Genomic DNA, 40,693 nt, shown 5'->3' on the forward strand with positions numbered 1-40,693 from the left:
AAAAACAACTTATTGGAAAATTTAAACAGGCTCTTATATCAGAAAAAAAGAATCCCCCTATTTGCCTTACGAAAACTTTACCCAGTTCAATAAAGCAAATAAGGGGGATTCTTTTCAAAGAGGATTTATTGGCAAATCCGATTTATTCTTCCCATACCAAATATGCAGAAACCAACCAATGGTTCAGCTCATCATTACTTACCGGTTGTGCCTCCGGAATATCTACCGTGAAAGTATGTTTACCGGCTTGCAAACCTGTTAAAGGAATTTCTTCGGGGACAACATCCGAACCCGGACACCAGTTAGAGCGAGACAAGTCGGACGAAGCCAATGGTTCTTCTACTTCTTTTGTCTCATATCCCTTCTCACCGATATAAGCCGCCAAGCGTTTGATTAACCATACTCCCGTAGCCGGATTAAAGCGGCGGAACGACGCACAGTCGTCTCTCCACGGCGTGAAGTTATACACTTCTTTCCCATCTACTGAAAGGATGTTGCGGTTCGGTACAAACTCGTCGCCTCCCGAATGTCCTCCATGACCGGTAACGATGTATTTCAAACGTACATTCTTAGCTCCTTCAGGCAGTGTAAATTCGGTAGAAACCGCCTTGCGTGAGAAGATGTCGGGGTAAGACTGCCCCACGTAATATACGGTGTTCATTAACGGTTCTACGTGGCGACGAACCAATTTTTCACAAGCCACCGGAGTTTCTTTGAATTTCAGTTCCATGCTTGCTATGTATCCTTCGGGTGTCCACGTATCAATAAAGATACCTACGTAAGCCTCCCCTTTCAAGGTTGAATACAAATCCGTGATGTCTTGCTGCCATTGTACGCATTTCTCCCATTTAGGAATGTACACCGGACGGCGCTTGCTGGAGAGTGAATCATCGTCTTCACTGTAATGTCCTACCCCGAAAGGAGTCATGAAGCGCATCAGTTCAATGGTAGGCAGGTAGTTCTTTCCCGGAACGATACCAATCATGTTTTCCAGCTTCAAACTGTCGATGGCAGGAAACTTTTCTTTTCCCTGAGCAATATTCAGCAAATTAATGGCAGACTCTTTCGGCAGTACGAAACAAGAACCCGACTTATCCCAACGATCGCCGTTCGACGCTACCGTTACTTTCAGACTCACTGTTACGTCGCGCTGATAATCGGGAACTTGTATTTTCTTTAAAATAATACGTCCGTTTACCAAATGGATAACTCCATCGGCTTCTGCAGCAGCATAACCGCCATATACATCCGGAACGAAACGGACATTTTCCTTATCGAACACGGTTAATGTCAAGTCTCCTTTTGCCGGCAATTCTTTGTGTCCTGCTCCCCATGCGCTCAAAGCCATGAGCAGAGACAAACATATACTTGCTATTCTCATATTATCTTAATCGTCTTTATTTAACCACTTCAAAACCTCTCTTTTCCAGATATGCCTTAAATTTATGCAAGTATTCTTCGTCCGGACCATCGAAGAACGATACACCCGAAGCTCCGTTATTGAAAGCCTCATCCAATGCTTGTTCAAACGTGTTTTTGATATCCGGGAACATTAATCCGGCATAAATCTTGGCTCTTCCATTAATGGTTTCTACACTCTCTTTCACCGAACGTCCAATCCATTCCGGACCTTCGTAATAGAAACCGTTATAAATCATCGGGAAGTAAGCATCGAGCGACCACTGTCCCCAATCTTGGCGCACCATCTTGCGTGCCATAGACGGTCCGGGGAATACGGCAGCCGAAACGCGCTTGCCTTCCGACTTCAAGGTCTGCGTAATCTTGTTTACTACACGGGTTATCGCATCCAGACGGAAGTTTATCCACGACTGGTTCTCCATCGGGTACTTCAATTCCATCGGGTCTTTTCCGGTCTGTTCTTTAAACTTCTGACGGCATACGTCACAATAACAGTAATCGTATTCAGGCAATTCGGACGTTTGTTCGATACCGTAATTTTTCCATAAGCTGACAGGCAATACTACATCCGGGAAACGCACGTAATCAAGATGCACACCGTCTACGTAAGGCAAATTGGCCTCTTTCAAATAATCGGCAGCCAAATATTCGGCAACGCCTTCATGGTTCGGACAAAGGAAACGATAGTAATCCACGTATGCAGGTTTATCATAGCCCGATTCACCTTTACGGTTTACGGCAAACCAGTCAGGATGTGTTTTCAGTACCTCGTGGCGGTTCATCGTCCACTTCCAGTAGTGTGCTTCCAGACCGGCTTCCTTACACATCTTGTACGTATTTTCATCGTAGCCTTCGAACATTACTCCGCTGATACCACATTCTTTCAGCAGTGCGAAATATTTTTTGTAATATTCATCTCCTTTTTCTTTGTTGATGCGCATCCATACCCAGTTCTTTACTTGGCGGGGAGCAATGGTTTCGCGACTGAACCTTCCGGTATTGTCAACCACGTAACGTACTTTCTCTTCGGGAACACTAACCGACATGCGGAACGTATGACCGGTAGCCTCTACCGTGATTTCTGCCCCTGCCGGAAGATCTTTCAGCTCAGCATCTGTAAGGAAGAAGTTCTCTTTTGCACGCAGATAATTTTTCTCTTTCGCATAGTTATCCAACTGTGCATAATACATCGCCCAAAGCAGTTTATACGCAGCCATGTTATAAGGATACTTAAAGGTTTCTGTTCCCTGTCCTACCACTTTGTCTGAAAGGTATAAGAATCCCCATCTGTCGGGCATGTGCATATCTATCTTTCCGGTAGGCATCCATACCCAGTTTTCTTCACGCTGTCCGGGTTTCAGCCACTGCACACGTGAGAAGTTGATGCGCCAGTATTTCCCTGCCTCTATCGGATTGGCAAAATTCACAGCCAATGCTTTGCGGGGAATAGCCATTTCCACCGTCCACTGTTTATCTTTATCTTTCGAGTTGTTCAAAGTACCGTCACGCTGTACAGCCAGTTGGAGTCCCGGACAATCCCATTGAATCATGAAGTTGCCGCCCGCACGGTAAGGTTTGTCAAGCATCAGGTCGAATATCACACCTTTAGCGTTGGTTTCAATCTCAAAGTAGTTCTGTCCGTCGCAGTCCGGGTCAAGAAACACTTCAAAGTCATTGTCGTAATAAATAATCGTATCGCGCTGGCTCAATTTTGCCTTTATGTCATCTTCCTGCAAGGTTGCTCCTACGTAGAGATAATCGTCATCCCACAACATTTTAGCAGAAGTATCATAACACGGTTTGGCAAATCCCTCACCACTGATGTCAACAAACGAGGAAGTAGACTGTGCTTTCTGCCAATCCGTTTCATTCAGTTTGCCGTCTACCTTTATCTTTCCGTTCGTGCGATAGCATACATAGCCCTCTGGAGGAGTCAGCGTACGCTCATACTTTGTGTACAAATTCTGCGCCAGCATCTGTCCGCCCATTGCCAACGCAAACAAACTACATACTAATTGCTTCTTCATAATGTATCTGATATTAATTACTTTCTATTACCTGTCCTGCTCCGCGATATAATTTTACCGGTCCGTCCAGCAATACGGCTACCACCGTTATCTGCGGGTCGAGTACCTGTTCGGGCACGTCGATGTAAAGGTTTCCGGGCACCTCGTTCCAGTAATTCTTGTTATATACTTTATATGACAACATTGCACCGTTACCCACTACCCAAACACGGTTTACCTTGTTCATCAATCCTTTAACTTCAATCGGGCCGTTAGGTTTATACGGCAAGTAGAGATACAAAATATCTCCCGCTTCGTTCAGTGTGGTGTAACCTTGAAAATGTTCCGTGGGGATACCGGCACGAGTGTCGTAAATAGCTTCTTTGTGTTTCTTTGTCCAGCGTCCGAACTCTTTCAATATATTGATTTGCTCTTCAGGAATGGTTCCGTCTTCTTTCGGACCAATGTCGAGCAGCAAGTTTCCTCCCATGCTAAGGCAATCTACAAACGTGCGCAACAAGATATATGGCGATTTATAGTTGGTATCGGTATGTTGATAGCCCCATGAGTCGTTCATCGTCATACACAGCTCCCAGTATTTGTCTTCCGGGCGAACAATGGGTACTCCCTGTTCGGGTGTGGCATAATCACCATATCCCTGAATACGCGAGTTGATAACCACATTTTTGTTATCCGAGCGCAACAAATCTACGATTCCTTTGGCGTTCCATGCCTCGGCTGTTTGTTCCCAGTCGCCATCAAACCAATACAAATCCGGTTTCCAAGTTTTGTTCAATTCCGTTAGCTGCGCCATATTGAAGTCGACGAAGCGTTGCCACCGTACCGAATCATTCTTATAGCGAACCTCCGTGCGCGTCATATTCGGATAATCGGGATGCGACCAGTCGAGCAATGAATAGTAGAAGCCCAATTTCAGTCCCTGTTTGCGAACCTCTTTCGCAAAGGGAGCAATCAAATCTCGCTTGACAGGCGTACACTTCACCGTACTCAATGCACCCGCTTTCGTGTCCCACAAAGCCATTCCGTCATGATGTTTGGTTGTGATAACCGTATAGCGCGCCCCGCTCTCTTTTATCAAGTCCACCCATGCTTTCGGGTCGTATTTCGAAGCGGTAAACCCGTCTTTTTGGCTCATGTATTCATCGTATGGCAGATATTTATTAAAGAAAGACCAACTTTCAGAGACTCCCTTTACCGAATAAATTCCCCAATGGATGAAAATACCCAACTTGGCTTTTGCAAACCACTCCATTTTTTTTTCTTTCTCAACCTCCTGTTGCGTTTTTTCCTGCGCCTGCCCCACAACCGGAGAAAGCGCATAACAAAAAGCGGCAAATAAGGTTATAACCTGTTTCCTTGTCATGTTAATAAAAATTTTTATGATTATAATTACAAATATAATACTATTTAAAGAATTTGACAACAAGATGCGGGAAAGTATAATTAAATTCTATATCTTTAATACACTGGAACTTGTTCTGTATGACGTTAATGTATATATCTTGCGCTATTATTGTATTTTTTCCCGAAATTTTATAGATAAATAATTATTCCAAAGCCGAAGAAATTATTCTCAATAGTTCCTCTTGTGGCTACAATAAATTATGAACGGATAGCCCTCGAATGAACAGCGGGAATATCCTGTATAATATATTCCACCCCACTCATCCCATATATCTGCCCAATTTAAATGATCCATCTCTTCCCAAGAAGGAGCAGATGGAGGCATCGTTTTTTCATGAACGGTCACATTTCCGAAAGCATCCACAAAAATATACTTACAGGGATGTCCCCAGTTTGCGATAAGCGGTATTTCATCTATAAAGAATAGCCATGAATTACGATCCGATGACATTGTCTCTTCTTTACTTATTATTACCGGTGTATTTGCCGGAAGTATATCTTTAGTAGCATAAATGTCTATCTCATTAAAGGGTTTACCATAAGTAAATAATTTCATTTTCACCATTTCGTAAGCTAAATCTCTTGAAATCGGAGATTCTTCAGAATAACTATCATCATCGTCACAAGCCGCAAGACCTAAAAGTGCAAACAAGAATAAAAAGACATGTAAACGTTTCATAGATTTTTCATTATAGGATTAACAAAAGAAGTTTTAAGACAGCTAGACCTATGCCACAAGTAAAAAAAGAACAATCCCCTTGTTTTAAACCTTGATAAGTACAATACAAGGCAAAACAAGGGGATTAGTTTATACAAAATTATTTCTGCTGATAACCCAATGACCACCAAAGCGGAACCATCGTGGTATTAGTACCACCTAACAACTCCAAAGCATGGTTATATTCAACTTCATCAGAAGTTCTCAAAGTCTCCGGATAACGCATACGCTGCGGATAGTATTTCCAATTCTGACCAGATTCCCAAGAGTTCGGTCTCCAATCCGACATGTCTGAACCAGTCATAACACTTTCATTTGCCGTCATATCAAAGAAAGGCAAACCCAAACGACGATGATCAGACCACGCTTCCTGCACTAAATAAGGCATTTGTGCCAAATATTTTTGGGTGATAATCTTTGTCAGTTTATCATTTAAAGCCTTACCATATAATGTTTTTGATGCGACAGGATATTGATACTGGACAGTTTTTTGTTGATTTGTATATCCATCAATATAAGTAGCCTCAAATGAAGAAGGCTCAACAGTATGAGAATATTTTACAGAAGTACCTACTCGGTTATATTCCTCTGAATTCAGATACTCGTTCACATACTCGCTTACACCAAAATATTCAAAACTAGCACGAACACCATCTTCATAAGCCTGCTCATCAGAAATACCTGCTGTATTCCAACCCCGTAAAGCAGCTTCAGCAAGCAAGAAATAAGATTCCCATGCACCATAGAAAACTACACGTCCCAAGCCTGTTTCCCCTCCAGTACAATAATCTCTACCCCATAACGGATAGCAAGAGCGAATACCACTTGCAGTAGTAATAAGTCTATTTTTCGCAAGCATTGATGACCAACTTGAAGATGCTCCGCTAGGAACTCCATTCCATGTATAAGAACCTGAAATCTTAATCATAGAATTACCTTCTTCATCTAATAATTCACCGCCCGCAGCATTTATAGAAGTACCTTTACTGGAAGGATCAATCATATTATCTGCTATCGTATCATTCACTAACCAAAACATTTTTAAAGCACGCGGATCCAAATTTTCAGGAATACCATCCAACCAATATTGTTTCATCGGATCATCGGTATTTCCCACAAAATGTTGGTCATACTTAATGCCCAAATAAGTATTGGGATGGGTATATTTTGCTAAATCAGAACGTTGTTCAGAGACAGATACGCCACCCAAATTAGTCATTAAATTATCCATAGTAGAAGACAAAGCCTGTAAATTCCAAGTACGAGTATAAGGGCTGGTATAATCATCCCATCCGTTGTTTGATGTAAACCATAACATGTCATCCTGACTCTTTATGTAATTTCCATCCTTACAAGCGTCCTCAAATTCTTTCTGCGCATCGGCTACCATATCCGTATTAGTCAGACGCATGGCATAACGCATACGCAAAGAATTTGCTAATTTCTGCCATTTTGTACCCACATATTTATAAGCAGGGTCACAATTTGCTTGGGTTTCTGTTGGACTAACTGATGTATCAATTTTATCAGCTGCATCTTTCAGTTCACTTAAAATAAAAGCATAAGTTTCCTTTTCCGAATTGAATACAGGATTTTCAGCTTGTGCCGAGTTCAACGGATAAGGTCCAAAAGAGTCAGCAAATTGAGCAATGACCATTGCACGCCAAATACGTCCGAACTGTACAATATTATTATAAAAAGCATCTGTTTCTGCCCGCTTTTCAGCTTCAGTAATAGCAGTGGTTGCATAAGTTATCGTACTTGCCAAACAGGGGTAATAGAAGTTAGACATGTAAGCATCATCATATAATCCTACACACAATAGTCCAGCCTCCCCAAAAGCGCGAGCTGCATCTCCCCAATTTAAATAATAAACACGCTCACCTGTACTCGGATCCATCTGAATTTTACCGATAGCACTATTCAGAAAATATTCAGGTAATGTCCATTCCAACGGAGCTTTTGACGGGTCGGAATTTACTTCGTCAAAATCAGAACAAGAGTACAAACCACTCATTCCGATCAACCCTAAACCTATAAAAATTTTATTTATCGTTTTCATCCTATTCTTACATTTAGATCATTAGAAACCAAGGGTTACATTAAACAAATAAGTACGTGATGTAGGAGACGCACCGAATTCAAAACCTGTAGCATTGGTATTTGCTACCATCACAGATTCCGGATCGATACCATTCATATCACTATAAATCATCCATACATTATTTACAGACAAGCCCAATTTTACTTGTTGGAAACAAGTTTTCTTTAACATTTCACGTGGAAAAGTATAATTCAAAGCCACATTACGCAAACGGAAGTTGGTTCCATCATAAATATTTGCTTCCGCAATACCTTGATTACCCGTACCGATACCAGTTCTCCAATATGCTTCTTGAGTAACGGCTGTTGTATTTACTTTATAACCACCATTACCATCAGGAATTACACCGTCAACAACAAACTCTTCACGCTTACCACCCGGAGCCGTCACATCAGCACGACCATTAACCTGCAACATATAGTTTGTATATGAATAAACATCACCACCTATACGTCCATCGATTTGGAAACTGAATGCAAAGTTCTTGTAACTAAAGGTATTGTTCCATCCTAACATACAATCAGCCTGTTGATCTCCAATTTTATAGGGTTGACCATCGGTAGTAGGAAGACCGGCATCATTCAAAATCAATTTACCATAATACGGACTATTCTCATCCTCTACACGCGCAAACTTAGTTCCCCAAATTTCACCATAATTACCTCCTGTAACAGCATATACTTTCAACTCTTCAGCACCACCTAATTCATATTTAGGAATACCCGGACCTAAATCCAAAATCTTATTGTTGTTCTTTGAGAAGTTGATTTGCGTGTCCCAACTGAATGTAGCCGTTTCTACCGGACGCGCGTAAATCATCAATTCCACACCCGTATTCTGAATATTTCCGGCATTAATTATCTTATTTTTGTAACCAGACATTTCATTCATTGGAATCTTCATCAACTGACGTTTTGCATTTGATTTATACCAAGCAAAGTCAAATCCCAAACGGTTATTGAAAAATTTCATTTCCAAACCAGCTTCCCAAGAAGTAATCAACTCACTACGAACAGTCGAATCGTATTTCGTATCACCCGGTTTTGCTGTAGTATTACCAAATGGGTCAGATCCAATTGAATAAGAATCATACAACTGATAGGCATCCATGTCATTACCCACCTGAGCAAATGAAGCGCGTGCCTTAGCATAAGTAATCCATTCCGGCAAAGGTTTGTTAAAACGACTCATCATATCACTGAATACCCATGAAAGAGATACAGAAGGATAGAAGAACGAACGATTTTCTTTTGACAAAGCAGAAGACCAGTCATTACGGAATGTAGCATCCAAAAATACCCATCCATCATAGTTGAAACCAACCGTTCCATACAGTGAGTTAATCTTTTTATGATTATAAGTTTCGGTAACAGAACGGTCTGCATTACTACTGTTATTAATAGTAAATAAGTTGGGGACAGTCAGTTTAGACGCATGATTTTTCAACCCTGAAGACTTTCTTTCCATCAAGTTACCACCGAAAGTAGCATTCACACCTACCTTATCAATGATATTATCTTTCCGGGCAGTGAACAAAAAACTAAAGTTATTTTCATAGAAACGCTGTTCATCTAAAGTATACGAACTATTTCCATTATTTTTCGTACTTGCTCCCGCATAAACTTTCTCTGTAGCTTCTGTAAAATACATATCACTACCTCCACGTATTTCCACATCCAACCAATCGGTTATTTTATATTTCACAGCCGCATTCAGCAAGAAGCGATTACGTGTATCTGCATTCAGACTGTATTTTTCCAACCAATACGGGTTCAATCCGGAAGGAGACCACCAATACATAGTTCCAGCATCTGTAAGCGGATTGCTATAATCGCGTATATCCAAAGATGCAGGCAATTTATAAATTGTCAAGAATGAGTTCGAATCGTTATTACCAATCAAGGGACGGTTCTCTGCACCCGTTTTAATATACTGGATTTTAGCATCGATACTCCAGCGATCATCTTTACCGAATGTAGAAGAAGCACGCAACGTAAAGTTTGTACGATCTAACTCAGCACCCGGTATCTTACTGGCGTCATCCATACGGGTAGCCGATGCGTAAACAGCTGTTTTATCAAATTGTTGCTGGAATGAAACACTTTCCGTAAAGTTTGTACCAGTATTAAAATATGAATCTATATTATCATAATACTGCATAATACGCTTTTGCCCATTGAAAGTATATTCAGTACCCATTTCAGGACCCCAGCTCAAATTACTTTCACCATTATATAATCCACTTTCTCCTTGACCAAATGAACTCTGCAAATCAGGTCTCATGAAAATACTTTCAGCAGAAACGGAAGCCGTAATAGTCAATCCCAAACCTTCACGCTTCGTACCTTTCTTCGTAGTAATCAAGATAACACCGTTACCTGCACGTGAACCGTAAAGAGCAGCAGCCGAAGCACCTTTCAATACAGACATTGACTCGATATCTTCGGGGTTGATATCCGAAAGACCGTTACCCATATCCAACGAAGGGTTATAGAAGTCGGCGTTATCAGAACCCGTAAAGTTATCCATCGGAACACCATCGACTACAATCAACGGCTGGTTCAAACCGGTTACCGAGTTAGCACCACGCAACTGGATTTTAGAAGAACCGCCGGGACCGTTACTTGAACGGATCACCTGTACACCTGAAATTTTACCGGACAGCGCATTTGCCAAGTTCGTTTCACGAGCAGCAACCAGCGATTCACCTTTTACTTCCTGCATGGCGTAACCCAAAGCCTTCTTTTCACGCTTGATACCCAAAGCCGTTACCACCACTTCTTCAAGCACTTCCGTGTCTTCCGACATCTGGATAGTGCCTAAATCTTCCGCAGCCGTCAACTGTTGGTTTTTATAACCGATATAAGAGATTTCGAGCGTTGCGCCTGCCGCCACTTTCAACGAAAACTTACCGTCGATGTCGGTAATCGTACCGTTTGTAGTACCCACTTCGACAACACTTACACCAATCAAAGGTTCGCCTGTAGCATCGACAATCGTACCCTGAGCGGTAATTGTAGCCGCCTGCTGTAAAACAGACACATCCGCTGATTTTTCAGGAGCAGCCCATACAACTCCTCCCGTAGCCATCAGCAACAAAAACATTTGTGAAAACCTACCAATTCTCATAAATTTAACATTTAGTGATTATAATAAATTAAACTTATCTTCTATGTTTTTTGATAAAACGAATAAAAATCAATGCTTTTCAAACTTTTTGAGGGGAAATGTCTTTTTCATATCTTATTTTTTAGGCTAACTTTCATATATCTAACTATTTTTTTAAAACAAAGGTAGTTATATTTTAAAATCTTTATCAATCACGCTGTAAGAAATATTATACTCGTTAAGTATTATTAACAAATGGAATGAATTTTGAATGAACAAAATGAAGAAATCCTGCCTGCTTTCCGTGCCCCGATTCCTGCCCTTGAAAACAGGCAAAAATTCTACCCGAAAGGATGGTCTGTCCTATGGGTAGAAATGGTCAACGCTTCCGCATGGGATGATGAACGCTACCCATAGCGTTTTTTAGGGGCGAAAAATACGTGTCTGAGAGCTTCAGAACAGCTTCTTATTATAGCCGGAATGTCGCTTTTTATTGTCATTAGCTCATAAATCAGCCGTCATGAAAATTTAATAAACCAACTCTTTTACTACATTTGCTCAACCGTTGATTTCCATTATATACATTTATTATATATAAACAAGAAGTGATATGGATACCGTTTATAAAATAGGATTGGATATTGGTTCTACAACCATAAAAGCCGTGGTGCTGTCGGCAAACGGAAAAATAATGTTTTCGGTATACAGACGTCACCATGCCAAAATAAGAGAAAGCCTATCGGCTTTGTTGTCTGAAATACAGCAAAAAACAGGCGATGCGCTTGTCTGCGTCCGGCTTACCGGATCGGTAGGGATGGGAATTGCCGAAAAGTGCGGATTGCCTTTCGTGCAAGAGGTAGTGGCAGCCACACAGTACGTAAAACAGTACTCCGATGCCTGCACCACGATGATCGACATCGGCGGCGAGGATGCCAAAGTGGTGTTTTTCCGCAACGGTACGGCTACTGATTTGCGCATGAACGGAAACTGCGCCGGCGGAACGGGGGCTTTTATCGACCAGATGGCGCTGCTGTTGGGCTTTTCCGTAGAACAGATGAACGAACTTGCCTTGAAAGCAGAACGTATATATCCCATCGCTTCACGCTGCGGCGTGTTCAGCAAAACAGACGTACAAAACCTGATAGCCAAGAACGTAAACCGTGCCGACATTTCGGCATCCATCTTTCATGCCGTGGCGGTACAAGTGGTCGTTACGCTGGCACACGGATGTGAAATCCGTCCGCCCGTACTGTTCTGCGGAGGGCCGCTCACCTTTTTGCCTGCCCTGCGGAAAGCTTTTGCCGATTATCTCCACCTGAACGAAACAGACATCGTCCTGCCCGAAAACAGTCACCTGATTCCGGCATGGGGCACGGCGCTGACAACAGAATATGAAAACACCACTCGCCTATCCGATGTGATACAGACCTTACGCTCCGGCATTCTCTCAGACAAGCAACCGGCAGGTGGCTTAACACCCCTCTTTTCTGATGACAAAGACTACGAAAAATGGAAGGCACGCATCAACCGACACGATTTCATCTGCAAATCCCTCGGCGGCGGTACGGAGACAGTAACATTGGGCATCGATTCGGGCTCGACCACCACCAAAATAGTGGCAATGACTCCTCACGATGAACCGGTATACACTTACTATGCCAACAATAACGGAAACCCGATAGCCGCCGTAGAAAAAGGACTGGAGGAATTAGAGGAAGCCTGCCGGCGATCGGCTACAGACCTCCGCATTACGGGCAGCAGCGTGACAGGCTACGGCGAAGACCTGATAAAGGCCGCTTTCCACCTGAACGAAGGCATCGTAGAAACCATCGCTCACTACGAGGCTGCACGCCACCTGAACAAAGACGTATCGTTTATCCTTGACATCGGCGGGCAAGACATGAAAGCCATGTTCGTGTCCGGCGGCGTTATCAACCGGATAGAAATCAACGAAGCCTGCTCATCGGGTTGCGGCTCTTTCCTCGAAACTTTTGCCCGCTCATTAGGCTATTCGGCACAGGAATTCGGTGCGGAAGCCTGCTGCGGTGTCCATCCGTACGATTTGGGAACACGCTGTACGGTGTTTATGAACTCGAAAGTCAAGCAGGCGATGCGTGAGGGAGCCACGGTATCCGACATCGCAACAGGCCTTTCGTATTCGGTAGTAAAAAACTGCCTGTACAAAGTATTGCGTCTGAAAAACACCGACGAGTTGGGACAGAACATCGTAGTGCAAGGAGGAACGATGAAAAACGACTCGGTGGTACGCGCCTTTGAAAAGCTGACAGGAAGAGAAGTATCGCGCAGCAGTCGACCGGAACTGATGGGTGCCATCGGGTGTGCGCTCCATGCCCGCCGGCACCAATCGGAACCGACCACCCTGACAGAATTGTTAGGACGCGCCTCGTACACCACCCGACAGCGGCAATGCCACGGCTGCGAAAACCAATGCTTCATCACCACCTACACCTTTGCAAACGGAAACCGTTACCATTCGGGCAACCGCTGTGAGAAAGTGTTTACCAACAAAGGAGAAACTCAGCAGGGCATCAATGCCTACGCCCGCAAACTGGAATTGCTGTTCGACCGCTCGTGTGAAATAGAAACTCCGCGTGCCACAATCGGCATTCCGCGCTGTCTGAACATGTACGAAGAATATCCGTTCTGGCACGCGCTGTTCAGCTACTGCAACATCCGGGTTATACTCTCAGCGCCCTCTACATACGCCGGATACGAAGCTAAAGCCGGTCTGGTAATGTCGGACAACATCTGTTTCCCCGCCAAGTTGGTACACAGCCACATCCAAGACCTGATAAGCCGGAAAGTGGAACGGATATTCATGCCTGCCGTAGTATTCGAACACATGGACGGCGGACAGAACAGCTACAACTGCCCCATCGTTACGGGATATGCAGAGGTGGTAAAAAGCGTACAGAACGGCAGCGTCGCCATCGATTCGCCCGCCATTACATTTAAAGACAAACACTTGCTGTTTAAACAGTGTGAAGCCTACTTGAAACAGTTCGGCGTAGACACCTCTACCTGCAAACAGGCATTCCGGAAAGCCGTAACCGCGCAAGAGGATTTCGGCAACGACATGACAGCCTACAACAGACAGATATTGGAGGACAGCCGCAAAAAACACCGCCTTGCCATCCTGCTGGCAGGCCGCCCCTACCACACCGACCCGCTGATACAGCACAAACTGTCGGACATGGCGGCAAGCATGGGTGTCAATATACTTACAGACGATATAGTACGCCACACAGACATCGAAACAAACGACACGTACATTCTTCCGCAATGGGCTTACATAAACCGGATACTGAAAGCCGTGAAATGGGCAGCCATGCAAGACAACGATATCCAATGTATGCAAATGACTTCTTTCGGATGCGGCCCCGATGCTTTCCTTACCGATGAAACCCGCCATCTGATGAAACGGTACGGCAAAACACTGACCCTGTTGAAATTAGACGACATCGACAACATCGGTTCGCTCAAGCTGCGCGTGCGCTCTGCCATCGAAAGCCTGAAACTGAAGGCAGCAGAAAACCGGGAATCCGCCGACGTACAGCCTTTCATCGCTTCGCCCACTTTCAAAGTAGCAGACCGGAAGCGCACGATTTTGGCTCCGTTTTTCACACCGTTTATTTCTCCTCTGATTCCCTCGCTGATGAAATTGGCCGGTTACAAGGCTGAAAACCTGCCGATGAGTGATGCCGTATCGTGTGACTGCGGATTGCAATATGCCAACAACGAGGTGTGTTATCCTGCCACGCTGATAGTGGGCGACATCGTGAAAGCGTTTAAGCATGGCAGATACGACCCGAAACAAACCGCCGTCGCTATGGTGCAGACCGGCGGACAATGTCGCGCATCGAACTATCTGTCGCTGATAAAACGAGCACTGACGGAATCGGGATTCGGGGATGTGCCTGTCATCTCGCTCACATTCGGCAGCAACCTGAAAAATAACCAGCCCGGCTTCCGGATGAACTGGCTGAAGATGCTTCCTGCTGTATTAAATACGCTGTTATACAGCGACTGCATCGCCAAACTATACTACGCAGCGGCAGCTCGTGAAAAGGAAAAAGGCAGCGCAATACGACTGAAAGACATGTACCTGAACGTTGCACAAAGTCTGATAGAACGGAACGCTACCGATGACTTGCTTCCTTATCTGAGCATGGCATCCAAAAGTTTTGCCCAGATTACAGAAAAGCGCGATGTGCCTAAAGTGGGAATCGTAGGAGAGATTTTCCTGAAATTTAACCCGTTTGCCCAAAAGAGCCTCAGCGAATGGTTAGTAAACAGACAGATAGAAGTGGTACCTCCCCTGCTTACCGAATTCTTTCTTCAAGGCTTCGTTAACCAAATCGTAAACCAAGACAGCAAACTAAGCAAACGAACCATTCCGAACTCTTTCGTACGCTGGCTGTACAAGCGGGTATGGGCACGCATGGAAAAATTCAACCAAGCAGGCAGTTCATATCCCTACTTCACGCCGTTTAACGATGTGTTTGATGAAGCAAAAGAAGCCTCTAAAGTCGTATCGCTGACCGCTCAGTTCGGCGAAGGATGGGTACTCCCGGCAGAAATGCTTTCACTGTCACATCAGGGAGTAAAACACGTAATCAGCCTGCAACCTTTCGGATGTATAGCCAACCACATCGTATCGAAAGGCATCGAAAACCGTGTAAGAACGTTATGTCCCGACTTGCAAATACTGTCATTGGATTTCGACAGCGGTGTGAGTGAAGTAAACATAACCAACCGCCTGCTGTTGTTTATCAACAATTTGAAGTAAACAGTTCTTAATAAAACTCCGCAATCAGTCATCGCAGGACGATACAATATCCCAACATAGACTGATTGCGGAGAGAAAAAAATGCAATGCGCTTAGAGCCAGTTCTAATTATGAGGTAAATTCATCCGCCTCTTTTTGAACTCAACTTCGAGACAAAGCCAAATAGAACAGGCTCTTAAAATCCACACGAACTGAATACCAGTTTATAGGACAAAGGTTTCTGAGGAATCTGATATTTGGGAAGCGTATCTACATCGCGTCCACAGCTGGCATTACCTACCCCTCTTACGGCAGCATCTAAATGAAGTACCGTATAAGGACGCGGTTTCAGTTCCCATGTATGATTGGTATTCATCAAATCTTCATCCGTATAACGCAAAGCAGAGAAAGAAACATTTCCTTCCGTACGGATACATATACCTTTCCCCGATGCATTGGTGAGTTTCAGCTCGCGCAGACCTTCCCTGTTTCCCATAGATTGCGGCTTCACATAAGCCCCATCCATCTGTTCCACTGTAGTAGAGTAGCGTCCGATCCGGCAGCCGTCTTTACGGTCTACATAGTTTTCCCACGGACCATACGCATAATAATCTACCCGGTTCAATGTCGGGTTAACGCCGCACACTAAACCACAACGGCGCAGTTGGTCGGTTTGCGGCAAGAAATGCGCTTCCAGTTCCATCGCATTGTCCGGCAAGAACGTATAAGTCAATTCCGTTGTACACAGCGAACCTTTGCGAAGCGTAGTAACCGTTATCCTGCCTTCGGTTTCGGATACTTCGCATGTGCCTGTCGCCTCCAACCCGTTGGCAACCTGAGTGAACTTATCGTTTTCAATCCATCGGTGGTTATCATATACAAAACCTTCATTGGAGCTGATAAACGAAACACCGTTTATAACCAATTCGGTTAACCGTCCCGTAGTGCGCGCAAATACCGCTTTCAGTCCCTTGCTTTCTATAAGCACCTGTTGGTCTGTCTGCTCTACGTTATAAACAGATTTACCTTTCTTACTCTTCTGAACCGCCAAAGGAGCACGTTCCGACAGTAAATACTGATGCCGCGCAACCTCATGTCCGGCGGATGCCCACGGGGTAGTATCCTTCAAACAAACCTCTACATTCAGCAACAATTCCTGTCCCTTCTTCAGGACCTTAGGCAGACTGACACCCTGCAAAGGCAAAGTCAAGCGCAAAGAATCATCGGGGAGCACATCGGTAAGCTGTATGCTATCGGCTGGCAACGAGATGCCATCCAGTACGGCATTCCAACGCAGATAGAAACGGTTCAACGACAAGAAATCATACGTATTATACAAACACAGATTTACCGCCTTCCCTTTATCATCTACCTCGCAATCTCCGAAATGTACATACTGATACACAGCCTTTACCTCCTTCAGCTTAGGAGATTCTTCCCGCGTAGCCGGAATAATGCCGTTGGAACAGAAATTGCCTTGATGCGGGCCGGGGAAATCATATCCGGTATGCAGACGGTAAATTCCCTGCTTTATTTCATGGGGTTCATAGATTGCCTGATCCACCCAGTCCCAAATCGCTCCTCCGATAGTCGAGGTACTTGACTCGATGCTTTCCCAATATTCTTTCAGGTTTCCGATGGCATTTCCCATAGCGTGTGCGTATTCGCATATAAACATGGGTTTATCGAATGAGTTGACGTGTTCATCCATCCACTTCATCCCCGGATACATTTTAGAATACAAATCGCTGAAACGATTCCCTCCAAACGCCTTTCCGTCGCGTGTTCCTTCGTAATGGACAGGACGGTTATCCAATAGCTTCGCTGCATCGTAACATGCCTGAAAGTTACTTCCGCCGCCTGCCTCATTCCCCAAACTCCAGAAAATAACGCTCGGATGGTTACGGTCTCTTAACACCATGCGGTCGATGCGGTCGACAAACGCAGGAATCCATGAAGGCATATCGCTGATGGACTGATTGGCATGGTCCTCCAAATCGGCCTCATCCATCGTATAAAGCCCGTAGTAATCAAACATCGCATACATCTTTGCCGCATTCGGATAATGGGAGGTACGGATGGTATTGATATTGTTCTGCTTCATCAGTAACACGTCTTTCAGCATCGACTCGGTGGTTACAGCGCGTCCGTACAGCGGATGAGTATCGTGGCGGTTTACGCCTTTAAAGAATACACGCTGACCGTTGATATAAACCAACGCACCCCGAATCTCAATATCGCGGAAACCGTACTTGGTAGAGAATGCCATTTCGTCTTTACCACCCTCGCGCTGTACCACACGGACCGTATAAAGATTCGGGGTCTCGGCAGTCCACAATGCCAAATTGTCTAACGGGAAATCCAAACAGACATTACACAACGTGTCTTGCCGGGTGTAGTTTACCACGGTTTCTTTTTCTGCCACTAACTCACCTTGCGGACTGAACAGGCGTACCTGCAACTGCTTTTTCCCCTGACTGCCGTCACGGTTATCCAAAGACAGACGTACCTGCATGGTTCCCTTGCGGTAATCCGCCAGCCTGTCTAACTGCGAGGTTATATAATGGTCGCGCACGGCTACCATCGGGGTATTATAAAGATACACATCGCGGAAGATACCGCTCATGCGAAACATGTCCTGACATTCCAGATAAGAGCCGTCGCTCCAGCGGAACACCTGCACCGCCAACCGGTTTCGCCCTTCCTTCAGATAGGGAGTCAAATCAAATTCCGCCACATTGTTCGAACCTTGAGAATAGCCTACGTACCTGCCGTTCAGGTATACCAAAGCTGCGCTATAAATGCCACCGAAATGAATGAAAGTACGTTTATTCTTCCATCCCTGCGGCAAATCGAAGAAGCGGACATACGAACCTACCGGATTAATGCCGTAATTCTTTCCCCCGTCATTGAATCCCGGACGAGCCTCGATATAGGGAGGAACATTGGCGTGAGGATATTCCACATTGGCGTAAATGGGACGGTCGTATCCCTGCATTTCCCAGTTTGAAGGAACAGGAATCGTTTCCCAAGCCGAAACATCGTAATCTTCTTTATAAAAGTCAAGCGGACGCTGCGAAGGTTCCGGAACAAAATGGAAATACCAGTCGCCATTGAGCAAACAATAATTCTTGCTGCGACTTTCTACCCACGGCGTACGATAAAAAGCGGTATCGGTCAGCATGGCCTGCTCGTCAGGATAGGGCAAATACGTAGCGTGTCCCTTCTCTTTATTTTCTTCGAAGCGGGTTTCGTCTTCCCAATATACTTTGGGACGGTTTGCCAGATTATCACGCATCCCCGCCGGCAACTTCATGCCACTTGCCTTGATGAAAAACAACGCTTCGGGCATATTTTCTGCCTGCTTTTTAGGCAACAGCGTCAATGCTCCCTGCGGGTTACACACAAGCATCAATTCCGGCGTATTGGTGGGAATAATCAGAACGGCATCCCCTTTTTGTTTTACCGTCCATAGTTGCGATTCATCCGAACCGTTGTTATCCGTTACACCCAACACATTGTCAACACGAGCATACAACGCCTTGTTCTCAAAAAGATTGATGAAACGGAAACTTCCCGAAAGTTCTGTAACACTCCACTGCTGCCATTTGTCGTGGCCATGCACTGCAGCCAAAGCAGGCAGTGCCTTCCCGCTCTCCATAGTAAGGACTTTTTCAGGATACTGTTTCGGAGAAATATGATAAAGTTCGTCTTTTGAAAAGCTCACTTGGGCATAGATACCTTGTAAACTACCAATCAACAACGTTATCAAAAAAAACTTCAAATTACGTGTCATGTTTATTTCATTTTTAAAGTTGATAAAAGTCTTATAATGAGGTATGAAAATTCTACCCGATAAACCGGTAAGCCTTCCGAATAGAACCGTGATACTTATCCGCATGAAATGAGTAAAACTAACGGTAGCGTTTCAATGGGGCGAATCGGAAGAGCCAACCTGTTATTAATCAATACAAAGGGAGTCCGTAACGGCCGTCTACAATTTCTTCCAACAGTTCTTCCATCCGCGCTTTCACCCCGACCTCTTTTTCCGCAAGATTCATTATCTCCGACGGGTCTTTCTCCAAATCATAGAGCTGCGCATCGGAACTGTTTCCAGTTTCTATATTTACGCTCCGGATATAAGCCTCTCCCCTGCCCGGACGAAGGTATTTCCATTTGCCCATCAGCAGAGCCAAATTATTCTGCGCATTCTGAACCACCAAAGCGTTACGTCCTTCTTTCTCCTTGCCTGTCCAAGCCTCCCAATGCGCCTCACTATCCGGAGCCGCGCCCTCGGGCAACCGAACTCCAATCACTTCCGCCAAAGAAGCCATCCAATCAATCTGACACAACAGCGCATCCGATACTTGTCCTTGCTTGATTCTCCCCTTCCAACTCAGCACGCAAGGAACCCGCGTACCAGCTTCGAACAAGCTGTATTTACCACCGCGATAGATTCCGGAGGGTTTATGATTACCAAGTAACTCTACAGCCTCATCTTTATAACCGTCGTCTACCACCGGACCATTGTCACTGGAAAGAATTACAATCGTGTTCTTATCTAAGCCCAACCGTTTTAAAGCATCCAGAATTTGTCCGACCGACCAATCGAACTGCAACAGGCAATCTCCGCGAGGTCCCATGCCACTCTTTCCCACGAAACGAGCATCGGGCACACGAGGAACGTGGGCATCCTGCGTAGCAAAATACAAAAAGAACGGACGGTCTTGATGCGACTCCAAGAATCCCACCGCCTTTTCAGTCAAGGTCTCTGCTATTTTCTCATCTTTCCACAAAGCCTTCTTTCCACCTTTCATATACCCAATGCGAGAAATACCATTTATAATACTCTGATTATGCCCGTGAGAAGGATGCATCCTTAACAGTTCCGGATTATCCTTCCCCGTAGGTTCTCCGGGGAAATTATGCTTATAACTCACCTGAATAGGGTCTGACGGGTCGAGATTCTCAACCATGTCATTATGAACAAACACACAAGGGACACGGTCGCCCGTAGCAGCCATAATAAAAGAATAATCGAATCCGAGGTCGCGGACACCCGGCGTAATCACTTGATTCCAATCCTGCGTACCCTGCTTGTCCCCCAATCCCAAATGCCACTTACCGACAACTCCGGTTTCATAACCGGCATCCTTAAACATATCTGCCATCGTATAACGCTCCGGACGAATGATAAGCCCAGCATCGCCATCGGCAATCCCCGTCCCCTGCCGACGCCATGCGTACTCTCCTGTCAGCATGGCATAACGCGAAGGAGTGCTTGTAGCCGCAGCAGCATGTACATTAGTAAATCGGATACCACTTTCCGCCAGACGCTCTACATTAGGCGTGTGAATCGTACGACTACCGTTACAGCTCAAATCTCCATAGCCGATATCATCCGCATAAATAAACACCACATTCGGTTTCTCACGAGTTGCTTCACTCACTTGTGCTCTACCGGTCACAGTCAGCAACAACAAAGGACAGAGGACATAAGTTTTTTTCATAAATATCTTAATTCAATTAAGATTAACACTACTATTTTAGAACCTGTTTAAATTTTCCGACGCAAGTATTTTTATCCGCCCCTTTTTGAGTTTGTTTCCGGTCTGTTTTCCCGTTTTCACTCGTCAGATAGCCCGCTATCATCCTCGTAAAAACGAAAAAACATCCTCGAAAACAATTCTCAAACTGAGGCAGAGCAAAATTTAAACAGGTTCTTACTGCAAAAATGCAAATTTTTCATGATTATCTTATTCCATGAATGAGTAAAAATACTCTATTTATCGCAATTTCGTTAAAATCTGAGATGTTCAGCTTTCTGCTTATTTCCGACAAAGCAATGAAAACACAAGGTATAAGGGCATAAAAAAATCCGTGCAACTCTGTGAGCTACACGGATTTTTTCTATATTTTAGTTAGGATTATTTGACTTCCTCTAATGTGCTACTGATTGATAGTCAGATATTTGTATAAACCATGGTACAAATATGGTAATCTTATTTCATAAATATCCATAGAAATAAAAAACCGGGATAAAAGCAATGTAAATAATTAAATATCAGATATTTAATCTGATGGGGCTATTATTTTTATTTTGTTTTATTTATGTCAACACATTATTTATCCCAATAAATAAACAACCTCTTAGCCTCACTATCTTTTTTGTGAAGGATAAAACATGTTTCATAAACAACGATAAACAATTAACCTAGTTTGATTAGGTGATAAATTCCTTTCATTTGTTTTCACTTGTTCTTCATTCTTTGCAGTTATTTGGTACTTATCTTATTGCAAGAAGATGATTATTAATTATGAGGGATAAAAATCTTTCGTTTTTTATTGGAAACTATAATCTCTTTGTGATAGCAATAAGAAACGATAAAGATGAGTTTATAAACAATATGTATTAATATCGAAACAGACGAATGGTTGGAATTAATCGTATTCAGCAATTATATAATCATGCTCAATATAAATTTGTGGAGTTCCGCTAGCATGTAATTTAATAAAAGGATCGCGCGAAGAGCGTGACATTAATAGACAGATACTTAGAGTTTTTCAATTATATAATTGTGATAAATCATTCACAAATTATTGGCACTAATTCGAAATAGTGCCGATAATTTGTTGTATTTACGACATAACGGATATGATATGAGTAACGAAACAAAATCACCCATACTTAATTTTGCCGAAAAGCATCATGGCTTTAATATAGATGATTTGTTTGAGAGTCTTAGCAAGAGTATGAACATCAACAGCCGTCTTTTCAGATATTCTAGCAGAAGAAAAATCAAAGATGAATTATTTTCTATACTGAATAATTTGAATTTGATATAATAAAAAAGAATGTTTTACGAAAGAATTGATTGATCAAGTATGTACTGAACTGCATAAATACTCTCATGTGCGCGCCTATATATTAACCAGTTTAATTTATTATCTATATATAAAGGAAATAAACCAAACTAAACTGCTTTTTAAGTAACTCCAAAAGCGAAAAACGATATTGTATCATATATTCAATGCACATACAGGCAGACATATTATAGATAAATAAATGAAGTTATAACAAATACGAAACAACATAGTTCTTGTGTTGTTTTCTTGTGGCGTTTTCCTTATTCTTGTGGCGTTTTCCTTATTCTTGTGGTGTTTTTCTTATGGTGTTTCTGCTAAAGGAAATACCAAGCAATCTATACCAAATTCCTATATTACAAAGGAAACCTGTCGATGATACTTTCATACGAACAAAATTAAATTCCTGCTTTTTTATAATATCCAACTTTCTTACTTATCAATGTAGAAGATTTTGCATAAAAAGACTATCCTCGTAACCTGATGAATTATTGTTTGCTCAAAATCCAAAGGTAATTTCACATCCTATCTTTCGAAAGACTCTCAACCTTCCAATCGTTCAGAAATCTCATAGCTAGTACATCAATTTATGGATAACGGTTCTAAGTGCATTTTTGTTCAAGCAGGTTTATCTAGTCTATAAAGAAGATGAGATATTTGGGATGGGTATCTTATTCGTTTTAGTCATCATGGGTATATAAAAATAAAAAGCTCACCCTGAGCGCGCTGTTCTTACGGGAAGCGGGGTAAGCATGTTGCTACAAATTTAATACATTATTTTCTGCCTGACAAAACATTCATCTGTTTTTCTCTTTTTTCTATATCGTATATACCTTTTTATGTTATAAATAAAACTCTTTTATCTTAGTTTCATTATTCAGCCTTTCTAATTTAGGCTAAGCTTTTTTGTTGCATAAATACCCATCCGCCGCAATTCGGATAATACTGGTTTACAGTTTTTATTATTCTAAGATTATTACGAATATACAAACAAAATTTTAAATCTATTTTTCAGATAGTCCCCGAAGGTACTTAGACTACTGTTTTTATGTTTACGATATTATTACTGTTCAAAACTCATGAACAGATATTAATCATGAACAATATATTATATTGAAACTCTAAATTTATATAAAAACATGTATTAATCTAAGAGTATCCTAGTTAAAGATAAAAACTAATATAGGAAATCCCTAAAGTATTTGTATACAATTCATTGTAAATATGTACACTATTAAATTATCACTAAGAATAAAGTTGGATTTGGAAAAAGGGAGATCAGCTCTGGCCTCTGAGGGTCATTAGTGTGTGGGGTTACCCCCTCGCCCTTTCTTCATTGCAAATGCATTCATTGACTCGTTTTGTAACAGTGTTACACTATAAACTAAGTCAGCAACTATAATCGAGCGTATATTCTTTGGTCACATTCTTGATCATGGACTACTCCCTTAGAACTGTCTCTTCGGGCTTTCGCTGATTCCCTTTATTATTATTCATAAGGAGAATGATACTCTTTCTTAGACAATGCTTCTGACAAATCACGTGTTTTGTCCCAATTGAAAAACCATCGTCCATTTTTATTATAAACATTCAATTTTCTATATGCAGTATTTTCCTTATATCCAAAAACTTTAACCAGTATATCTTTTCTTTCACTCTTACTAAAGAAAGGACATGATAAAGCATCCAAAAAAAGCATTGCTATATCTGCGTATCGCATTGCATTTTCTTTTTGAACTCTATGCATTATCTCTTCTAAAATCTTTTCTCTAATATCCTTATAATCCGGTTCTTTACCTATAATATATAGGAGTGTACAAATTTGAAAATAACTTAAACGTTCATATTCCACTATACTACCACCAGTTATATTAAAGAGTCTTACTAACTGCGCACGAGAAATCGGAGTCCTCATAATACGGCTTAAAGTAAGCATCAAGTTTAGAACCTCTATATTAATTTCATTATTCTTTTTATTAGTTTCATAAATATCTAAACATCGTTTTGCTTCGCGATATATCCTGTTTTCTATTTCTGGAAGTATCGTTTTATCTGAACATTTCTCTGCCCACTTGTGTATAGTGTCTAAAATACGACACATTTTGATGGATGCAGAAACATTCATATCCAAAGAAAACACATAGAATGATATCTCAAGATACATCAGTAATAACCCAGCTGATGCATCTTGAGCACAATCTTTCTTGTGTTCTTTTTTAAGCAACGATACAAGCAAACTTAGGAAGTATCTGTTCAATGTTCCGTACTTCTGATTAAACTTATGTGTTATAGAGCGAAAGTTATTCACGACATTTATAAAGGACTTCATCTCATTCTTTACTGTATGTCTGTATTTACCATCTTCATTCTTGGCTAACCAATACTCTGATATATTAGATATTAAATCGTTAATCTCACGTTTTGCATCCGATACATCTGAAATAAAAGGTCTTTCATAAAACTCAAGTTTACTCTCATTTACAAAAAGCTTATAAAACTGCAGTTCTTCCTTATAAACATCCAATATTAATTGAAGATGCTCTTTGCTATTTGCATAAATATAATGGTCATCAACATATCTCCTCACTTCATAGTCACGACCAAGTCTTAAGGCATATTGTTCATGCTTAAGACGATTAACAACATTTACATCTATGCGCTGCAAAATAATTTCTGCAAAAATACGAGAAATTTCCGGACCAACAATAATTCCATTTGTTTCATTGTAATTGGTATGCTGCATTAAAGCATCAAAATCGTTCTCAAATGTGGATTTACCTATTTGATTTTTTGCCTGTTCCTTACCCTTGACAGCCCATGTTATTGTATGGGTGTAAATGTGGTAAAAGCAACTGGCTATATCCATTTTCATTAGATTAGTGTATTTCTGTTCAAGACGAAGATAATCACCACTTGTGAAAAACTTATACATCATATCGTATCTCTTATAAGTAAAATATGAGCAATAATATTTTTCCACGTCATCACCAACTATCTCAATACGGCTCTGATCATCTTGTGTTTCTTCATCATCAACATCTTCTGCCTTGAATACACATTTAGCACGATCCGAGATATAACGAATCGAAAATGGACTATTACCGCAAAGTGAAAGCATATAGTAGTCATATTTACTATAAAATTCAACACAATTCATCTGAGTGAAAGGATGCATTAAACTTAACTTACGACTTTTATCTCCACCATATTTTCGAACATAATAATCAAAAGGTATAGTCCATGTTTCAAATTTTCCTTTAAAAGTCTCGTCAAATACTTCTCTCACTTTTTCATCCTGCATATTTAAATAGAATGCTTCATTATCAAGCATCAAAGGAAGTTCATATGGTAGAACCTCAGTCAAAAGAACTCTATATTTATTATTTAAATCAATATAATTACTCATTTCCAACAATTGGTTATTTTTATAAGTTTTACAGACGAAAAATAATGATTTACGTGGTTCTCAAAACCAAAAACAAAAGAGTACTTAGCTAATTTTACTCTTTGGTCATCGGTCATTGACAGTTTGCGTCCTAATTTTCCTGTCTTACAATGGAGTATTTTTTGATAATACTTGTCCAAAACATATAATACAGACTTATCAGTAATATATTGATAATTAAAATAAATTCCAACTTTGATTGGAAGCAATGTAGAAGGAGCTGACAGAGTAAAGTTGCCTGTAAGGAATTTAATTCTATCTTTTAGCATATCAAAATCTCCATCATTGGCAAAGCGTACAAAGCTTTTAGTGATACGAGTCTTTATCATATTCACCTTTTTATCTGCTATGGTAACTTTTATATCACGCTCCTCTTTAGGGATAAAACTATAACCAAGATAACTAAGTTTGATAGCATTCTGCTTATCATTCCATTTATAAGACTTTGATTCATTAAGTTTTAATCCTATATTACCCAACATTCCTGGAATCTTATCCCAAACATCTTCCTGAGATTTCTGACTATTACAAAAGACAATAATATCATCTACAAAGCGGGCATAAAAATAAACCCCATCTTGCCTACGAACATCCAAGTCAAAATACTTCATATAAAGTTCAGAAATCGCAGAGCTTATACTCAAACCACGTGGTAAACCATTCATTGAAGCGATAACAGGTTCTTCAAAAAGACTCTTTAAAAGATATATTGACTGAAAGTTTAGACGTCCATCTTCTATAAATCTTTCCATTTGTCGTTTGCGGTCAATAGACTCATAAAAATGCTTTATATCAAGACGAATAACCCATTTAGGAACTCCTTCATTAAGCAATGAAATCATTTGTTTTACGATCTGATTTCGATTGGACTGCTTAACACCGTATATACGTTTTATATTATTATATAACTTCCTCAATACTAAATCCTGACAAAGAGAATCTATAGAACCATTAGGAAGGTTATTTAGATATAAATCGTATAGAACCTTTATTTTGAATTTATATGTTCCTTCATTAATAGTATTACCTATATGTGACTCCACAGCCTGAACAAAATCATCTTTGTTCAAACCACTATTTCTGCGCTCGCCTTGCTTTGCACAAGCATATAAGTTATATGGAGAAAATGATTGTGAATACATATGTTCTTTACTCGTTTATCATAATGCTTTATTATAATGAAGTAGCATTCTTCTTATCAACATAAAAAAATCAATTGTCTATATCAGTATACAAAACTACATAAAAAACACACAATATCTAATTGAACATAAATAATTACAGATAAAAATCAATAAACAGCAAAGAGATACCAGATGCATATATGAAGCTATTAAGCTATAAAATGCGTAATATTTGATTAAGATTTAAAGAACAATATGACTTTATTTCAGCAATTCTTCGATGAGAAAATATAAAAACTTATAACTTGCTGATATTTAAATTTTTAATAATTATTTATTGCACATTACCTACCAATTTGTTGCGGTACAAATATGGTACAATTATGCCATTAACAGCTAATAAACAAAGGTAAAAACTCAAAATGCAAAAAATAAAAAAGGCGTGAAACTACCTGATTTTCACGCCTTTATATATAATAACTAATGTTAATGTATTATAATTTACTTGACTTCCTCAAAATCAGCATCCTGAACATTATCATTCTTATTGCTGTTCTGACCGGCATTGTTATTAGCTTGTCCGGCATTAGGACCTGCCTGAGCATTACCTGTCTGGGCATACATCTCAGCACTTGCGGCTTGGAATGCAGTCTGAAGTTCTGCACTGGCAGCATCGATACCTGCCAAGTCTTGCGCCTTGTGAGCGTCTTTCAGCTTCTGAAGAGCAGCTTCGATAGGAGCTTTCTTGTCGGCAGGAATCTTATCGCCTAAGTCTTTCAACTGATTTTCAGTTGAGAAAATCAAACTGTCGGCTTGATTCAGTTTATCTACCTTTTCACGCTCTTTCTTGTCGGCTTCTGCATTGGCTGTAGCTTCTGCTTTCATACGTTCGATTTCTTCTTTGCTCAAACCTGATGAAGCCTCGATACGGATGGCTTGCTCCTTACCGGTTGCTTTATCTTTTGCAGACACTTTCAAGATACCGTTGGCATCAATATCGAAAGTTACTTCAATCTGAGGTACTCCACGACGTGCCGGAGCAATACCTGTCAGGTTGAACTGACCGATTGACTTGTTCTGAGCTGCCATCGGACGTTCGCCTTGCAATACGTGGATGGTTACTTCGGTCTGGTTATCGGCTGCGGTTGAGAATACTTCGCTCTTCTTACACGGGATGGTAGTGTTGGCGTCGATCAACTTCGTCATTACGCCACCCATTGTTTCGATACCCATTGACAGCGGAGTTACATCCAGCAATACCACGCCTTTGATTTCATCGGTCAATACCGCACCTTGAACGGCTGCACCTACGGCTACTACTTCATCGGGGTTAACGCCCTTTGACGGAACTTTACCGAAGAAGTCTTCAACCAGTTTCTGAACGGCCGGGATACGTGAAGAACCACCTACAAGGATTACTTCGTCGATGTCTGCATTGTTCAGTCCGGCGTCGCTCATGGCTTTCTTACACGGTTCGAGACAAGCCTGAATCAAGCTGTGAGCCAACTGTTCGAATTTAGCACGGGTCAACGTCTTAACCAAGTGTTTAGGCACTCCTCCTACCGGCATGATGTACGGCAGGTTGATTTCGGTTGAAGTAGAAGAAGACAATTCGATTTTAGCCTTCTCAGCAGCTTCTTTCAAACGTTGCATTGCCATCGGATCGGCAGTCAAATCAGCACCTTCATCGTTCTTGAATTCTTGTACCAACCAGTCGATGATTACTTGGTCGAAGTCATCACCACCGAGGTGAGTATCACCGTTGGTTGACAATACTTCGAATACGCCACCGCCAAATTCCAAGATAGAGATATCGAATGTACCACCACCGAGGTCGAATACAGCGACTTTCATGTCTTTGTTCGACTTATCTACACCGTAAGCCAACGCTGCGGCAGTCGGTTCGTTTACGATACGTTTTACATCCAGACCTGCAATCTGACCGGCTTCTTTAGTTGCCTGACGCTGAGAATCTGAGAAGTAAGCCGGAACGGTAATGACGGCTTCGGTTACTTCCTGTCCCAAATAATCTTCAGCCGTTTTCTTCATCTTCTGAAGAATCATAGCCGAAATTTCCTGCGGTGTATACAAACGTCCGTCGATGTCGACACGCGGAGTATTGTTGTCACCCTTAACTACTGAGTAAGGAACACGGGCAATTTCTTTCTGAACCTGATCATAAGTTTCACCCATGAAACGTTTGATTGAATAAACGGTACGTTTCGGGTTCGTGATAGCCTGACGTTTGGCAGGGTCGCCTACCTTACGTTCGCCGCCGTCAACAAATGCTACTACTGACGGAGTGGTACGCTTGCCTTCGCTGTTGGCTATTACCACCGGTTCGTTACCTTCGAATACTGCTACACATGAGTTTGTAGTTCCTAAGTCAATACCAATAATCTTTCCCATAATTGTATCTATTTTTATTATTTTCAAATCAGTTTATTCTGTAACGCCGAAACGTTACGCTTTCTATTACACAAACGGCGTGCCAAAAAGCAAATGGCTCTCTGCCATTTATTTCTTTCGGCGAAGTATGACATTTTAGCTGACAACCTGTCAGTCGGACAGGCAGTTTTGAGGCTCAAGTTGGCAGTGTAAAACGCTACGGGTAGCGTTGCCATACGCAAGCGGTAGCGTTACCCAACGCTTCCCATAGAAATGCCACGTCCTATGGGTAGAATTTTTCCACCTGCCGGTCAGGTGTTTTTCAAGTCATTCCAGCCTCATTCAGAGTTTAATTAAAGCACCCCTCCGAGATGAGAAAACACAACATCTGTTAAATATTAAGTAAATGACATCCACGGATGCAAAAACTTTCTACCTTTGTTTTCTATAGTAATTATTTAAGCAGATGGGAATACTGTATGTGGTACCTACTCCGGTAGGAAATTTAGAAGACATGACGCTGCGAGCTATCCGCGTGTTAAAAGAAGCAGATTTGATTCTGGCAGAAGATACGCGCACCTCCGGCATCTTGCTGAAACATTTCGAAATTAAAAATGCCATGCAATCGCACCACAAATTCAACGAACACCAGACGGTGGAAAACGTGGTAGAGCGCATCAAGGCAGGCGAAACGGTTGCACTGATTTCGGATGCAGGCACGCCGGGCATATCTGATCCGGGATTTCTCATCGTGCGCGAATGTGTGAGAAACGGCATTGAAGTCCAGTGCCTGCCGGGAGCCACAGCTTTTGTGCCGGCGTTGGTGTCATCCGGACTTCCGGACGAACGTTTTTGCTTCGAAGGCTTCCTGCCCCAAAAGAAAGGACGCATGACAAGGCTGAACGCTTTACGTGAAGAAACACGTACGATGGTGTTTTACGAATCTCCTTTCCGCCTGCTGAAAACCTTAACCCAGTTTGCCGAAACATTTGGCGCAGAACGGCCGGTTTCCGTTTGCCGGGAGATTTCGAAAGTTCACGAAGAAAGCGTACGAGGAACGCTCGAAGAGGTTATCGCCCACTTCACAGCAACCCCTCCCCGGGGAGAAATAGTTATCGTATTAGGAGGGAAAGAAACTAAATTATAAATATCTAAACTGAATAAGTATGAAGAAGGTTGTATTATTTTCATTATGTGCTGCCGCATTCATGGCATCATGTACGAATACTGGAAAACAGAACGAGACCTTGCAAGCTCAAAACGACTCTTTGAGACTTGAACTTTCTAACCGCGACTCAGAGTTGGATGACATCATGGGGTCATTTAACGAAATCCAAGAAGGCTTCCGCGAAATCAATGAAGCAGAAAACCGCGTAGACCTGCAAGGGGGAACACTTGAAAGCAAATCGGCTGCCGAGAAGATAAAAGAAGACATCCGTTTTATCAGCGAAAAATTAAAGTCGAACCGCGAACAGATTGCCAAATTGGAGAAACAGTTGGCTAACAGCAACTATCAGTCGGAACAGCTCAAAAAAGCCATCAAAAACCTGACTGCCGAACTTAACGCAAAGCAACAGCAAATAGAAACGCTCCAATCGGAACTGGCTGCCAAGAATATCCGCATAGCGGAACTTGATGAGGCTGTAAGCGACTTGAACAAGAACGTTGACGAGCTGAGTGCTGAAAACGAAGTAAAAACCCGCACGGTGGAGGCTCAGGACAAGGCTCTGAACACGGCATGGTATGTTTTCGGAACAAAATCGGAGCTGAAAGATCAAAAGATTTTAAAACGCGGAGACGTGTTGAAAGACAATGACTTTAACAAAGATTACTTTACTCAGATTGACATCCGTACCGACAAGGTTATCAAGTTATATTCAAAACGTGCCCAACTGCTGACTACTCATCCCGAAGGTTCTTACGTATTGGAGAAAGACAGCGAAGGACAGTTGACGCTGAAAATCACTAACCCCACGGATTTCTGGAGCGTATCACGCTATCTGGTTATTCAGGTTCGATAAGACAAAATCTTTAATCTATAAAAAATCCTCCCGGTCTCAATTTTGAAATCGGGAGGATTTTTTTATTAGTTACTTTCAGGCTTAAACCGAAATATTCTCTGTTATTATTCATTGTCTGATGAAACAAATCAGTAACCCGGATTTTGTTTCATTTCAGGGTTAGCATTCATTTCGTATTCGGGAACGGGAAGTAACGTTTTATAAAAATCACGATTAAAACTACGCGCTTCTTCAGTTAACGCTTGCTGCCAGCCTTGATCAGCTGTAGATGTATAACGTACTATCGTCTCGTTATTACGCATAGCGTCGAAGAAACGATGTCCCTCTCCTACCAACTCTTTACGACGTTCTTTCAATACAGCCTCCAATGTTACCGGAGAAGCAGCATGTTTGGTAGGGTTCGCACGGTTGACAATGGCATCCAAATATGTATATGCCTTGTCTTGCTCTCCTCCTTTAACAGCAGCTTCGGCAGCATTCAGATAAACTTCAGACAAGCGGAACAACGGAATATTGTTGTAACGGATATCCGTATCTTGAGAGTTCGTATCCCCAAACTTAATCATAAAGACCGGATTTGTTTTATACTTATCAATAAAATCGGCCTTTACCGGTGCAACCAAAATACTGTGACGCACATCATCAGGGTCTTCATTTAGCAAATCAAGAAATTTCTTGGTAACGATTGCATCGGCATAGCCATCCTCGCTATACAGATAAGCGATGCCTTCACGGTCAGTCCAGTCGGTAGAGTTCGTGATAGCAAACTCGAACAAGATTTCTTTGCCGTGGGCGGAACTTGTTTCCTGCCATGCTCCTGCATATTCAGCATTGCTCCACAATGTATAAGATGAGTTTTTAATCACATCTTCTGCTACAGCCAACGCATTTTCATTTTCGCCCATTGTGAGATACACTCTTGCCAATAACGCCTTTGCTGCCCATACATTCATATAAACATTTGATGAAGCATCGGTAGACAATGCTCCCGAATTAATGGCATCCGTTAAATCGGTAATAACTTGCCTATATACCTCGGCAACAGTGTTTCGAGGTAGTTTCTCTTCCGCATCTATTACTGAAGTTACCACTGGAACTCCCAAAGAAGCTCCATCATCGGCTGTATAAGTCTTTCCGTAAATCCTTACCAAATCGAAATGTGCCAACGCACGTACTACCCTCGCTTCTGCTGCATATTGTGAAATGATATCTTGAGCCGTTTCTTGGTCAGACAGACCGCCTGCTTCGGCAGCAGCAATCACACGGTTTGCTCGTCCAATGACCAAATAAGGCACCTGCCACATATTCGGGGCATTATTCGCTGTAGAGTAAGTAAAATCATAACAAGTTTTAGTTCGAGAACCCGATGCTTCGTTCTGCATATCCTCACCACGCACATCACCGTAATAAAACATACGTGCACCGTAGTAATCAGGGAACGTAGACGAACCTTTCAATATTTGATACATGCCGATACGTGCCGTATTCAGGTCTGAACTCGACTTGATAGCCTCCGTATCCTCAACTCCGTCTACCGGAGTCCGATCCAACCAATCGCCTGCGCATGAAGTCATACCTGTCAGCACGAGGCTGAATGCTAATGTTTTATATATTAACTTTATCATAATTAGTGTTCATTAAAAACCGATTTCAATACCAAATGTATAAGTTCTCAAGGCTGGAGTTTCGAAAGTACACAATCCGTCAACAGGCATTTCCGGGTCTACATACAAGTCTTTCGATTTCCACGTCAGCAAATTACTTGCTGAGAAATAAATACGAGCTTTATTGAATCCTAACTTTGTGAGGTAGTTTTCCGGCACGTTAAAACCAAGTGACAAGTTTTTAACACGCAAATAATCGGTAGGCATCAACCAACGTGAAGAATTAACTCGTGTATTCCCGTACTTGAATTTCGGAAGTTTTGCATTATCCCCCGGCTGCTGCCACATGTCCTCCAGTTTATAGTAATCAGGAATTGAACCCTGCGAAGTATTAGAACCGCCGTTATCATGCAACCAAGTAGCATAATCGTATGCGTTTCCACCGATAGAATAAGTCAACGTCAAGTTGAAATCGATAAACTTCCACTTCAGGTAGTTAGTCAAACCTCCTTCTACTTTCGGGTCGTGATGAGCTACGATGACTTGTTTTGCTTCTGCCACATTGGTAGTGGTTTCGTTCGTACCATCGTTCTTATAATACATTTCATTACCGGTTTGAGGATCTACGCCGGCATATTCATACATATAATAAGAATAGTAAGGCTCACCCACTCGATGAATCAAAACCGGATTTACGGCATCAATTGTTTCAGTTTGTACACCATCCAACTTCACAACTTTATTTTTATTGTGTCCCAAATTCAACGATGTAGTCCACATAAAATCTTTAGTCTGAATATTGGTAGAAGAAATGCTAAATTCAACACCGCTATTTCTCAACGAACCTATATTTTGCAACATAGCAGCTGAATAATTAGTATCTTCATAATAACCGGGAACAAACGAAATCGGCATGTTCATCAGCAAATCGCTGGTTGTACGGTTATAATAATCCAAAGTCAAAGAAAGGCGTTCGAATAGAGTCAAATCCAAACCGATATTAAACGCTTTGTTCTTTTCCCACTTCAAATTAGGATTACCTACACCAATAATACCCATACCCGATTGATTATTATATTTCTGACCATACTTATATAAGTTCATATAAGCATAATAATCGCTGGGCTGCGTACCGTTCACACCGTAAGACACACGCAGTTTACCATCGGTAATGACATCGCGCAATGACTCCATGAAAGATTCTTGCATAAATCTCCATGAGCCTGAAACCGACCAGAAGTTACCCCAACGGTTGTCTTTAGCCAAACGAGAACTTCCGTCACGACGGAAACTTCCACCGATATAGTAGCGATGGTCGAAATTATAGTCAATACGTCCCAAATAAGAGGTCAATCGTGAAGACTGTGCATAAGTCTCAGCTGAAGTTTCTCCGGCATTGATCAACTCGTTCAACAGTCCGGGGAATTGTTGACCCGAAGCATAAGTATAACCTGTTTTGTAATCCTCGGTTTCAAATCCCAACAAAACATCCAAGTTATGCTTTTGAGCAAATGTCTTCACGTAAGTCAACTGAGTCTGTGTATTCAGCGTTTCATTATATCCTGTATAACGCTGCATTACACCATTAGAAGAACGCCCATCATTAGAACGCGGGTCCCACCAAACATCTTGTATAATATTAGTATAATCGAATGAAATCTTCTCACGCAATTTCAATGCATCCCAAATAGTCCACGTAGCAGCAATCGTATTAAATGAACGTGTAATCTTACTGCGGTCATAGTTATATGTAGCAGACTGAACCGGGTTAGCCCCATTGGTCAACGGAAAGTTCGTACTGAAATTCCCTTCCTCATCATAAACCGTCATCGACGGAGAAGCCGTCCACGCATACGACATAATCGGGCTGGCAAAAGCCGCACCTTCAGTTTCCTGATCTTGGTTTACACGAGAAAACAAGGTAGAAGCCTCCAGACGGATACGTCCGCTTTCATGAGTCACATTGGCAGTACCTGTAAAGCGTTCCAATCCGGCATTCATTGTGATACCTTCCTGCTTAGTATAAGCCAATGAAGAATAAAATTTTGTTTTTTCATTGCCACCCTGAGCGTTGATCTCATAATTCTGATGGCTACCGTTCTTAAACAAAATATCTTTCCAGTTCGTCCATCCGTTTGCCGGCTTAGCTGCATACTTGTCTATATTGTCTTCCGCATAAGCCAAAGCTCCTGCTTCACTTTCGCCCATTTCATCAATAGCATAATTTTTCAGGCCAGTCTTAATCAACTCACGGCGTGCATCTCCATCCAAAACCGGACGATAATTGATAGCCATGTTAGAGAAACCCCAGTCGCTACGGAAATTAAACTGTGTTTTTCCGGCAGCACCTTTCTTGGTAGTAATGACAATCACACCGTTTGCCGCACGCGAACCATAAAGGGAGGCAGCCGCAGCATCCTTAATAACCGTAATAGACTCAATATCGTTACTATTCAAAGTAGACAATATATTTGTACCTGTACTATTATATCCACCTCCGGTAGCAGGATCATTAAACCCACTTATGTTACCAGATAACATTGGAGTTCCATCAATTACATACAACGGGTCATTACCTGCATTCATAGACCCCATACCGCGAATACGAATAGAAGTAGTAGCTCCCGGAGCACCGGAGAAAGAACTAATTTGCACACCGGGGATAGAACCCGCCAACTTATCCTCCATAGACACGGTAGGAACATCTTTCAGTTTATCGGGTGACATAGTTGAAGCAGCTCCTGTAAATGAAGACTTTTTAAAAGTACCATATCCCGTTACGATAACTTCATCCAACACTTCAGAATCAGAGTGCAACACCACTTTCACTACCGGCTGAATCTTAACCTCTTGCGATTCCAGTCCGATGAAAGAAATCACTAAAGTTTCCGCCGAACTACACGGGAATGTAATGTGTTGATAATTAATACTATATGAACTTTAAGCAACGGAGTATGAATGTGTTGTAGCTGCTTCTATGCGAGGTTTCCACTTCGATTTTCTACCTTTTATGTACTATTTCTTTCCTATTTTGTGAATTGAATCAGAACCTTTTTAGACTTTTATGTCTGCGAAAATGCAGGAAGAAATTCCCCACCAAAATCTCCCATAAAACGCTACGGGTAGTGTTACACATCCCATGCGGTAGAGTTTACCGTTTCTACCCATAGAACCGACCAACTCTAACGGTAGAATTTTTCAATCTGTCGGGTGGAATGTAATGTGTTTATTATAAATATATTACAGGATTAAGCGAATCCATGTAAAAAAATAGAAGTGCCGAGTATTATTTAATACAAAACAATACTCAGCACTTCTTAAAATGTTATCTTTCGGAACTCTCCGTTTCTATTAATATCCCGGATTTTGTTGTTCGCGAAGTACGCTGTTCGCATTTACCTCACTGACAGGAATCGGCAAAAGAGCACGGAAATATGTGCGATCGAATTTACGTGAATCTGCATTCAGAGAGTAATGCCAACCTTTGTTGTTCTCGTCTTCATAGCGTACGATGGTTTCGTTATTACGCATTGCGTCAAAGAAACGCTGTCCTTCGCCTACCAGTTCTTTACGACGCTCCAGCAAGATACGTTCCAACGAAACGTTTGAAGCCGTTACTTGTTGGCTTGATGTTGTCGTACGGTTTTGGATAAGTTCGTTGAGATAGTAAGCCGCATCCGATGTATTACCCAATTTCATGGCAGCTTCGGCTGCATTCAGATACATTTCAGACAAGCGCAGGATAGGCAAATTCTGCAAACGCATATCTCCTTCGCTTCCCATCGGGAACTTATCGATGAAAATACGGTTGTCTCCATACGTTTTATACATGTCGCTGGGTGTACCGTCTTCATTCTGCTTCATTTGAACGGGCAATATAACGTTAATACGAACGTCGTTAGCATCTTGTGAAAGCATATCTACAAACGATTTTGTACAGATAGCGTCAGCATATCCATCTTCATTATATAAGTATCCGATACCTTCACGGTCTGCCCAGTCATCAGAGCCACTGTTAATCAGTTCGAAAATCATTTCTGAGGTGTGATTGGCATCCGATTTATCCCAAGCAGCTGCATATTGGTTCATCGCCCATAACTGGTAAGGAGAATTTTTGATAACGTCTTCTGCCATGTCGAATGCACCTTTATCGTTATTCATATATAAGTATACACGGCTCAACAATGCTTTAGCAGCCCATTGGTCGATGTATCCCTGATTTTCGCCCGGTTTTGTTGATACCGGCAGGGCATTCATATCAATGGCATCTGTCAGGTCTTTCACCACTTGCGTATAAACTTCGGCTACGGTTTTACGTCCTTCTAACGCATCAATCGTCAGGGGAGTAGTTACGATAGGAATACCTAATGAAGCACCGTTATCTGCCGTATAAGGCATTCCGTAGATTTTCACCAAATCAAAGTGAACCAATGCGCGCACCACTTTAGCCTGTGCATAGATGCTGTTCACTTCAGCTTCGTAGTCATCTTTATCGGCTATCGCACCGTTGTCAACAGCTTCAATGATACGATTGGCACGGCGGATTACGTTATAAGGTACGTTCCAAATGCTGGGTGCATCGTCTTCTCCATATCTCATTTCGTAGCATGACGAAGAACGCATTCCCTGAGTACGTGCCTGCATATCGTCGCCGCGAACGTCTCCGTAATAAAACATACGGGCTGCATAGTATTCCGTGTAGGTAGAGTTTCCCTGCAATCCGTCGTACATACCATACATGGCTGTTTTCGCATCATTATAGGTTACGATGGCAGAAGAGCTGGGAGCACCGGTCGACGGATCCAAGTCCAACCATTCGTTTACACACGATGACAATCCGATAACTGCCACCGTCAAAGCTAATGATTTATATAATGTTTTCATTTTAATTGCTGTTCTGGGTTAATTATATTAGAAACCTAATTCAATACCGAATGTAACCGTTCTTAATGCCGGAGTTTCAAACGTACACAATCCGTTAACCGGAGTTTCAGGATCTACATACAAGCCGTCCGACTTCCAAGTAAGCAAGTTGCTTGCCGATACAAAGGCTCTCAGCTTGTTGAATCCCCATTTCCGGGTAATGTTTTCAGGTATGGTGAATCCGAGTGTCAGGTTCTTGATACGCAAATGGTCAGTAGACATCATCCAGCGAGAAGACTGAACATTTGTATTACCGTATGCAAACTGCGGAAGTTTCGCATTGTCGCCCGGTTGCTTCCAAGTATCTTCTATCTTATAATATGCCGGTACGTTACCTAAATAGTTATACGTACCACCGTTTGATTGCAACCAAGTAGCATAGTCGTACGCATGACCGCCCAATGAATAAGTCAATGTCATGTTGAAATCAATCCATTTCCAACGTACATAGTTGCTCAAACCTCCCTGTACTTTCGGTTCAACTTTTCCGATAATAGTCTTGTTGGCTTCAGCATAATTGGTAGTGGTTTCGTTCGTACCATCGTTTTTATAGAACATTTCTTTACCGGTTTCGGGGTCTACACCTGCATATTCATAAGCATACAGTGAGTAATAAGATTCGCCGATGCGGTGAATCAGCGGACCACTGATCATTTCGTTCTGGCTGCCATCCAATTTTATCAACTCGTTTTTGTTGTGGCTGATATTGAAAGTAGTAGTCCATGTAAAGTTCTCATTATCGAAGTTGTTTGATTTCAACTCAAATTCAAAACCACGGTTTCTCATAGAACCTACGTTCATCAGTGTGTTGGCATCGCCGTATCCGTCGATAATACCTACTACTCCGGAAATAGCTTTATCCATCAAAAGGTCTTTTGTATCGCGGTTATACCATTCGAAAGTCAAACTCAAACGATGGAACAACGTCAAGTCAAGACCTACATTGGTAGCATAGTTCTTTTCCCATTTCATGTTCGGGTTTTCGATGGTTTCTTCGGCTGAACCGGCATTTTTACCATAGTTATATCCGTAACCGTACAGTCCCATGTAAGCATAGTAATCGCTGGGCTGCGTACCGTTGACACCGTAAGATACACGAAGTTTAGCGTCTGTAATCACATCTTTTATATCTTCCATGAATGATTCACCCGAAATTCTCCATGAACCAGAAACAGACCAGAAGTCTCCCCAGCGGCTTTCTCTTGACAAACGTGAACTTCCGTCGCGGCGGTAGCTTGCGCTGAAGTAGTAACGTCCATCGTAATCATAGTTAAAACGTCCCAAGAACGAAGTCATACGATAACGATTCACAACACTTGCTGCACGAGTGTCTCCTGCATTATTGATTTCAGGCAAGTATGAAGGATAAGTATTACCGTTTGCATACACATAATCGTAACGGTAATCTTCTGTTTCGAAGCCTAACAAAACATCGATGTTATGCTTTTGGGCAATAGTTTTATTATAAGTCAACTGAGTCTGTGTGTTCAATTTGCCACGGTTACCCATTACACGTTGGTAAACACCGTTCGATGAACGTCCATCGTTAGAACGCGGATCCCACCATACACGCTCGTTGTTTTGGTTGAAGTCGTAGCTGATAACCTCTTTCACATTCAGGTTGTCCCAAATGTTCCATGTAGCAGCCATTGAACCCAAGAAACGGTTTACGGTACTGCGGTTATAGTTATAGGTTTCTGTTTGTACCGGGTTAGCTCCATTCAGTGCAGGGAAGTTTGTACTGAAAGAACCATCTTCATTATACGGGAATGTAGAAGGAGATGCAGTCATGGCATAACACATGATGGGGCTGGCATAACTTGTACCTTCATTATTTACATTCTGATTAGAGTTGGTAAACATTGCATTGGCTTCCAACGTAATTCTTCCTGCCTTATGCGTTACATTGGCTCTACCTGTGAAACGTTCGTAACCTGATACATTAGTAATACCGTCTTGTTTCATGTATGAGAATGAAGAGTAGAAACTCGTTCTGTCGTTACCACCTTGTGCACTGATTTCATAATTCTGGTGGAAACCGTTGCGGAACAAAACGTCTTTCCAATCGGTATAGCCCGACCACGGTTCGGCAGCAAATTGGTCAATGTTTGAATCAGCAAAAGCAATTGCGTCAACTTCTGTTTCTCCTTGATTCATCGCATAGTTTTTCAAACCCAGATGCAAGATTTCGCGACGGTCAGCTCCGTTCAGAATCGGGCGGTAGTTGATAGCCATGTTAGAGAAACCCCAGTCGCTTCTTACATTAAAACGAGTTTTTCCTGCAGCACCCTTCTTGGTAGTGATAACAATCACACCGTTTGCCGCACGCGAACCGTAAAGTGAAGCAGCCGCAGCATCCTTGATAACCGTCATCGACTCAATATCATTGCTGTTCAGCGTAGCCATCAAGCTGTTACCAGAGTCGGCATAAGAGAACTCACTGACGTTGGTATTCAGCATCGGAACTCCATCGATTACATACAGAGGCTCGTTGCTGGCATTGATAGAACCCATACCGCGGATACGGATTGAAGCAACGGCACCGGGCTGTCCGGAAGTAGAAGTAATCTGCACACCGGAAACCGAACCTGCCAAGCGGTCTTGTACGCTGACAGTCGGTACATCTTCCAATTTTTCTGTGGTTATGCTTGAAGCAGAACCGGTAAATGAAGATTTCTTAAAGTTACCGTAACCTGTTACCACAACTTCGTCCAACACTTCGGCATCCGACTTCAGCACAACCTTCACAACCGGC

General features: G+C 42.1%; 19 protein-coding genes. 4 read left to right on the top strand and 15 right to left on the bottom strand.

All coding sequences use genetic code 11. The features are described 5' to 3' along the window. Positions 1–142 precede the first annotated feature (142 nt). The 6 genes from M3085_RS12910 to M3085_RS12935 all read right to left on the bottom strand — a co-directional run bounded on the left by M3085_RS12910 (position 143) and on the right by M3085_RS12935 (position 10,801). Positions 143–1,381 (bottom strand): PNGase F N-terminal domain-containing protein, encoded by a 1,239-nt coding sequence (locus tag M3085_RS12910; RefSeq protein ID WP_191709933.1) that lies wholly within the window; start codon positions 1,379–1,381, stop codon positions 143–145. A 16-nt stretch (positions 1,382–1,397) separates the two neighbouring features. After that, on the bottom strand, positions 1,398–3,407 hold the full coding sequence (locus tag M3085_RS12915) for a sugar-binding protein (protein ID WP_410554748.1): 2,010 nt from the start codon (positions 3,405–3,407) through the stop codon (positions 1,398–1,400). 52 nt (positions 3,408–3,459) lie between these two features. Beyond that, positions 3,460–4,809 (bottom strand): alpha-L-fucosidase, encoded by a 1,350-nt coding sequence (locus M3085_RS12920; protein WP_249053212.1) that lies wholly within the window; start codon positions 4,807–4,809, stop codon positions 3,460–3,462. Positions 4,810–5,019: 210 nt separating this feature from the next. Beyond that, positions 5,020–5,529, bottom strand: coding sequence for a hypothetical protein (locus M3085_RS12925; RefSeq protein ID WP_249053213.1), 510 nt, complete (start codon positions 5,527–5,529; stop codon positions 5,020–5,022). 139 nt (positions 5,530–5,668) lie between these two features. Beyond that, on the bottom strand, positions 5,669–7,630 hold the full coding sequence (locus M3085_RS12930; RefSeq protein WP_204501347.1) for a SusD/RagB family nutrient-binding outer membrane lipoprotein: 1,962 nt from the start codon (positions 7,628–7,630) through the stop codon (positions 5,669–5,671). A 21-nt stretch (positions 7,631–7,651) separates the two neighbouring features. Beyond that, positions 7,652–10,801, bottom strand: coding sequence for a SusC/RagA family TonB-linked outer membrane protein (locus M3085_RS12935; protein WP_410554743.1), 3,150 nt, complete (start codon positions 10,799–10,801; stop codon positions 7,652–7,654). Between the two features lie 246 nt (positions 10,802–11,047). Here M3085_RS12935 and M3085_RS12940 point away from each other — a divergent pair, with 246 nt between their 5' ends. After that, positions 11,048–11,197 (top strand): hypothetical protein, encoded by a 150-nt coding sequence (locus M3085_RS12940; protein WP_249053214.1) that lies wholly within the window; start codon positions 11,048–11,050, stop codon positions 11,195–11,197. Between the two features lie 193 nt (positions 11,198–11,390). Further along, positions 11,391–15,590: an acyl-CoA dehydratase activase gene (locus M3085_RS12945; protein WP_249053215.1), complete on the top strand. Its 4,200-nt coding sequence runs from the start codon at positions 11,391–11,393 to the stop codon at positions 15,588–15,590. A gap of 175 nt (positions 15,591–15,765) precedes the next feature. On the opposite strand, the gene M3085_RS12950 is transcribed toward M3085_RS12945, so the two are convergent. From M3085_RS12950 to dnaK, 5 genes are all read right to left on the bottom strand, one after another. Continuing rightward, a complete protein-coding gene (locus M3085_RS12950; protein ID WP_249053216.1) occupies positions 15,766–19,365 on the bottom strand; it encodes a glycoside hydrolase family 2 TIM barrel-domain containing protein in 3,600 nt (1,199 codons plus the stop codon). Positions 19,366–19,534: 169 nt separating this feature from the next. Continuing rightward, entirely contained in the window at positions 19,535–21,079 is a 1,545-nt protein-coding gene (locus M3085_RS12955) for a sulfatase family protein (protein WP_249053217.1), read from the bottom strand. A gap of 2,843 nt (positions 21,080–23,922) precedes the next feature. Continuing rightward, positions 23,923–25,839, bottom strand: coding sequence for an antiviral reverse transcriptase Drt3b (drt3b, locus tag M3085_RS12960; protein ID WP_249053218.1), 1,917 nt, complete (start codon positions 25,837–25,839; stop codon positions 23,923–23,925). Then, positions 25,836–27,020 carry an antiviral reverse transcriptase Drt3a gene (gene drt3a, locus M3085_RS12965; protein WP_249053219.1) on the bottom strand — a complete coding sequence of 395 codons (1,185 nt, stop codon included), beginning with the start codon at positions 27,018–27,020 and terminating at the stop codon, positions 25,836–25,838. The genes drt3b and drt3a overlap by 4 nt, the downstream gene beginning before the upstream one ends. A 483-nt stretch (positions 27,021–27,503) precedes the next feature. Further along, positions 27,504–29,411, bottom strand: coding sequence for a molecular chaperone DnaK (dnaK, locus tag M3085_RS12970; RefSeq protein WP_178256455.1), 1,908 nt, complete (start codon positions 29,409–29,411; stop codon positions 27,504–27,506). A 445-nt stretch (positions 29,412–29,856) separates the two neighbouring features. Here dnaK and rsmI point away from each other — a divergent pair, with 445 nt between their 5' ends. After that, positions 29,857–30,537, top strand: a complete 681-nt coding sequence (rsmI, locus tag M3085_RS12975; RefSeq protein WP_204501316.1) for a 16S rRNA (cytidine(1402)-2'-O)-methyltransferase — start codon at positions 29,857–29,859, stop codon at positions 30,535–30,537. Between the two features lie 19 nt (positions 30,538–30,556). After that, on the top strand, positions 30,557–31,411 hold the full coding sequence (locus M3085_RS12980) for a hypothetical protein (RefSeq protein WP_178256453.1): 855 nt from the start codon (positions 30,557–30,559) through the stop codon (positions 31,409–31,411). Positions 31,412–31,539: 128 nt separating this feature from the next. Here the strand turns inward: M3085_RS12980 and M3085_RS12985 are convergent, their stop codons facing one another. The 4 genes from M3085_RS12985 to M3085_RS13000 form a co-directional block, all read right to left on the bottom strand. Then, positions 31,540–33,036, bottom strand: coding sequence for a RagB/SusD family nutrient uptake outer membrane protein (locus M3085_RS12985; protein WP_249053220.1), 1,497 nt, complete (start codon positions 33,034–33,036; stop codon positions 31,540–31,542). A gap of 12 nt (positions 33,037–33,048) precedes the next feature. Further along, positions 33,049–35,928: a SusC/RagA family TonB-linked outer membrane protein gene (locus M3085_RS12990; protein ID WP_204501338.1), complete on the bottom strand. Its 2,880-nt coding sequence runs from the start codon at positions 35,926–35,928 to the stop codon at positions 33,049–33,051. Between the two features lie 438 nt (positions 35,929–36,366). Continuing rightward, positions 36,367–37,899 (bottom strand): RagB/SusD family nutrient uptake outer membrane protein, encoded by a 1,533-nt coding sequence (locus tag M3085_RS12995; protein WP_191709920.1) that lies wholly within the window; start codon positions 37,897–37,899, stop codon positions 36,367–36,369. Positions 37,900–37,926: 27 nt separating this feature from the next. After that, on the bottom strand, positions 37,927–40,693 hold a 2,767-nt coding region (locus tag M3085_RS13000), incomplete at its 5' end, for a SusC/RagA family TonB-linked outer membrane protein (protein WP_249053221.1).

Source organism: Bacteroides caecicola (assembly GCF_023337095.1).
GTDB classification, from domain to species: Bacteria; Bacteroidota; Bacteroidia; order Bacteroidales; family Bacteroidaceae; genus Phocaeicola; species Phocaeicola gallinarum.

Bases quoted from the DNA above. Each gene is read 5' to 3' on its own strand.
- M3085_RS12910 (WP_191709933.1), bottom strand. From the start codon at position 1,381: ATGAGAATAGCAAGTATATGTTTGTCTCTGCTCATGGCTTTGAGCGCA.
- M3085_RS12915 (WP_410554748.1), bottom strand. From the start codon at position 3,407: ATGGGCGGACAGATGCTGGCGCAGAATTTGTACACAAAGTATGAGCGT.
- M3085_RS12920 (WP_249053212.1), bottom strand. From the start codon at position 4,809: ATGACAAGGAAACAGGTTATAACCTTATTTGCCGCTTTTTGTTATGCG.
- M3085_RS12925 (WP_249053213.1), bottom strand. From the start codon at position 5,529: ATGAAACGTTTACATGTCTTTTTATTCTTGTTTGCACTTTTAGGTCTT.
- M3085_RS12930 (WP_204501347.1), bottom strand. From the start codon at position 7,630: ATGAAAACGATAAATAAAATTTTTATAGGTTTAGGGTTGATCGGAATG.
- M3085_RS12935 (WP_410554743.1), bottom strand. From the start codon at position 10,801: ATGAGAATTGGTAGGTTTTCACAAATGTTTTTGTTGCTGATGGCTACG.
- M3085_RS12945 (WP_249053215.1), top strand. From the start codon at position 11,391: ATGGATACCGTTTATAAAATAGGATTGGATATTGGTTCTACAACCATA.
- M3085_RS12950 (WP_249053216.1), bottom strand. From the start codon at position 19,365: ATGACACGTAATTTGAAGTTTTTTTTGATAACGTTGTTGATTGGTAGT.
- M3085_RS12955 (WP_249053217.1), bottom strand. From the start codon at position 21,079: ATGAAAAAAACTTATGTCCTCTGTCCTTTGTTGTTGCTGACTGTGACC.
- drt3b (WP_249053218.1), bottom strand. From the start codon at position 25,839: ATGAGTAATTATATTGATTTAAATAATAAATATAGAGTTCTTTTGACT.
- drt3a (WP_249053219.1), bottom strand. From the start codon at position 27,020: ATGTATTCACAATCATTTTCTCCATATAACTTATATGCTTGTGCAAAG.
- dnaK (WP_178256455.1), bottom strand. From the start codon at position 29,411: ATGGGAAAGATTATTGGTATTGACTTAGGAACTACAAACTCATGTGTA.
- rsmI (WP_204501316.1), top strand. From the start codon at position 29,857: ATGGGAATACTGTATGTGGTACCTACTCCGGTAGGAAATTTAGAAGAC.
- M3085_RS12980 (WP_178256453.1), top strand. From the start codon at position 30,557: ATGAAGAAGGTTGTATTATTTTCATTATGTGCTGCCGCATTCATGGCA.
- M3085_RS12985 (WP_249053220.1), bottom strand. From the start codon at position 33,036: ATGATAAAGTTAATATATAAAACATTAGCATTCAGCCTCGTGCTGACA.
- M3085_RS12995 (WP_191709920.1), bottom strand. From the start codon at position 37,899: ATGAAAACATTATATAAATCATTAGCTTTGACGGTGGCAGTTATCGGA.